We start from the raw sequence: 57671 nt of genomic DNA on the forward strand, positions 1-57671 counted from the left end.
GACCACCTTTTTTGTATGTGTCGGTTTGAACTTAATCTCTATCGATTGCGAACGCAGACCATGCTTGACGTGTCGGCATCACTTCGACTCGGTTAATGTTGATGTGATCTGGCAAGGTTGCGATATAAAACATCTGCTCGGCAATATCCTCTGCTGACAACGGTGTAGTGCCTTGGTAAAGGTTGTCTGAAGCCGTCTGGTTACCTTTAGTTCTTACAAGAGTAAATTCCGTTTCTGCAATACCAGGGGAGAGGTCAGTCACTCGTACCCCTGTGCCTTGTAAGTCACAACGTAGGTTGTAACTGAACTGCTTTACGAACGCTTTGCTGGCACCATACACATGGCTTCCTGGGTAAGGCCACTGTCCGGCGATTGACCCAACATTGATGATTGAGCTTCCTGCGCCTTTTTTAATTAACGTAGGCAACAGCGCATGAGTAACATTAACCAAGCCTGTGACATTGGTATCGATCATAGTGTGCCAGTCTTTCAAGTCCACATCAGGCGCGCCTTCTGGTGCCAAAGCTAACCCAGCATTATTGACCAATGCGGTAATCGATGAAAATTCAGCGGGTAATGAATCAATGGCTTGTTTTACGGCGTCTGCGTCTCGAACGTCGAGTTGAATTACATGCACAGGCACCGTTAATTCTTCCTTTAGGTCGAGTAGCCTTTCGATTCGACGACCAGACAGCACTAACGACCAGTTATCTTCTGCGAAACGTTTTGCTGCCGCTTTGCCGAAACCAGAGGTTGCCCCTGTAATGAACGCTATCTTATCCATAAATACATCCTTCTAATTTGAAATTAACATAAGTAGTGCCATGCCGATCAAAATCGGCGCGGTCGTTGTTTTTGCAGACAAGTTCGGTACTGATAGATACAGTTTTTGCCCCAGTACATTGCCAATCAAAGCTGCCGGTAATAGCCATAAACCTGTGATGAACGATTCTTGGTTAAATGCGCCAATCCATATGAAGCCGATCAGTGAAATCGCTGAACTCAGCAGAAAAAACACAATCGCGGTGGCTCTCTGTTCACTGGTTTTAATGGTCAGGTTCATCAAATACGTCACTAATGGCGGACCTCCTGAAGAAGCGGTGGTCATGCTAAACCCCGAAATGGCTCCCGCCCAAAACGCGTGTCGTTGGTGCAACCAAGTGAGGCGTAAGTCCAAAATAATCAGCGTGCTAGCGACCAAAGACATCATCGCGATAAAGGCCTTCAAGCCTGATTCCGATATCGTGCTAATGAAATACAGCGAGAAAGGCACCGCAACCAACATGCCAATACACAGCGGCGCAATAAGCCGGATATTGATGGTGGTTTTACTTCGCTTGAGCAGAGGAAAGGCACTTAAAAAGTCCAACAAGATAGCGATGGTTACCGCTTGCAATGGTGGAACAATAAAGCTGAGGGAAAGCGCTACGATAATCGCAAACCCAAATCCTGAATAGCCTCGAACTACTCCTGCAAACAGAATCAATGTCATCGCTAATCCTAATTCCACTCTTGCTCACCTCTTTGCTTTTGATATTGCTGCTGCGTTAATTAGCGTTCGATGAGACCTGTCTCGTCTGCCTTTCAATCTATTCACACCTAAGAGTTTTGAATAGAGCCAGATCGACGATTGGATTGGGTCAGGCAGTTTGTTGGATCGGGGATGAGACTTGGGCTGATGTACTGGCCCAATGTTTTGTTGAAACTGACACTATGACCTCCGCCCTGTTTGGGATGAAGATTATTCCATCCGATAGCGCAGCCTTTTCAATCTCGTATTTCGCACTTTGATAGACGAGAAAGACTGAAGGAGAGGGTTGTGAATCTAGTTTTGTTTATGGAGACGATGAAATGGAAGTATCAACAGAACAGCTTGTAAACCAAGATATTATCGACCTCGACAAGAGCGTATTTCATTCTTGGTCGATTCAAGAAGCGGCAGAACCTATCGCTATCGCTGGTGGGCAAGGATGCAAAATGTGGGACTACGAAGGTAAGGAGTACCTTGATTTTAGTAGCCAACTGGTTAACACCAACATTGGTCATCAGCATCCACAAGTGATCAAAGCGATTAAAGATCAGGCTGATTCATTAGTGACCGTTGCCCCTGCGACCGCCAACCTCACTCGTGGTTTGGCGGCTAAGCGTATCTTGTCGAAAGCGCCAAGCTCGTTTAAGAAGGTGTTCTTTACCAATGCAGGGGCAGATGCCAACGAAAATGCGATTCGCATGGCGCGACAATTCACAGGGCGCGACAAGGTGCTATCTGCTTACCGTTCTTACCATGGCAATACAGGTACTGCTATTGCTGCGACGGGGGATTTTCGTCGAATTCCAAACGAGTATAGCCGTGGGCACGTTCACTTCTTCAATCCATTTCTCTATCGAAGCGAATTCAACGCGGCGACTGAGGCAGAAGAGAGTGAGCGTGCCCTGCAGCATTTAGAGCGAGTGATTGAATGCGAAGGACCAACGGCGATTGCGGCGATTATCCTAGAGACGATTCCGGGAACGGCTGGTTTTCTCATTCCGCCCAAAGATTACCTTATCGGCGTGCGTGAGCTGGCAACCAAACATGGCATTCAGTTGATATTCGATGAAGTCATGGTCGGCTTTGGCCGCACGGGTAAGTGGTTTGCGTTTGAGCACTTTAATGTCGTGCCGGATCTGATTACTTTCGCGAAAGGGGTGAACTCGGGTTATGTGCCGGCTGGTGGCGTGGTGGTCAGCGAACCGATCGTTGAGCACTTTAAGTCAAACTTCTTTATGGGCGGCTTAACGTACTCTGGTCACCCTTTGGCGATGGCTTCTATCGTTGCAACGCTCGATGTGATGGAGCAAGAGGGCATTGTCACACATGCTGATAACGTCGGTAACAGCGTTCTAGGGCCGCTCCTACTGAGCCTTCAAGAGTTGCACCCTATGATTGGTGATGTGCGCGGTAAAGGGATGTTCTGGGCGGTTGAGCTGGTGGAAGATCGTGAAAGTAAAACACCTTTAAGCAATGAAAAAATGGGGCAATTGAAAGCGCAATTGACCAAGCGAGGCCTGTTGACCTTCATTGTGAATAACCGCATTCACGTTGCGCCACCTTTGGTTATTCAGCCAAGCGATATAAAGAAAGGCGTTAAGATCATTGATGAAGTGTTGTTTGAACTTGCTTCTTAATTCTTCAATAAGATAGCTAGCACAGCAACCAAGGCACTTTGGCAAAGGATTCCCCGTTCTTTTCAAAGTGCTTATTTTTCCTGAGTGCTTGGCTTTTGAGTGTCTAGCTTCCAATTGGTTAGGTATAGTCGAAAAAGAGCATCGATTGATGCTCTTTTTTACGTCATTGTCTTGAATAACAACGTCTACATAACCCTTTGTGATGCTAGCTCTTCATTACCTCTGACAGCTCTTTGATGCCGGGGGCGATCAAGTCTTTGTCGATGGCGTGAAAGCCCAACCTGAAATAAGAATTAGGATCAAATTCGGATGAAGTTTCATTGCTCAACTTCGTTTCAGGATCGGTCATGAAGTGAGAATACCCTGTCTCAATCAAAATCCCTTTTTGTGCGGCTCGTGACGCTAAGCGTTGGCTATTGATGTGACTGGGCGTTTGTAGCCACAGAGAGTTGGCCTGCTCGCTTTGAGCCAGTCGCTTGCAGTCAGGTAGGTACTTCAAGACCGCATCGTTGATCAGCTTCCAGCGCTGGCGTGTGTTTTCCCTAAAGCGCCTCACAAAGCTGTCGTAGTAGCCTTGTTCAATAAAGTGCGCCACTTCCATCTGAACGCGGCTTGGTGCGTGTCGATACATCAAGCGACGCAGTATTCTAAGATCGTAGATCAACTCTTCAGGTGCCACGATGTAGCCTAATCTCAAGCCGGGTGCTAATAGCTTAGAGAAGCTGCTGACGTAGATGACACGTCCTTCTTTGTCACTGGCTTTTAGCGCGGGTTTAGGGTTCCACTCCACGTTACACTCGGCGTCATAGTCATCTTCGATAATTACCGCATCATTGGTTTTGGCCATTTCCAGTAACTGAGTTCGACGCTCGTCACTCATGGTGACGCCGGTTGGAGCTTGATGGCTAGGCGTGACATAGAAGTGATCACACAGTGAAGAGTGCTCATTGAATCTCAATCCTTGTTCATCCACTTGATGCGGGTGTAACTGCGCGCCAGAGAGATTGAAGATGTGATTCGCTTCTTTGTAGCCGGGGTTCTCGACTCCGACTCGACTCTGATGGTTCATGAGCAAAGTCGAAATCAAATACAGCGCATTCTGCGAACCTAAGGTTATGAGGATCTCATCACTTTGGGCATGAATACCGCGCTGTGGGAGCACCCTTGTGCGTATCTGTTCGACCAGCATGTCGACGTCTTTATCGACCTTGTCGCAAAGCCAGCGGTGATCATGTGGGTCTGAGGTGACCTTTCTTGTCGCTTCTCGCCATTGAGCTAATGGGAAGTCATTGATAGAGGGTTGGCCAAAAATAAATGGGTATTGGTAACAACTCCAATGCGAGGGTTTGACGATGCGTGGGTATTGGCCCAATTGCAGCTTAACGCGTTTGCTCCAATCCGGTGCATTGTCGCTGTCGGCTGATTCAAAATGATCCAAACTCGCGTCGATAGTATCACTCGGTTTTTGATACTTTTCTGAAAGGTAATAACCACTGCGAGGCTTACTGATGAGGTAGCCATCGTCGAGCAAACTGTCGTACACCAAGGAGACAGTATTGCGTGAAACACCCAATTGGCTAGACAGCTTACGACAAGACGGAAGCGCTTGTTCAGCCGGGAAAATACCATTCAATATCGCCGTCACCAAATAGCTACGTACTTGTTCTTGCAGGCTTCTTTTGGAATCAAACTCGATGAAACAATTGTGATTTATCGCCATGAGATACAGTCCTTATTCTCAGTGAACCTCAGTCCAATTTGTATAAAAGAGCAAGAAATGCGCCAGAGTTCATATTGATGGTTTAAGAGTGTGTTTTGCTCTCTCTCAACCCCGAAAATTACGTTGTCCCAAACTAGAAAATCGTTCTGTCCCAACCTGAAAATTAAATTGGCTCTACGTCTCCGATGCATTCCGTTCATAAAGTAAAGGCAGGCAAATAATCTCGATAAGGAAAGCGTATGAAACAGGGAATGACGATGAAGGCATGGGTTTCAACAGCGGCAGCGACAGTTGTACTGGGTTGTTTTGGAGTCGCACAAGCATCGGAGCTTGCAGCCATCGAAAAGCAAGGCTTCATGAAAGTGGCGACAGAAGACAACTACTCTCCATTCAACTATATCGACCGCGGTAAGCCTGCGGGGATTAACAAAGATTTGCTTGATGAGTTACGTGAATATTCGAAGTTCGATATCGAACAAGAGATCTTACCTTGGACAGGACTACTCGCTTCGGTATCTGCGGGTCAATATGATGTGGCGTTAACTGGCGCGATCATTACCGATGCTCGCTTGAAGGCCTTTGATTTCACTCCACCTATCGCTTCAGCGCAGCATTACTTCTTAACCAGAGCTGACGCGGAAGATATTAATACGGTAGCCGATTTAGATGGAAAAACAGTGGGCTTACAAGCGGGCAGTGCTTTGCTAGAAAGGCTTCCAGAGCTGGAAGAGATGCTCGAAGCACAAGGCAAATCTTTGGGTAAAGTGGTGCAGTATCAATCCTACCCAGAAGCGTATTCCGACTTGGCAATCGGCCGAATAGACTATGTGATCAACAGTGTGGTTTCAGTTAACGAGGTAGTGAAATCCAAGTCAAAGGTATTCAAAAAAGGCGAGGCGGTGTCTGGTCCTGGTTTCGTGAGCTGGCCTGTTCCTAAAGAGAACCCTGAGCTTTTGGCTTACCTAACGGAATTCTTCCTACACCTTGAGCAAACAGGAAAAATGGCAGAGTTGCAGAAGAAGTGGTTCGGTGAATCGTTCGACCAACTCCCTTCAGAAGCCATCACTTCCGTTGAGCAGTATCACAAGCTAACAGCCGTTCAATAGATGAATAAGCATGCGCCGACACAAACAGTTAGCGGCTGTTTGTGTCCATGCCAATGGGTTCAAAGCGGTTTAACCCATGAGTCTTTGGCGCACAATCTATCGAAAGAAGTCGCTGATCAAAGAGGTCGTTTATGGATTATTACGCTTGGGAACAGTTACTACAGGGCGCGTGGGCAACGGCATGGATATCGGCAGTATCGATTGTATTAGGTGTCGTCATCGGCTTAATGATTGCCTTGGTTAGAATGATGAAAATCCCGTTTGTGGATCAAATGTTGGGCATTTATGTTAGTTGGGCACGAGCAACGCCTTTGGTTACGTTGGCTCTGTTTATTTTCCTTTCTTTTCCGTCATTTGGCATCAATTTAGATAAACACGTTTCTGCCATTTTAGCTCTCACACTCAATACATCGGCATTCAATGCAGAGATTTGGCGCAACGCCTTTCTTAACTTTTCAAAAGGGCAAATGGAAGCGGCTGAAGCCATTGGTATGAGACGCATCACTTACTTTCGCCGCATCATGTTCCCGCAAATGGTGATCATGAGCCTACCAGCGCTAGTCAATGAGATGTCGTTCTTAATCAAAGGCAGCCCAGCGATTGCGGTGATCGGCATCGTCGACCTAACTCGTGTCACCAATCGAATCTCTGCGGTTACCTATGAACCACTTGGGCCGATTCTATGTGCCGGTGCCATTTACATGTTGATTATTGGCGTGTTGGTGAAGTTGCAAGCTGTGGCTGAAAACCGAGCCACTTATCTGCAGTAGTAAGTGTGGCTATCAGTAATCTACCTCAGTCACAGCTATCAACAACAACCACAGTTTAGCCGTCATGGCTACTTGGTCAGAAACACCATTTACCTGCTTGTGATGCGTTATTGAGCGGGTAAGTTTAAGGAGTAAATATGGAAGAATGGAATATTATCTGGCAACAAAAAGAGCTGTTTGCTTCAGGGTTTGTGACCACATTTTATCTTTTTGTTTCGTCTTCAATCTTGAGTTTCATCATTGGCATCGGTTTGTTGTATTGCCTCGAAAACTCAAAACTTGGTGTGAAGTACACCATCAATAGTTTGATAGGCATGATGCGCACCTTGCCGTTTCTTATCTTAGCGTACCTGCTCTATTACGGGTTGCCGCAGGTTGGTATTCGACTAGATGCAGTGACTGCGGGAATCATCGCACTCAGCCTCTATCATGGTACGTATTTCTGTGAGATTTTCCGAGGTGTTCGTAAAGGATTAGAGCCAGGTTACATCGAAGCGGCGCACGCTTATGGCTTTTCTAAACTCAAAACATTTACCCGAGTTATTACCCCAAATGTGTTGTTTAAGTCGGTTCCACTGATCACGAACCAACTCATCATCTGCTTAAAAGACACTGCGTTTCTTAGCATCATCACCGTCGCAGAAATTACCGCGGCCGCCAACAGCATTCAATCAACGTACTTCATCCCATTGAATGCGTTCATCATTGCTATCGCGCTCTACTGGGCCGTGAGTATTGCACTTGAAACCATCACCAAACGAATCCAAACCAAAGTTGAACTTAGAGGACTTAGCCATGCTTAAACAATCAGAGATTATTGAAACGGAAGCACCGATTAACCCTTCTTTGGGCGTGAATTTGGAAGTGATTGAGTGCGAGCCACTATTGGAAGAACGAGAGACGATCATTAAGGTTGAAAACCTGTCGAAACAGTTTGATGGCATCGAAGTACTGCGAGACATCAACCTCAACATCAACAAAGGCGATGTGGTGAGTATTCTCGGTTCGTCTGGGTCGGGGAAATCGACGCTATTACGTTGCATGAATTGGCTAGAACAGCCAGAGCGCGGCACGATTTTTATGGGTGATGAGCGTATTGGTATCAACTCTGAAACGGGTAAACCACTCAAATATAAAGAGCTGGCGAAACTCAGAGAGCGCCTTGGTATGGTTTTCCAAAGCTTCAACTTGTGGCCGCATTTAACCGTGTTGCAAAACGTTATGGAAGCGCTCGTTCACGTTAAGAAGATAGCGAAATCAGACGCCGAAGAGATGGCACGTAAGCAACTCGATAAGGTTGGTATGTCGCACAAACTAGAGAACTACCCAAGCATGTTATCGGGTGGGCAAAAGCAACGTGTCGCTATTGCCAGAGCTCTCGCGATGGAGCCGGATGTGTTGCTGTTTGATGAACCAACGTCAGCACTCGATCCTGAATTGGTCGAAGAGGTGTTGTTGGTGATGAAGAAACTGTCGCAAGAGGGTTACACCATGGTGGTGGTGACTCATGAGATGGAATTCGCGCGTCAGGTGTCGGATCAGGTGGTATTCCTTGAGAAGGGCATCTTGATTGAGAAATCCAACCCTGAGAAGTTCTTCACTAACCCAGATTCAACAAGGGTAAGGAAGTTCCTCAAGCTTGATTCATGAGCTAGATGATTCGCGCACCTTAATGTTTGATTGTTAAAAAACTCCGACTGAATCAGTCGGAGTTTTTGTATTTGTGTTGCTACCGCATTAAGAGGATGTGGTACTAGCCAATGCTATCAATGTGGATCACTACTGAGTCTGGTCGCCAGTATTCCAGTTCGCAGTCCATCAACTCGCCATCTTGCTTGTAGTTCACACGGCAGATCTTCAGCACCGGTTGACCCTCAGCCAAATTTAATGCCTTGGCGACATGCGCAGGGGCAGAGGTGGGTATCACATCAAAGCGCGATCGTTTGGTCTCGTAGCCGTATTTTTCTCGGTAGATGCCTGTCAGCGACATGGTGAGGTTTTCTGACAACACCTTCTCAAACAACGGCGCTTTTAAGACGTTTTCAACAAACAGCACCGCTCTGCCATCAATAAAGCGTAATCGCTCAATCACGTGTATCGGGGTTATCTGTTCTATTTCTAATGCTTTGGCGTAATCGCCTGCGGCCATTTCTGTGCGGGTGCTGAGCAACTTGGTTGCTGCAATACGATGTTGTTCGCGAATCATTTGATGAAAGTGAGAACGTGACAATGGGTTATAGCGAACACGTTCGGGTGACACATACCAGCCTCGGCGCTCTTCTCGGTATATCAAACCTTCGGTTTCTAATGAGACCAACGCATCTTTGAGCGTAATTCGTGTGGTTGAAAACAGCTCGCTGAGCTCTCTTTCGGATGGCAGTTTTTGCCCTTCGGTGAAGATGCCTGATTGAAGCTGCTCTCTAATGCTCGCCTTAATTCTGCCTAGCTGTGTCCCTGATTGCGCTGTAGCCAATGTTCTCATTACTGATCTAGTCCATAAGTTCGTGTGCTCAATAAGGTAAACCATGGAGTTAACAGGAATGTGACAGTAAACAAAGGCTTACTGTCATATGAGTGAAATATAACTGCCACGTAAATGCACTCGAACTGTCAAATAACTTACGGCAAACCGTCACATTCCGGCTATAGCATACAAAACGAACTTACTGACCTAGTCCAGAAGGATAGAGACAATGAAAACTTTGCTTAGCCGTTCAACTGTATCGCCAGCTAAATTAATCGGTTCACCTGCAAAATTGATAGGCACAACCGCTAAATTGATTGGTGTAACAGGACTTACGGCAACACTTTCAATGCCAGCGATGGCGAAGGATGCTGATCTTGAGTCACTGATTGAAGCCGCTCAAAAAGAGGGTGCGGTTTACAGTGTAGGTATGCCAGACAGTTGGGCAAACTGGAAAGGCACATGGACTGATCTGAAAGCAAACTACGGTTTGAAGCATCAGGATACAGACATGAGCTCGGCTCAAGAGATCTCGAAATTTGAAGCAGAGAAAAGAAACGCAACTGCAGATATCGGTGATGTTGGTTTCGCCTTTGCACGTGTCGCTGTGCAGAAAGACGTAACGCAGCCATACAAGCCAACGACTTGGGATGACATTCCAGATTGGGCGAAAGACAAAGATGGTCACTGGGCTCTGGCTTACACAGGTACTATCTCGTTCATTTCAAACAATAATCTTGTTGAAGATGCCCCAAAATCTTGGAGTGACCTACTAGAAGGCGACTACAAAGTCACTGTGGGCGATGTCGGCGTAGCAGCACAAGCAAACAACGCGATTCTAGCGGCTGCATTTGCTAACGGTGGTGATGAGTCGAACCTAAAACCAGCGATTAAATTCTTTGGTGAACTAGCGAAGCAAGGCCGTCTATCTTACACAGATCCAAGCATTGCGAACCTTGAAAAAGGCGAAGTGGAAGTCGCGATCATGTGGGACTTCAACGCATTGAACTACCGCGACAAGATCGACCGTGAGCGCTTTACGGTAAGCATTCCACAAGATGGCTCAGTGATCTCTGGTTACACCACCATCATCAACAAATACGCACAAAACCCGAATGCGGCGAAGTTGGCTCGTGAATACATCTTTAGCGACCAAGGCCAAATCAACCTGGCAGAAGGTTACGCACGTCCAATCCGTAGCAACGTTACGTTGCCTAAATCAGTACAAGACAAGCTGATCTCGAACGATGAATACAGCAACGTGCACCCAGTATCTGACTTCTCAGCATGGGAAAAATCAGCACGCCGCCTGCCACGTCAATGGCAAGAAAGCGTATTGATTCACCAGCAATAACCCCGCTTAACACACCACCTGTAACGGGTGGCTTATAGAAACAAGCAATAGAGATTAGACCATGAGCAATAAGGTTATCCTTGTTGTTCTAGATGGACTGAACTATCAGGTAGCCCGTGATTGCATGGGCTACCTGAACGGTCTTCTAGAACTAAGTGATATGCAGATAAAACAGGGCGATTCGCACAATGAACAGAGCACTTCGCAGAGCACGCAAAAAAACAAGCTGCGCGCCACGCTTTACCCTGTGCAATGTGAGCTGCCATCTATGTCACGCCCGCTGTATGAGTGCATTTTAACTGGGGTTCGCCCTGTCGAGAGTGGCATCGTTAACAACCAAATCGTGCGTTTATCGAATCACGAGTCGATCTTTAGCTTGGCTAAATCGCAGGGCAAAGTGACGGCTGCTGCGGCATATCATTGGGTGAGTGAGCTGTATAACCGAGCGCCGTTTGACGCTGTGCGTGACCGTTTTACCAACGATGAAAGCATGAACATCCAACACGGTTGTTTCTACCACTGGGACCACTACCCAGATGAAGCCTTGTTCTTGGATGCTGAGCACCTGCGCGTCACTCATCAGCCTGATTTCTTATTGATTCACCCAATGAACATTGACGACATGGGACATAAGCACGGGCTGGATTCTCGCCAGTACCGTAATAGTGCTCGTGGCGCGGATATCTACCTATCGAACTACCTTGAGAAATGGGTAGATGATGGTTATCAAGTGATCATCACCAGTGACCATGGCATGAACAATGACTTGTCTCACGGTGGCATTCTGCCTGAAGAGCGTGAAGTGCCTTTCTTTGTGATTGGCGATAAGTTTACACACCAAGCTTGTGCAGTGAAACAGACCGACATCTGCGGCAGCGTGTGTCAGCTACTCAACTTAGATCACGATAAATCTTACACTCAGGAATTGTTGGCCCTATGAGCAGTTCTGTAATCACGCAGAGCGATGGCTCTGCGCTTAAACCCAAAACCAAATCTTTGTTTCAACGCTTCAAGCCCGCTTTGTGGCTTGCGCCTTTCGCATTGTTTTTCTATCTGTTCCAACTGGCACCTATGGTTTGGGTGCTGATCAACAGCTTCTTCTATGACGACGAACTCTCTCTCGAAAACTACGCTGAAGTGTTCGATTCTGCCTTTATGATGCAGGCTTTTGGCAACAGTTTATGGTTGTCGATTTGGTCGAGCATTGTTGGCTTAGCGATTGCGACTCTGTTGGTCTCTTCACTGCGCCGCGTTGATTCTAAAATCCGCGATGCGGTGATTGCTTTCACCAACATGAGCAGTAATTTTTCTGGCGTTCCGTTGTCTTTCGCTTTCATCATCATCCTTGGGACCAACGGTGCGATTACCTTGTTGCTCAAGCAGTATGGATTGCTGGGTGATTTCGACCTTTACGGCAAGTGGGGCTTGCTGGCGATTTACATCTACTTCCAGATCCCATTGGCGGTGTTGTTGCTCTATCCAGCGTTTGATGCTCTGAGTGACGACTGGCAAGCCGCTTCGGCACTGCTTGGCGCGAAAACTTGGCAATACTGGACCAAAATCGCGCTGCCTGTGTTATCTCCGGCTTTGTTCGGCACCTTTATCATCTTGATTGCTAACGCGATTGGCGCCTACGCAAGTGTGTATGCGTTGACCTCGGGCAACTACAACGTGATTACGATTCGAATTGCGAGCTTGGTATCGGGCGACTTGTTCCTAGAACCAAACCTAGCCGCGGCAATTTCTGTGATTCTGATGGCGATGCTGGCCTTCATCACCGTGATTAACCAATGGCTGATCAGCAAAAGCTACGCAGGGAAGAGAAAGTAATGAACACCGTAAATACTCGCTTTCATAAAACGGTTGTCTATTCGATTGTCGGCATCATGATGATTCCGATCTTAGCGACCTTTATCTACTCGATCTCCTCGCGTTGGGGCGCCACTATCCTGCCGGATGGCTTCACGTTAGATTGGTACATCAACCTGCTGACCGATCCTCGCTTCTTGCAAGCCTTTGGTCGTTCACTGTTTATCTGCGTGGCGGCACTGTCATTGAGTGTGGTGTTGGTTCTGCCTGCGATTTTCGTGGTGTTTTACTATTTCCCGAAACTCGACAAGGTAATGAATATCCTGATCTTATTACCATTCGCTGTACCACCAGTAGTGTCATCGGTTGGTTTACTTCAATTGTATGCAGACAGTGAAATCTCACTGATAGGCACGCCGTGGATTTTGATTGGCACCTACTTCACCATCGCGTTGCCATTCATGTATCGCGCGATTGCCAACAGCTTTGAAGCGATTAACCTGCACGATTTGATGGACGCGGCACACCTGCTCGGTGCAAGCACCACCAAGGCGTTCTTGTTGATTATTCTGCCAAACCTTAAGAAAGGCTTAATGGCGTCGCTGTTCTTGTCGTTCTCGTTCCTATTGGGCGAGTTCGTGTTCGCCAACATCTTGGTGGGTACACGTTACGAGACACTGCAAATCTACCTATACAACATGCGTCAAACCAGCGGCCACTTCACGTCAGCCCTAGTGATGACGTACTTCCTGTTTATTTTCTTACTGACTTGGTTGGCAAGTCGTTTCAGCCAGGGAACAAAATAATGAGCTATGTAAATGCGAAAAACCTTACCAAAAGCTTTGGTGACAACACGGTGTTTGAAGATATTGAATTTTCCATCGAGAAGGGCGAATTCATTACTCTGCTTGGCCCAAGTGGCTGTGGTAAATCGACTCTACTGCGCAGCTTGGCTGGCCTGAATCCTGTTGATGGTGGCGAGATCTGGGTCAACGGTGAAGAGATTACTCACCAAGTGCCACAACAGCGTGGCATCGGCATGGTGTTTCAATCTTATGCGCTGTTCCCGAACATGACGGTTGAAGGCAACATTGCGTTTGGCCTCAAGATGAAAAAGCTTGCTGCTGACGAGATTAAGCACGAAGTCGCGAAAGTGATTGGGCTGGTGGATTTAACGGGCAAAGAGAAATTCTACCCGCATCAGCTTTCGGGAGGTCAGCGTCAGCGTGTTGCCTTGGCAAGAGCCTTGGTGGTCAAGCCGCGTATTCTATTGCTCGATGAGCCACTTTCGGCGTTGGATGCGAAGATCCGTAAACACCTTCGCCAACAGATTCGAGATATTCAAAAAGAGATGAACCTGACCACGATCTTCGTGACTCACGATCAAGAAGAAGCGATGATCATGTCTGACCGCATCTTCTTGATGAATAAAGGTGAGATCGTACAAGCCGGCACACCCGAAGAGATCTACACTCAACCTGCCAATGAGTTTGTTGCTGGGTTCATGGGGCACTACAATCTGGTGCAAGCGAACAAAGCCAAGCAACTTTTCAATATTGAAACCGAGTGGAAAGTGGCGATTCGTCCTGAATCTATCTACGTTAAAGAGCAAGGCCGACAGTATGGCGAGCATATCTCCGCGCCGAAAACGGGCACCATTCGTAACCACCAGCTCTTGGGTAACGTGATTCGCTACCAAGTGGACGTTGATGAGTGCGAATTAACCGTCGATTTACTTAACCGTTCCTCTGAACGACTGTTGGCAAATGGCAGCCAACTTGAACTCCTGTTTAACCTTAACGAAATTCAACCTGTGAGAGCCTAAGATGTTCAAACCTTTGTATGTATTTGATATGGATGAAACGCTGATCAATGCCGATGCAGCGATGCTCTGGAATGAGTTCTTGGTTGAAAAGGGCATTGCCACAGCGCCCAACTTTATTGAAGAAGATAAGCGCTTAATGGGCTTGTATTCGGAAGGCAAACTGAACATGGAAGATTACCTCACGTTTTTCATGCAGCCTTTGGCCGATATGCCAACAGAGCAAGTCACCGCATTGGTGGAAGAGTGTGTTGAACAGCATATTTTGCCTAGACAGTTCAAGCAGTCGAAACCTTTGATTGAGCAGCTTGAGAATGATGATATCGACATGTTGATCATCTCTGCCAGCGTGACTTTCTTGGTGGAAGCTGTGGGTCGCAAGATTGGTATCGAGAATGCACTCGGTATTGATTTGATTGAAAACCAAGGCCGTTTTACTTCTCAAATATCAGGTGTGCCAAGCTACCGTGAAGGTAAAGTCACCCGTTTAAAAGAGTGGTTAGACAATCAAGAAACTAACTACTCAGACATTCACTTTTATACCGATTCAATCAACGACTTACCTTTGTGTGAACACGCTGATTTTGCTTACCTAGTAAACCCATGCCCGCGTTTGAAAGCACTGGCTGATCAACCGAATTGGTCGATTCTCAACTGGGATTAACGCGAACCTTATATTCGATTTAGGTTCGTTCTAGAACTCATCAAGCCGCTGACTACAGCGGCTTTTTGATTCGTATTATTCTATTTCTAGTTTGTAACCTATCCCGTAAATGGATTTAATGTAGTCACATTTTTCATTTATCGAGACCATTTTTTTGCGTAAGTTTTTAATATGGCTATCGATAGTGCGATCACTGACCACTCTTCTATCGTCGTAGATTTTATCAATCAATTGATCGCGACTATAAATGCGGCCAACATTTTGATAGAGAAGGTGCAAAAGCCGAAACTCAGCTGGCGTTAAACTTAGCTTAATACCACATAGGACGGCGGTCATACTCAATTCATCAATATCAATGGCGTTCGTTGTTGACGTGGCTTGGGGCTTGTTGGAACGGCGCAAAATATTTTTCACCCTCACGACTACTTCTCTCGGGCTGTACGGCTTACATATATAATCATCTGCACCCAGTTCAAGCCCAACGAGTCGATCGATCTCTTCGACCTTGGCTGTCGCCATAACCACTGGGATGTCACTGAACGTTCTCAGCTCTCGATAAATATCCAACCCGTCTCTATTGGGTAGCATGAGGTCGAGAATAATGAGTTTAGGCGATGCTTGCTTTACCCAGTCAATGACAAGGTTACCATCGATAATATGATGACTTTCAAGGCCAGAGTGCTCTAAGTACTCACACAGTACACTTGCTAATGCAGGCTCATCTTCGACGACTAAAATCACGATTTTATTTCCTTTGGTAACGCTATGATGATTCGTAGTCCACCCAATTCTGAGTGGTCGGCAGTAATGTGTCCTTGGTGCGCTTCAACGATATTTTTACAGATAGATAATCCAAGTCCAGAACCGCCACTTGAGCGACTACGCGATTTATCAACGCGGTAAAGCCTCTCAAATAAACGTGGAAGTGATGCATCAGGTACACCTGGATCACTGTCTTCAACGTTGATAATAATACTATCACTAATGTCGGTAACATCTATCGATACATACCCATTATCGCCAGTGTATCGCGCGCTATTTTCTAACAGATTCACAAACAGTTGTGTCAGTAATCTCTCATCACACGAGGTAAACAGTGGCGCCGAATGGTCATAGTGCTTTGTTAATGTGATGTTTTTTTGTTCTAAACGGATCGAGTTTTGAACGATCACAGAATCAATCAGTTTATGTATATCAACGTTGTTTTTAACATTGAGGTTAAATCCGATGTCATACAGGGAGAGTTGGTGAAGATCCTCAACGAGTTGACCTAGTGTGATGATTTGTTGATGTAACGAGTCGATGTATTTTGGTTCAGGAGATCGGATACCGTCTTGTAGCGCTTCTAGTTCACTTCTAAGCACGGTGATAGGCGTTCTAAGTTCATGTGAAATATCTGATAACCACTGTTCTCTAAGTGTTTTCTGTTTTCTTAGTGTCTCGACAACACCGTTGAATATTCCGATGAGATCGGACAATTCATCATTGCCGCTTTTTTTAATGTAGAAATCGAGATCGCCATTTTCGATAGATTTGGCACCTTTCGACAAAGCACGCAATGGTTTCAAAAATCGCCTAACAAGAAACAAAGAGATAAGGAATGAAAGCAACACGGTAATCGATGCGATAGTGCTTACATGCGTCGTTTGTTGTTTGAAAAAGCTTTCTGCTAAAGGCCCTGATATTTCATCCATCTGGACGATGGAGATATACCCAATAACTTGATCATCCAGTGTTATTTCGACTAGTGCTTGATGCTGACCATCTTCAAGGTGATGTAGGTTTTCAGGCGGTCCAATTATGGCTCGCCCGTCTTGATCTAAAATGTTGAGTCGTTGCCAAATAGGTTGAAGGCCTGGCGCTTCCGGCTCTCTTAATGGTGGTGGCGATGGGTGTCTGTCACGAGGATGTGGTCGTGAGGGGCCGCTAATGCTACTGGCGATTAAATGTGGTTCACGCTCTAGCCGCCTCCACTTTTCGGAAGGTGAGTAATATTGCTTTAAGTTATTGGCGAGTTCTTGAGCTAGGGCAATCTCATTATTATTTGTGAAATCTTGGAGCCCTCTTTGAAAACTGGAGTTAATAAAATAGGTCAGTACAAAGAGCATGGTCACGCACACCATTAGTATTGAAACAAACAGTTTGGTGAAAATTGATATGCGCACGTTCTCTCCAGAAATTAAAGTGAATTAAGACGATAGAGTGAGTTAAGACAATAAAATGAGATAAACCAATATTAGCCCTCGATCGTGTGGGAAATATGGACATTGATTTCTTTATTCATCTTAGGCCATGTATAAGCACTCTTTTGTTAGAAATGAATAGCGAGCTGACAGGGTGCTATACCCCATCAGCTCGCATTGAATTATCACTATTTTAGGATAACCCTCTAACCATTATTGACGTCTTGGTGGTGGTGGCGGAACTTCCTCTTCCGATAGACCACCGCTTCCATCTGCGTCTAGTTTATCAAAGTCATCGGCGAGTGGACCTCTGAGCTCTTCTAATTGTAACTCGCCATCACCGTTTGCATCCATTTCTTCAAAACTTGGCATTTCTCTTGGACCTTCACGGCTTTCAGCACACACTTGAAGCGCGAATGTCGATGTCAGTAAAAGTAATGCTGTCGTGATTTTTTTCATAATTTAATTCCTATTCGTAACCAAATATAAGTGTATTTCTTTGACGCAAATAGGTTAGCGATCAAATTAGCAGAGAAAATGGATAAATCTAGGAGATGAAAGTTAGCGTTTAACTTTAATAGGGCATCAGTTCATCAGCCCATCAAGTCAGGTTGTTTAAACCTCCATTGTTTCTACATAGTTTCCACATTTTCTATTTTTATCCTAGTCCATTATTGAACTCATGAATTTAATGCCTTTAGCAATAAAGGCAGAAAGCTATCGTTGGTATTGAAATGGATTATTTTTTAGGAGCCGTAGAATGAAGGCAATGGTAAAAAAATCAGTCGTTGTCTCTTCTACGTTGTTGGTTGCTTCTTATAGTAACGCTGCTCTTTATAGGGTGGTTTTGGAGGAATCACCAGTAGAAACGGAATCGGTGTATGGGGTTGCAGTTGAACCAGAGCTTGGTACAACGGATTGCTTTAGTACCAGTTGTGGTGACACCGATTACGCATTCGCAGGGGAAGCTCAAAATGCAGAACCAGGTTTTTCCTTTAAAGAGGAGGTCCCTTTTGGTATCGATAACACGTTCTACTATTTGGATTATGACGATATCTATAGCTACTGCACAAGTGAACTTGGCTACGCGACTTGTGAAGCTTGGAGTTCTTTGTTGTGGTATGGCGATGAGGATGCAGGCATTGGAGGCTTGAGAAATGAGCGTGATGCATATTACGAGCTGAGCTATCAGACGAATTCCACGGCTTTCTATGACTCTTATTCGTTAAGTGATATCCCTGATGTTGGCAGTAATCCACCTGATGTGAGCAGTTATAGTTATTCCTTTGTTGATGGAACAGAGGAGAAGGTCATTACTAAAGTTGACGAGAATGGTTTTGTTCTTGGTAACACCAGCAGTGGTTACTACAGTTATAACAACCAATATATTCAGTTGTATAGGCAGCGTGGTTACTACGATACAGGCACTGAATTTACGGTTCTCCAACCTGAAGCCGATACCAGCATTACGATCAGCGATGCTGACGGCGAAGCGAATATAATCTCCCAAATGGGAAGAACGATGGCTTTTGATTCTTTCAGTTATGGAGGGGAAAGCTATGTGGTCGGAAGCGCGTCCGTTGCGACTTTTTATTACAGTGATGAGTATAAAGATTATGACTCTCCGTACACATCCGACAGTGATGCTGAGGATCTAGATAATTGTATCGATGAAGATATTGAGCCTGCTTTATATCCAGAGTGTCAGAACTTTGCTTTTGCTAATCGAGCTTTTGTCTGGAATATAACCGATGCGAATGGTCCCAATGATGATGGAAACCGTTTTGCAGTATCCGATTGGGAAACCAGTTCGACCTATTACTCTTACAACGATGATGAAGCTTCAGCACAAGCGAGTGTGAGGGCTGCAACGATTTCGTCTAGAGGGACATATAGCTCTTATCCTGTTTTAGTTGGTTACAATACGGAACTAGATGATTCAGATAACTTTCTTATGCAGGCTGCTGTGTTTAGGCCAAGCAGTACGTCAAATTTCAGCGTTTCGGAAAATGCTTGGACGACTACATTTATCGCTAATGCGACGGTAGAAGTGAGTGACTCATACATTCACAGTAATTCTGTCGCAACAGACATTAATGAAAACATGATGGTTATTGGTTATGCAAAACGAGATGGTGATTATCCGTCGGATCGTGTGTCTGATAATCGTATGTTCGTCGCTGATGCGAATGACACAACGCCAACAGCCACATTCTTCGCAAGTTTAAGTGAAGACATTTTCTTTGACAGTGCAGAGGGAAAAGCAAATGAGATCAATAGCTACAATGAAATCGTTGGCTATGTTGACGCCGAAACTCACGCTGAAGTAGACGGCCATGAAAGAAGGCATCGCGGCTTCATTTTTCCTTATAACGACACTGGTACCGATGCTGATAGACGTGCAAGATATAATGATCAAGCTTGGTGGTTAGACGACCTAACTAACGGTGGTGACGACAGTGATGCCAACAACCACTTTAGAATATTGGACGCAACCGACATTAATGACGCGGGTGTTATCTCAGGGACGGCAATACAATGTTTTGCGAGTGAAAGTAGCTCCTCTTCTATGGCTTATGATTCAACCGCACACTTTGCTTATTGTAATGATGGAGTAGGTGACGAGAGGGTGGTGGCTGTAAAACTTATCCCGATATCTGGAGCAACAAGTGAAGACATTGCTGAAAGAAGTGATGATAGCGCTGAAGATGTTGAACGTAGTGGTGCCGGTACCGGGTTATTGGTGCTTATCAGTTTGATGTCCGTGCTTTCAGTTCGCTTGAAAAAATCTCGTTCTGTGATTGCCTAAATTGATGACGTGCTCACGAGAGAAACAACCTCTATTTGACCGTCAACCATTAAAGTAATGGGTTAGGTTTGATACTTCGTCCCATAAGAATACCGCTGGGATATGAAGCTTTTTAAAAGAGCATCACCTGTTTTGTGATGCTCTTTTTACGTTCAACATACACTTATCTCTTTCTGCTTTAGCCAAAAAAATCACATGTAACAATTCAATAACATCTCTTGCTCTGCTGTAAATCAAACCACCCTCTTTCAATCCCTTGATAGCACTCACTTTGTTGTTGTGAGGTTTTGTGTGTAACAAATATTTTACAATTTGACGGGTTTTTAGCGTTATTGCCCATTTCCTTCGATGCATTCCAATCTTTCCGCTTGTGGGCCAAATTTAATTAAGGACAAAAAACACGTAATACAAAACCAATAGGTACAAGGAGAAAGTTCATGGTGGATACATACAACCCGCTTGGTACGGATGGATTCGAGTTTGTTGAATACACGGCCGTTGACCACAAGGGAATCGAGCAACTTAAAGCGCTGTTTGTGTCACTTGGTTTTGCCGAGATCGCTAAGCACCGTTCAAAAGAGGCTTGGCTGTATCGACAAGGTGACATCAACTTTATCGTCAATGAGCAGCCACACAGCCAAGCGGAAGCGTTCGCTAAAGTGCATGGGCCATCGGTCTGTGGCATGGCTTTTCGTGTCAACGAAGCGCCAGCTGCAATGGAACAAGCGTTTAAGGGCGGCGGTGAAGAGTACAAAACAGAAATAGGGCCGATGGAGCTGAGCATTCCTGCCATTTACGGCATCGGTGAAAGCCTGCTCTATTTTGTGGATCGCTACGGCAAGCAGAGCATCTACGACGTTGACTTCCGATTCTATGATGACGCGGAAGAGCGCATGGCGAAAGCCGATGTTGGTCTTTATGAGATCGATCACCTCACGCACAACGTGAAACAAGGCAATATGGACCTGTGGTCTGGTTTTTATGAGCGTATCGGTAACTTCCGTGAAATTCGCTATTTCGACATTGAAGGTAAGCTGACAGGCCTTGTGAGCAGAGCCATGACCTCGCCATGTGGCAAAATCCGCATCCCTATCAATGAGTCTTCAGACGACAAATCACAAATCGAAGAGTTCATCCGCGAATACAACGGCGAAGGCATCCAACACATCGCGCTCGCAACGGATGACATCTACAAAACCGTGAAAACCCTGCGTGATCGCGGCATGGACTTTATGCCAACCCCAGATACCTATTACGAGAAAGTCGACGAGCGTGTGAAGGGCCACGGTGAAGACACCGATCTGCTGCGCGATTTACGGGTTCTGATTGATGGCGCGCCGACCAAAGACGGCATCTTGCTGCAAATTTTCACACAGACGGTAATTGGGCCTGTGTTCTTTGAAATCATTCAGCGTAAAGGCAACGAAGGCTTTGGTGAAGGTAACTTCAAGGCGCTGTTTGAATCGATTGAAGAGGACCAGATTCGTCGAGGAGTATTAGACGATGCATAAATGGATCTCGTTTCCTCATCGGGAGGGGGTGTGCTCTAAACAAGCGCACGCCGACTTCCCCGAAGAGGCAATTTATGAGCGAGAAGCGGGCCGAAGTGGATTCTTTGGCCCTGCCGCTCACTTTCATCACCAGCATGCCCCAACAGGTTGGTCGGAGTGGGAGGGTGATTTACGTCCTCGCGCTTTTGATTTTACGCTGGTGGAGAAAGCTAGCCAGATAACCCCTTGGGCGGTGCCTCATCTTTTGCACAATGCGGACTGCAAAATCCGTGTGTGGCGCATGGATGAGAAGATGGATTTCTTGGTGCGTAATTCTGACGGTGATGAGCTGCTGTTCATTCACCAAGGTAGGGCAGATCTCTATTGCGACTATGGTCATTTAGAGGTGAGTGAAGGGGATTACGTGATGATCCCGCGCTCAACCAATTGGCGCTTGGAGCCAAGTGAGCCGATGTTCATCTTGATGATTGAGAACACCGACGCGGCTTATTCCTTGCCTGAGAAGGGCATGGTCGGCAATCACGCGGTGTTTGATCCAGCGGTTCTTGAAATCCCGTCGATCAACGATCAATTCCGCGCTCAGTACTCCGAAGATCAAACCCAAGTTCAGGTGAAACGCCACGACAAAGTCAGTGTGATCACTTATCCGTTCAATCCTTTAGACGCGATTGGTTGGCATGGGGATTTGGCTGTGGTGAAAGTGAATTGGCGCGATATCAGACCGCTGATGTCACATCGTTACCACTTACCACCGTCTGCACACACCACCTTTGTTGGCGCAGGCTTTGTGGTGTGCACCTTTGTACCACGCCCGATTGAGAGCGACCCAGGTGCATTGAAAGTGCCGTTTTACCATAACAATGACGACTACGACGAAGTACTCTTCTATCACGCTGGTGACTTTTTTAGCCGTGACAATATTGAAGCGGGCATGGTGACTTTCCATCCAGCAGGCTTCACTCATGGACCTCACCCAAAAGCTTTCAAAGCGGGGCAAGCGCACAAGAAGAAGTTCACCGATGAAGTCGCGGTGATGATCGATACTCGCCATGCACTGCAGTTCTCTGATGAACTCGATAGCGTTGAGAACAAAGAATATGTCTACAGTTGGCAAGAGAAGTAAGGGGCAACAAGGATGAAATTAGCAACCAAGAAAAATGGTACTCGCGACGGTCTATTGATGGTCGTGAGTAGAGACCTCAAACAGTGTGTGCCAGCGACGGAGATTTTCCATGCGATGCATCTGGCGCCAACCATGCAGGTAGCCTTGGATAACTGGAATAGCGTGGCGCCTCAGTTAGAAGAGTTATACGCCTCGCTCAATAACGGGCATGTGACGGGCAGTGAAGTGTTTGCGCCTCAATATTGTGAATCGCCTCTGCCACGCGCATATCAATGGGCGGATGGCAGTGCTTATGTAAACCATGTTGAACTGGTGCGTAAGGCGCGTGGTGCTGAAATGCCAGAAAGCTTCTGGGTTGATCCATTAATGTATCAAGGCGGCTCAGATGCGTTTATCGGCCCTTGTGACAATATCGAATTTGCCAGCGACGAGTGGGGCATCGATTTCGAAGGTGAGGTTGCGATTGTCACCGGTGATGTACCGATGGGCGCTAGCGCTAAACAAGCGCACTACTCGATTCGCTTGCTGATGTTGGTGAACGATGTGTCGCTGCGCGGTTTGATTCCGGCGGAGCTTGCTAAGGGTTTTGGCTTCTTCCAGTCTAAACCGTCTTCTGCGTTCTCTCCGGTTGCGGTAACACCTGATGAGCTTGGCGAGCAATGGAAAGGCAGTAAGGTACATTTACCGTTGATATCGACCTACAACGACCAGCCTTTTGGTTGTCCGAATGCCGGTGTAGATATGACCTTCAATTTTGCAGAGTTGGTTGTGCATGCAGCTAAAACTCGACCATTATCGGCAGGCGCGATCATAGGTTCAGGCACGGTATCGAATAAGCAAGGCACTGACCACGGCACCTCAATTGCCGAGGGCGGCGTGGGCTATTCATGCATTGCCGAGGTGCGCATGATTGAGACGATTCGCGATGGCAAACCTTCGACTCAATTCATGTCGTTTGGCGACTCGATTCGCCTAGAGATGTTTGATACGGCGGGTGATTCCATTTTTGGTGCGATTGACCAAAAAGTTAGCCAATATCGAGCGTTATAACCCATATTATAAAGATTCAGCTCGAGCGAGATCATTGTATGAATCAGAACATGACACTTTACGGTTATTGGCGCTCTTCGGCCGCCTATCGGGTGCGTATTGGATTGAACCTAAAGCAACTCGACTATGAGTCTAAATCGGTGCATTTGGTGCGTAATGGCGGCGAGCAGCATGATCCACATTATCGTGAGCTCAACGCCAGTGAGTTAGTGCCTGTGCTGGTGGATGGTGAAGTTAAACTCAATCAGTCGCTGACTATTTTGCAATATTTGGATGAAAGCTATTTATGTGAGAGCAGCCCAGACTCATTGTTGATTCCCGAGCAAACACCATTGCGCTATCAAGCGTTGGCGATGGCTCAGGACATTGCGATGGAAATTCACCCTCTGAATAACCTGCGTGTGTTGCAGTATTTGGAGCGAGAGTTGTCGTGTGAGCAAGAGGCGAAAATAGACTGGCTTCACTATTGGATGAGCCAAGGTTTTTCGGCATTAGAAGAGAAGCTTTCTAAGCATCGTCAAACATACGCTGATTCAGTTTATAGCCTCACCGATTCACCATGCATTGTCGATATTTGCTTGGTGCCACAGGTGTATAATGCGCTGCGCTTTGGCGTTGATATGTCGCCTTATCCGCTGATTAACTCAATTGTCGAAGCGTGCAATCAGTTACCTGCTTTTATTGAGGCGATGCCAGAGAATCAAGCGGATGCGAATGATTCCATGTAGATTCACTGATGTAAACGCAAATACTTTTCCCTTACGCTACCAAAACCGTTTTTGGACTATTCTGTTCTAGCCTGATTGCTCATTTAGCAATATACGAATATCTTCACGTATTGGAAAGTCGCTTGATTGAGTGTGCAGTTTTATTGGTGCAGATTAGTATCAATGAAACGGGAGAAGTCATGATCATTAGTATACCAACCGGAGAACGAGCCTCCGGTTGGTATGTTGTTACATCGAAAATATAATCAAGCTGTTACCACTTATACTTCCAACCCGCTTGAGCTAGATAGAATTTCTGGCTGTTGTCTGAACCACTGGTTAGGCCCGCAGACTTAGACTCATCCCACTTGGTTTCTTCGTAAGCCATACCTACCCACAACGTTGATTTAGGGCTCAGTTTATAGTCGATATTCAAACCTAAACGCAGCCCGTCGTCTGTCTCATTGACGACGTTGTAGTTGTTTGACGCATCATAGATTTTCTCGTTGATGAAGTAGCGGAAATAAGGCATCACGCTCCATTTGTCATTAATTTTAGTTGGGAAGTACCCACGAATCTGGTTTTGTTCCCAGTTCTTGTTTTGGTCGTTATCCCAAGTCCAATCGGTGTATAGGTAGACTTTTGCTGTGAAACTATCACTGTGTTTATACGCAAAACCATGCTCCGCTTCCCACTCGTAATCGTTCTCTCCTACGAAGCGATCATAGTAGTAAAACGCATCCCAGTAAGAGAATGAGAGTTTATCGGTGATCTTAAACTCACCACTAGGCATTATCCAGTACAGGTTGTGGCTGCCACGAGCATCTGTTCCCGGTGCAGAGTCGTTAGATTCTTTTCGGTATGTAGCGTTCAGATTAAAGACCACATCATCGTTGCGAACTAAGTTACGAGTCGCACCAATCTGAGTACGGTTTCGTTGAAACGAGTTATCTGTGTTATTTAGATCCTCAGTGATCGAACGGCGCGCCACTTTATGTTCAAGAAAATAGCTCCATTTGGAGTTAGGGCTATTAATGAATAGCTGTGCGACTGGGGTGAGTTTGTCTATCACTGCATTGCCATCAGGGTCTCTGTGCCCTTCAAACTTTTCCATTTCCATGTAAATGTTCGACGCAACGTTCCACTCAGAGGTAAAGTTTTGGGTTAGCTCTTCCGTTTCAACTTTTACGGCGTTGTCTTCAGTCGCAAGCGCGAGACTAGGTAGAAGCAGTGCTAGTAGGGTAGCTCCAGACTTTTTATTTATCATTTTTATTATTCCTAGGACGAATTATTGGTAGTTCACTGAATGGCCGAATGGGTAAATAACGTCACCGTTGTCATTTTTTACATCTACTGGAAGAGTTCCTGTTGGTGCGTTCAGAGGCAGTCCCGTTTGAGGGTTTAAAAACAAGGTGCGAATACCAGAGCTAATGTTTGCTTCAAGTGAATTGCGGTCATTGTTGGTCACGTCGAACCCTGTGATACCGTAAATAGCGATGTTCGCTTGTACACCGTCTACATGGGCAATGTCGTAAGGATTACGCGTTGAAATCATCACCAGTTTTTTGCCTTCAGCATTCGCGATATCTACGATTTTCTGAGCACCTTCTGCGTGAACCATCAGGTTGTACGTCGACATGATAATCAGATCAGATTTTGCAATGGTTCTACGAAGCTCATCTGCATTCAGGTTATCTTCCACCAATGCCGTTTTCAGTTCGCTGATGAACATTGGGTGATTACCTGTCTCTTGTTTCACAACGTTCAGGTACTTGGTTACAAGTGCATTGCGGCTATCTTCATCAGAAATAACTAGGATATTGCTGTCTTCACTTGGATCGACAGGCAATACATTATTTTGGTTTTCAATAAGCGTGATTGATGCATCAGCGACCTTTTTCTCTTCAAGTTTGTTCGCTTCAGAGCCTACTGAGTCGATGGCAAACTGTTTGTCTGTGGTTTGGTAAACCAGACCCATTTGAAGCTTTTTCTTTATAACGCGAGTTGCGGCTTCTTTCATACGCTCAAGGAACTCTGGATTGGTTTCCATTTTGTCTTCTAGGTAGACAAATAGGCTTTCCAACTGTTTGATTTCATCTCGGTTGGTAATTTGAAGCGGCATCAAAGCAATATCAGCACCGGCGTAAAGTGAAGCGTGAACTGCGTAGTTGCGATCAAAGTTGTCAGCGATGGCCCCCATATCGAGCGCATCGGTCACAATTAGCCCATCAAAGCCAATTTTGTCACGTAAAACCCCAGTCAAAATAGGTTTGGAGAACGTTGCAGGGATTAGCATTTCTTTGTCACTTAAGGTCGCTTGGATCATAGTGTCATCCACGCTTGGTAGCGTCACGTGCGCTGACATTATGGAATCGGTACCGTGCTCAATCGCGTACTTAAATGGAGCGAGGTCGATCGCTTCCCACTCTTCTCGTGAGTAGCTGACTTCTGGTAAATCGTAGTGTGAATCGACGCTCACGTTGCCATGCCCAGGAAAGTGCTTCAGTGCACTGATCACGCCAGCTTCATGAATACCATCCATGTAGGCGGTAGACATTTCATTGATCACATCAACATTGCTGCTGTACGAGCGCACACCAATGATCGGGTTGTTCTGGTTCACATTGACATCAACCACAGGACCGAAGTTGTAGTTAATGCCTAAAGCGGACAGCTCTGAGCCGTGAATCTTGCCAGCAACGTAAGCATTGTTCGCGTCACCAGAGGCAGCTAGCGCCATGTTTCCTGGCATCTCTGTGCCATTCTGCAATCGAGTGACGTAACCGCCTTCTTGGTCAGTCGCGATGAGAAGAGGTAGGTTACTGCTCGCCTCTTGCAAGGCATCAGTGAACTCGACGATTTGATTCGAATTCACTAGATTTTGGCGAAATAGAATTACACCGCCGATATGGTAGTCGGTGATCATCGAGCTTATGTCATGGTTAATTCGAGTTACAGGGATCTCTTCATCGGTGTATGGGTCTTTGCCCCACGAGCGAAAATCCATCATCAATGTTTGACCGATTAACTCTCTGTTATTCATCGTACTTACGACGCTTTCAGCGTATTTTTCTGGTTGTTGCTGGTACTGCTCTAGGTCTTGATTACTGAATTTATTCATGCCACTCGAACAACCCACAACAGACAATACTACTGTACTCAAAATGATCTTATTCAATTTCATCACTGCTTTTACCTAAGTTAAATCAACGTTTTTGGAACCAAACATGTACGTAGCAAAGAAACCCACGACATACGAAATAAGAAGACCAATAACAAACACCGCCATCCCTGCAAAAATACCGCTGTTGGAAGTCATTAATGGCACAGCGACGATACCCGATGGGCCAAACACTGTATTTAAACCGACTGGCATCCCTAAGTAAGAGACCAATCCAATAAAGAACCCGCCTGCTGCACCGCCAATACAAGCGGTAACAAACGGTTTTACTCGTGGAAGTGTGACGCCGTAAATCAGCGGCTCACCTATACCCAACAAACCAGGCACAATAGCCCCTTTGACTTGAGTGCGAAGAAGAGAGTCTTTTTGGGCTTTGAAGTACAACGCCATTGACGCGCCGACCTGACCGCCACCCGCCATCGCCAAGATTGGGAACAGAGAGTTAAAGCCTTGCGCTTCCATAAGTGCAAAATAGACAGGAACAAACCCTTGGTGAATACCAAACACGACAGAGATAAGAAATAGGCCAGCCAGTAAAGCGGCACCAAATGGGTTGTCGTTTAAGTTAAGGAATAACCAAGACATGCCTTTGAACAACTCGCCACCAATCGGCATGATCAACAAGTAGGTGACCGCGCCCATAATGAGAAGCGTGACGACAGACGTTAGGATCATATCGAGGTCATCGGGCATGTATTTTCGAACCAGTTTCTCTACGTAAGCACCGGTGATTGCCGCGAGTAATACCCCAATGATGTTGCCACGCGGGTCGATAGAGAATCCGAAAAACTCATTCATCCCTGAGTAGACGCCGGACGTGGCGGTTGGGTCATATCCCAAGACGAACAGTGAAGCCAGAATCGCCCCGTTAACGCCAGAGCCGCCAAAGGCTTGCTGGGCGTTATAGCCAATCAGAATGCTCAAAAAGGCAAAAAGGCCGGTACCAAATACTTTCATGTAGGCAACAAGGTCTAACAGCGACTTGCTTGGTTCTTGATCGATAATGTAGGTCTGCTCAAGTAAGGTTGCAAAACCAAGCAACAGACCCGCCGCGATAAAGCCAGGGATTAAGGGGGTAAAGATGGTAGCGAACTTACTAAGAAATCGCTGTACTCCACTGGTTTGCTTGCTCTTCATTTGCTTTTTTTGTTCAGCCGCAACCGTAGACAAATCTTCCTCTGCATTAGTTTGTTTTACGGTCGCTTCAGGCTGCTCAAGCATCAAGCTGTTCATCAGCTCAGAAGCTTGTTGCGCTTTACCTGGCCCAAGAATGATCTGAAGTTGTTCGTCACTCTCTACCACACCCAGAACGCCTGGGGTTTTCTTGATGGTATCCAGAGACGCTTGATTGATGTCTACGAGGGCTAAACGTAAGCGGGTCATGCAGTTCCCACATTTACGAATGTTGCCACTGCCGCCAACGGCCAACAGTAAAGCTTCAATCATGGTAGGCGTTATTTTTGCCATTTGAATTACCTTTTATAACTGAATTTAATTATTCGTCGGCGAGTGCAGTTCGGATGAAACCACCGCTTTTATTGAGTCGTGCACAGGCTTCTTCGGCGCTGATGCCAGCCAAAATCATGAGAATTGCGGTTTTGCAGTTGTTATTACAAGCGTTAAGCGCATATTCAGCGTGTTTGCTGTCAACTCCGGTTGCTTCAATAACAATGTTGATTTGACGTTGGACGAGTTTGGCGTTGGTCGCCTCTACATCAACCATCAAATTTCCAAACACTTTCCCACTGCGGATCATGGCGCCGCTGGTCAACTTATTGAGAACCAATTTCTGAGCGGTACCGGCCTTCATTCTTGATGACCCAGTCACCACTTCAGGGCCGACAACTGGAGTAATCGCAATGTCTTCGGAATTTGCCATTGGAGATCCGGGGTTACATGAAATTGACACAGTGGTCGCTCCGATGAATCGAGCATAGGTGAGGCCACCCAACACATATGGAGTTCGACCGCTCGCGGCTATTCCGACGACTACGTCTGACTCTGTTAGCGCCAACGATTTTAAATCTGCTTGTGCGAGCGCAGGATCATCTTCCGCGTTCTCTACAGCTTTTAAGATGGCTTGGTGCCCGCCAGCAATAACGCCAATGACTTGTTCAGGGCTCGTGCCATAAGTCGGTGGGCATTCGCTTGCATCTAAAATGCCTAAGCGCCCAGAAGTGCCAGCGCCGATGTAGATTAATCGGCCACCTTTTGCAAAAGCACTTGTGATCGCGTCAACGGCTTTTGCAATGTGAGGAAGGACTTCTTCTACGGCTAACGCAACACGTTGGTCTTCTTTGTTGATGACGGCTAGCATGTCAATTGTTGATAGCTTATCAATGTCTGCGCTTGCAGGATTGCGGCTCTCTGTAACCAAACGGTTCAAATCGATCTTCATTACTTGTTCTCTTACCCAATACAAACTGAGGGCGATACTAAAGAATAAAATATTCCGTTTGAGTGATAAAAATCACAGTTAGAGTTATTCTGAAGTGGTGATTTAGGTGGAATAATTGTGATAAATTTATACTAAATCCCAGGCATTCCGACTTAATTGGCGGTTTGAACTGAATATTAATTATTCCTCATTGGGAATATTTTATTCTAAAATAATCGAGGTGAAATGTGTCAGTCGTGAATAAAATTGTCAGCCGTCGTACTCAGCTCTCTGCCAATGCGAGAAAAATTGCGGATTGGATAACATCAAATGTGGAACAGGCAGCCTCATTGACAAGCCAAGAACTGGCGCAAGCGACCAACGTGAGTCAATCAAGTATCGTGAAATTTACGCAGCGAATTGGTTTTAAAGGCTACAGTGAATTCAAGTTAGCGCTGACGGAGGATATAGGTCGAAAGCACGCCATTCAAACCACCCCACTGCACAGTAATATTCTGGCCGATGACCCATTCAGCGTTATTTCTCAAAAGCTTGTGCAAGAAAAAACCGATGCGATGATCCAGACAACCAATGCGCTGTCACTTGATACCTGCACGGAAGCTATTCGACTGTTAGATGGTGCCAATAGAGTGCAAGTCGTGGGTATTGGAGGCTCAGCACTCACGGCAAAAGAGTTTAGCTTTAAATTGCTGAAATTAGGCATTACCGCTTTAGCAGAACAAGACAGTCACGTTCAGATAGCGATAGCCCGTACGCTTACCCCGCAAGATGTCCAAGTTGTTATTTCGTTTTCAGGGGAAAGAAAAGATGTGTTAATCGCCGCAGAAACAGCAAAGGAGCAAGGTGTTAAGGTCATCGCTCTTACCTCCGCTCGTAAAAGTAAACTTCGAAGCATCGCGGATTTATCCTTTGATACGATTGCTGATGAAAGCCAATACCGAAGTTCATCGATAGCATCCCGAACAGCTCAAAACATTATTACTGATTTGCTGTTCATTGCATTAGTGAAGCAAAGAGATGAATCAGCAAGACAGCTTATTGATGACATCAACTCAGATATTCGTCAGGTTTCGCATAGATAACTGGTTACTTTACTTTCTTCTAGTTTGGATTTTTTGAGATAGGAACACTAAAGCGAAACAACACTCTTTATCTCTTCCAAAACCTCGGCGTTAGCGATAGCCCCGAGGTTTTCTACATTTTTGCCATTGATCACCTGTTTCACAGCCAACTCCACCAGTTTGCCAGAGCGTGTTTTTGGCACGTCGCTGATCGCAAATATCTGGCTTGGCACGTGTCTTGGCGAACAAGAGGATTTGAGTTTGCTTTTGATGGCTGTCAGTAACTTTTCATCTAAACTCACACCTTGCTGCAGCTGAACAAACAGCCATACCTGTTCATTGCGGTCGATGTTTTTACCGACTGCTATCGAATCGATGATGCCGTCAATGGTGTTCACTTGCTGATAGATTTCGGCCGTACCAATTCGCACGCCACCGGGGTTGAGTGTGGTGTCGCCTCGCCCGTAGAACAGGTAGCCGCCATGTTCGCTCTGTGCGACTTCATCACCGTGATGCCACACATTGTCGAATCTATCCCAATAGGTGCTGTGATAGCGCTCTCCGGTGTCATTCCAAAAGCCAGCGGGGAAGTTGGGTAGGGAGTTGGTGCATACTAATTCGCCACGTTCGTGATCGACCTTTTGACCAGACGAATTGAACACCTTGATGTCGACGCCGAGCCCGGCCTGTTGGCACTCACCGCGATACACAGGCGAGATTGGGTTACCCAAAACAAAGCAGCCACAAATATCCGTGCCGCCAGAAATCGACGCTAAATGCAGGTCTTGCTTGATGTGCTTGTAAACGTAATCGAACTGCTCTGGGTAAAGCACAGAACCCGTCGAGCACAGTGTTCTTAATTGAGGCAGAGAGTGGCTGTCGATTGGTGAGAGTTCGGCTTTCTCAATCGCTTCTATGTACTTGGCTGAGGTGCCAAATGTCGATACGTCAGCACGCTGCGCTAAATCCCATAGAACGTTAGGTTGCGGGTAAACCGGGCTACCATCAAAGATAACCAAACAAGCACCGCTGGCGAGCGCAGATACGTGCCAGTTCCACATCATCCAACCACAAGTGGTGTAGTAGAACACGCGATCTCTTGGTTTAATATCGCAATGAAGCTGATGCTCTTTTAGGTGGTTGATGGTAGTGCCACCGACAGAATGCACTATACATTTGGGTTTGCCTGTGGTGCCGGAAGAGTAGAGTACAAACAACGGTTCATTGAAGCCGACACGAGTAAATCGAAGAGGTTTTGTCTGATAGTGATTAATGATGCTGTGCCAGCTTAGAATCGACACATCATGTTCAACTTTTTTCTTCTCTAAATCGCTCTTCTCTAAGTCATTACTCGGTTTCAAATAACCGATCTCACACACCTGTTTTAATTCGTTTAAGTGTTCGATGATTTCACGGTTCTTGCCCGCCATATCGAACGTTTTGCCATTGAAGGTGTAACCGTCACAGGTGAACAGCACCTTAGGTTTCACCTGTCCGAATCGCTCAATCACACTCTCTACTCCAAAATCAGGCGAGGTCGATGTCCAAATCGCGCCTAAGCTGGTGGCGGCTAGCATGGCTATCACGGTTTGTGGCAGATAGGGAGTATACGCAGCAACTATATCACCTTGTTTCACTCCGCTATCGACAAGCCATTGCTGAACACTAGAGACAGCTTCACACAGGGTTTCCCATGTATAACTCTGTTGTTCGCCACGTTCATTCTCAAACCAAATCGCAAGCTCATCAGGCATGGTGTGTGCCAAACGCAGCAAGTTCTCGGCGTAGTTTACTTGTGCATTGGGAAACCAAACCGCATCACGGTTCGATTTAGGCTGCTGCCAGCGGCTCCCACCTTGAGCTTTGATGGTCTCGCTTTCTGCCTTGTTAATAGAGTCTTGTGAGCCGACTACTCCACAAAACTGCCATACGTTTTGCCAAAATGATTCCGGATGTTCCACAGACCATTGATGGAGTTCGGTGTAGCTTTTTACGTCCCTATCTAGGTTTAACCCAGACTGTTCAAGGCTATCGATAAATCGGGTTAAGTTGGCATCGGCGATACGCTGCTCGCTTGGCTGCCAAATGGGCTTATTGCTTTCGTGCATTCCTTTACCTTTAACAAAAAGTTAACGTTTTCAGTCTGGTATTTAGGTTTTACAAAGTCAAAAGTTCAGCAAAATAAGTGTCTGGCGGAATTGTGTAAATAAAATGTTACACGATCGCTTGTTTCGAAAAATCGCGCAAATTGGCGCTTATAAGGAGTGGAGATAGGCTTAAAGTGAGACATTCGAAAGGAGGTGTGTAATGACTCAATATCATTCTAAGTCCGTGAGCCAAGAGGGATGGGTTGAGTGGAGCCTCGAAGAAGATGCCATTTGGCACGACTTGGTGAAAAGGCAACTGGACGTCATTAGTGACCGCGCATGCGATGCTTATTTGCACGGTTTGACCTTGCTGGATCTACCATTAGACAGAGTTCCCCAGCTGCCAGAGATAAATAAAGTGCTAATGGAAACAACCGGTTGGCAAGTTCAGCCTGTGCCTGCATTGATCGATTTCGACCGATTCTTTGATTTGCTCGCCAATAAGAAATTCCCAGTTGCGACATTTCTGAGAACGCGAGACGAGTTCGATTACTTACAAGAACCTGATTTCTTTCATGAAATTTTCGGCCATTGTGCCATGCTCACTAATGCCGATTTCGCGGCTTTCACTGAGCATTATGGAAAACTAGGCCAAGCCGCCACATCTAAACAGCGCGCTTATCTTGCCCGTTTGTATTGGTTTACGGTTGAGTTCGGTTTAGTAAAAGAAGGCCAACAACTGAAAATCTATGGCGGTGGCATTCTTTCGTCTCCAGCGGAAACTATGTATGCGTTGGGAGGGGATTTGGCGGTTCGCGAGCGGTTCGATCTGCAAACGGTGTTAAGAACTCCTTATCGAATCGACATCATGCAGCCGAAATATTACGTGATCGACGAGCTATCTGAGCTCTTTAAAATCAGTCAGGAAAACCTATTACAGCAAGCTGATCTCGCCATAGACGCGGGGTTACTACCACCACTTTTTGAACCCAAGGAACCAACACATGTTGAATGAACAAAAATGCGAAGCCTGCAGTATCGACGCGATTGCCCTAAGTAAAGATGAACAACAATCTTTACTGTTGGAGTTGTCCGACTGGCAGATCATCGAAAGAGACGGCATCCCGCAGCTTGAGAAGGTGTTCAAGTTTAAGAACTACAAGCAAGCATGGGCATTCAGCAACATAGTGTCAGAACTGGCAGAAGAAGAGTTCCACCATCCTTCGATCTTATTGGAGTGGGGCAAAGTCACCGTCACTTGGTGGAGCCACTCAATCAAAGGCCTGCACAAAAATGACTTCATCTGCGCCTCACGCTGCGATGTGTTCGCGGTGAGTGAATAGTTTTGTAGGTTAGGAGTTACTCTTGCAACCTCTGTGATGCGATTAACTCATTATTCGACTCATTAGGTGAGTCGAATAATGGCTTGAACGGCTCATAGTATGAGTGTGACGACCTCGATATTTTCCATTTTAAATATTAAAAACCCGCTTATAGCGGGTTTGTTTTATACATTGCTTGGGATTGCAACTGAATTTCGACATTCGGCTATTCTATCGAGTGGCGTTTTCATCGCTAGTCTCATTTTGAAATTAAGGTCACTCATCGATGTTTTGACCGTAGATCTTGATTTAACTTTTAACAAAGGGAAAATATAGTCTTTTCCTGACACAACATCTAACTTAGAGCAGCCAGATTCAGCAAAACGAGTCAGTATAATATCTCGAGTAGAGTTAAATACTTCCGTTCCAAATTCAGTCTTCAAATCGTGGTTTATACTCTCTATTCTAGCTTCAACTTTTTCTTTCGAAAGGTTTCCAAACCCATCTTGAACCAAATTCTTGACTTCATAAGCAACTGTTTGAACGGTTGGTTTTAGTTTCATTGAGACAGCATAAACAATGAATAAGTCAAAGAGTAGATTTAAGTTGTTGCGTTCCCAGTTGTCAAAATCAAATTTTTCTATTAACTCATCTTTAAATAGAATAATTTCCTCTTCATCAAGAATGTCAATAATTGCATTTTTCTCACAGAGCAAGTTCTCAAAGCAATAAAAAGGGAACTTATAGAAACCATTTTTATTTTCTATGGTGTCACCCGTTAAGATAAATAAATCACCATCAACTACATAAAGTGTAGGTCTCGTTATCGATTCAATATTTTCTTGAAAATTTTTAATAACTTCCTTTCGAGATCCCAAAGGAAAAACTTTATCGACTCTGAATTGCCCCGTAAATTTACGTGAGAATATAGTGGATAGGAGTTTCTCGTAACCCAAAGCTGTGTCTTCAACAAATATATCAATATCATTCACTTCTTCGAAAAACTTACTCCGAGCAGAACGTGCTGCAATACTTCTTTCTAATGCCATAAATTTATCTACACGTTACCACTTTATTTTTATGAGACGCTACAATCTCTGGGGAGTGAGTAGCAAGTATAAACTGAGATTTTTGATTTATATTAAATATTGTCTCTGTAAACTTGTCTTGCCAGCCAAGATGTAATGATAGTTCTGGCTCATCAACTATGAATACAGACTTCCCGCTTCTTCTATTAAAATACGCGTGAGCAAATATAATTAATAATTGTCGTTCGCCAGAGGATAGGCTTTCGATAGTACATTCTTGACCATCTGGCCTTATCACATTTAGTTGACCAACTGCATTGACTACCAGTCGTTTATTTGAGTCTGTATAAAACGAGTTAATAGTATCTATAAAGTTATTAATTGGGTTGAAAAGCTTTTCAATTTTGGTGTTATGCTCGTCAATAATCTCTACTATTCTCGACATTCTTTCTATTTGAGCTTTGTTTAACAGCCAATCAACTGAGAGCCCTTTATCCATTGTGGACAGTTGTTCAAACAAGTCAGTTACCTTGTTAAAAAATTTGTCAACTTCCTGACTTAGGCTTGAGTTTTCAAGACCGATATTGGAAAGAGCATCTCTTATTTCATTTTGCCTCTTTATTAGACCTTGCTTTTCTCTCCAGTTATTTATTTGAGTTGTTCCATCATTAGTGAAAGATTCGAAATCATGAAATTGGAATACAGACAATAGAATACTGTCTCTCAAACGATTTGACTGGTTTTGTTCTAACTCACGAACTCTTCGATATGTACTTTGAACAAGAAGTTCAGTTTCCATTAAACTAGTACCTAAAGAGCCGGTGATTAGCCTTTTTGGATTTGAAACTGCGTGCTTTTTTTTCATCCAAAGTTGTCGTTCGTAATAGTAATCAGAGTGATTGTTTACTTCATTACTTCTGCGATCAAGACCTAAGAATATAGGTGACTTGATTTTGGATATCGTGTTGATGACAGGGTGATTCATGAATTGGCGGTTCAAATCATCAACTAATTCATCAATCTTTCCTTCTTGGTGTGAATAGTAATTTGATTCAATCCCTGACAGTGAGGAGAAAATAGCTAGATCTTTCTCACAGCTGATTCCTAAACACTTTTCATTTCCCATGTCATTACAATAGATTTTAACTTCTCTGCCTTTGTCTTCTAGAATTAAGCTAATACTTTCAAATTGTACTTTTAGCAATTCTTTAAAGTTTGGTGTAACAAGTGCGTTCATTAACTTTAGCGCTGTCGTTTTACCAGAGCCATTCATCCCGACTAGAAAACTGACATCTTTATAAAAATCGATTTCAAAATCCAAGTAGCCAAAAATCTTACTACCTCTAAAGCCCTTTACTAACATTAAATCAAACTCCTAATTTAAGGTATGGTTGCCCGTATTGCGATTATGTTATGCCACTAATTTATATACATCAATGTAAATAGTCACTCATTCCGTCTTTAAAAAGAGAACTGAAGCGATGAGTTAGATTTTTACGTACCTCGGAATTGAGGAATCTGTTTTACTTTTAAACAAATTTACTAGCTGTAATGTTGGTTGTGTTTCAAAGTGGCAAGCGTACGGCCCATCAAAGTAGTATTAAGCCTTAACTTCCATATTGAAATATCAGCCATATCTTTTGTTGTTTAACTACTTCAGCCAAACACACTTTCCCAAACTAGCTTGACCTGCATCAGCGACTTGCTGCTTTCTCGTCCGACAACCCCCACTATTGCTCATAGTATTGGTTTTATGAGGCTGCTCTATGATATATTTCTCGGCCAAGTGTATTACAGACGAAGGCTAGCAATGTCTATCAACCTTTCACTCCTTCCACCCAGCGAGAAAAATAAAATCGAACTGGATAAGCAAGCATCGTTTCTTGTATGGAAACTGAAGCAAGCGAAATGTGGCCCTGAAGCCATTGTTGAAGAAGCAATGAAGCTAGGTGACCCAGATGAAAAGGTGTGGTTTGAACAGTCTGTAGAAAAATACAAACGGGTAATGGGTGTCGCATAAACGCAGACAAACCTTGCCCAGCAGTGCTGTAGAATTGAAATGACACAGTAATTTGCTAGAATTTGCACCGTTAATTGAATCAGAGAGAAGATCCCGATGGGAAGAAGTTTTGAAGTGCGCAAGGCCTCAATGGCGAAAACTGCAGGCGCAAAAATTAAAGTTTATTCTAAATACGGTAAAGAGATTTACGTACTGGCTAAGAACGGCAGCTCTGACCCAGACATGAACCTACCTCTTAAGCACCTGATTGCTAAAGCGAAGAAAGACCAAGTACCAGCACACGTTATCGAAAAAGCGATCGATAAAGCGAACGGCGGCGGCGGTGAAGACTTCCAACCAGCTCGCTACGAAGGTTTTGGCCCAGGTGGCACAAGCGTAATCGTTGACTGTCTAACTGACAACGGCAACCGTACTTTCCAAGACGTTCGCCAATGTTTCGTTAAGACTGGCGCGAAAATCGGTGTTGAAGGTACTGTTTCTCACATGTTCGCTCACCAAGCTGTATTCCAGTTCAAAGGCGAAGATGACGAGATCATCCTAGAAACGCTTATGATGGAAGACGTAGACGTGACTGACGTTGAGCTAGAAGACGGTGTAATCACTGTATTCGCTCCAACGACTGAGTTCTTCAAAACGAAGACTGCACTAAACACTGCGTTCCCAGAGCTAACGCTAGACGTTGAGGAAATCACTTTCGTTCCTCAAACAACTACGCCAGTAGCTGAAGAAGATTCTGAGAAATTCCAGAAGTTCTTAGACATGCTTGACGACTGTGATGACGTTCAGCAGGTTTACCACAACGCTGAGCTGTAATCTTTACAGTAACAACAGTTATTAAAAAACCGAGCCTAGTGCTCGGTTTTTTTATGAACGTTATACCTGATTTTCCTTGATCATCGTTCCATAATGTACGGCTGACAAAGCGTTCTCTGGTCGCGATTTATCGCTGAACTTCATTATATTGTTCGTCTTATCCCGACATGAATCTGATTTAAGTACTCCCTGAGTATCATCGGGGTGATCGCCAAGCGTATTTAGTGTACAAAGAAAGAAAATATCAGCCAAAGGCTTTGACCCTGCTTATTGATGCACTGATTGAGAGTGTTCGATCTTTTCATAGCGATGGTTTGGTCAAATAAAAGGAGAAAGAAATGAAAGTAAGTTTTATCGGGCTAGGCGTTATGGGTTTCCCAATGGCAGGCCATCTAGTCAAAGCCGGTTTTGAAGTAACGGTATTTAACCGCACTCACAGCAAAGCGCTAGGCTGGGCTGATAAACACCAAGGTAAAGCGGCTGAATCTGTGGCTGAGTGTGTAGCGGAAGCTGACGTGGTATTGGTTTGTGTGGGTAACGATGACGACGTACGCAGCATGACAACCAGCGAAACAGGCGCATTGGCAGCGATGAAGCCAAACGCGATTCTTGTCGATCACACTACAACATCTGCAGTCCTGTCTGAAGAGCTTGAAGTGGCTGCGAAGCAAGCAGGTATTCGCTTTATGGATGCACCTGTGTCTGGTGGTCAAGCGGGCGCAGAAAATGGCGTGCTAACCATCATGTGTGGTGGTGAACAAGCGTTATTTAATGACCTTCAACCTGTGTTCGAAGCTTACGGTAAGTCGTCAGTTCTTATGGGTAACGTCGGCCAAGGCCAACGTGCGAAAATGGTTAACCAGATCTGCATTGCAGGTGTATTGAACGGCTTATCTGAAGGCTTAGTGCTTGCTGAAAAATCAGGTTTGGATATCCAAACGCTAGTTGATTGCCTTAAAAACGGCGCTGCTGGCTCATGGCAGATGGAAAACCGTGCTACCACAATGGCACAAGACAAGTTCGATTTTGGCTTTGCAATTGATTGGATGATCAAAGACTTAGGTTTCTGTCTAGATGAAGCTGAGCGCCAAGGCATCCAGCTTCCACTGACTGAAAAGACCAACAACGCCTACAAGGCACTGTCTGCCGAAGGACAAGGCCGCATGGATACATCAGTATTGATGAAAGCCGTGGTTGAAGAGACAAAGAAGTAGAAAGATCGAAGTAATAGGAACTTCGTTTAGATAACTAAAAATAGCCGCGGATTAGCGGCTATTTTTTTGGTTTGAGCTCTGCCGAATGCGTTAATCCAAAATAAATCCCCTCCTAGCCTCCCCTTGATTCATATGTAGATCCCTTGCTGATCGTGGAGAGGGGAGGAATAGAACATCGATCGTTAAAAGTGTCGATGTATGTTCAGTGCTAAAGAAAGTTCTCCCCCTCTGCTAAAGATCTAGAGATATTGATGAACCCAGATTGAGGGGGAGTTAGAGGGGGAGGTAACTATGGCTAATTATGCGAATAGTGTTCGTCTAGTTCCTATAAGGTTGAGACCCCACTCACACCGCCTCTCAACCATTCACTCCTTATAATTACCATTCGTCGCATTGGTAAAACTGCACGACAAATTCTAGTTAACCTTTCAACGTCAACATTTGAAAGGGATTAGAAATCATGACTACTTCACACTCATTTAATTCAGGCTCTACAACTTCTGTGCTTAAGCGTTCATTGCTGATTGCTCTTGTTTCGTTTGCACCGTCGTTAGCTTTAGCGAACCCGAGTTCAGACGTGCTCGATATCTACAACCAAGCGGCGCAAGGCAATGAAGACTTGGTTGAGGTGGCTTATGAACGCCTTAATGACACGCTGCAACAAGACGGCGCTACGCCACTGACTTTAGTTTATTTAGGAAGCACAGAAACCCTGATGGGGCGTGATGCGTTCTTACCTTGGAACAAGATGAAGTATGTGGAGAGAGGCTTATCAACCATTGATAAATCACTGGTGCTGCTGAAAGACGAAGACCAACCAATTCATGAACAACCCCGTGTTCAAGGGCTGCCAGATTCTTACCTAACTCGCGCAATGGCCGCCGTTACTTACACCTCTCTGCCAGACATGTTTAATCATTTCGATCGTGGTTATGACCTGTTCCTCTCGCTATTGGCTGAAGATGCTTTCCAGCAACAGCATTTCGCTGTGACATCGTGGATTTACCGTTATGCGATTGAGGCATCGATTCGTGCTGAAGACCTAACGCAAGCACAAGCGTGGCTAGAGCAAATGGAAACGGCCGATGCCGACAACATCGAAACGATGACTGCGAAGGCCCTAATAGCGAAAGCGAAATAAAGGGCATGGAAGCTAAACAGTTGGTTAGTAATCAGAGGAAAACGGGATGATTGAATTTAAAGATATCGGCAAAGCATATGTCACAGGCGGTCAACGTGTTGATGCATTAAACGGGGTCGATGGCCATATCCAGCGCGGTGAAATGGTGGCGTTGTGTGGCCCGTCGGGTTCTGGAAAAAGCACACTTTTGAATATTCTTGGTTTGTTGGATATGAGCTATCGAGGACAGATCAATATTGATGGCCAACCGTATCCGACAGAGCAAATCGCCGCTGCACGCTTTCGCCGTCAGTCGTTGGGTTTTGTATTTCAGCGCTTCAATCTGGTTCCAGTGATGACGGCACTTGAGAACGTGGCCTACCCATTGATGTTGAACCAATGTTCGAAACAAGAACAGCAGACCAGAGCACAAGAGATGTTGGAGCGTGTTGGGCTAGGCGAATATGTACATCATCGCCCAGACAATCTTTCAGGCGGCCAGCAGCAACGTGTCGCGATAGCCAGAGCGCTAATCCACAACCCAAGCTTAGTCATTGCCGATGAGCCGACCGCTAGCTTAGACAGTCACACCGCCAACCTTGTGATCGACATTATGAAAGAGCTCGGCCATGAAATGGGCACCACCTTTATTGTCGCAACGCATGACCCAAGAATGGCGCAGCGTTGTGACCGAGTCATTGAACTTATCGATGGTCAACTGGCACTACAAGCCACAGCAATGGAGGCAATCTCATGGGCAAGTTAACACAAAGAATGAGCACTTTTTTGCTTCCTACCTCGGTGCGTTTGGCGTGGCTTAATTTATTGAGAAACGGTCGCCGTAGTCTGCTTTCGGTATTGATCATCGCAATTGCCGTATTTGCGCTGACCTCGGCTGGAGGTTATGGGCTTTATACCTATGAATCTCTGCGTGAATCGACCGCGCGCGATACTGGTCATCTTACTTTGAGTACGCCGGGATATTTTGAGCAAGATGAAGACATGCCGCTGAGCAATGGTCTAGACAATGTTCAAGCCCTAACCAAGAGCATTATTGGCGACAGCGACGTGCGTGGTGTGCAGCCTAGGGTCTATTTTAGCGGCTTGGTTTCTAACGGCAGCAAGTCGACCATCTTTATGGGAACGGGTGTTAATGAGCGTGAGTTCGACATGAAAGGTCCATTCCTTGATGTGCGCAGTGGTCAAACTCTCTCAGATGTGAAATCTCCCAGATACGACAGCCAAGAGCCACAAGTGATGCTGGGAACCGACCTTGCTCGCAACCTCAAAGTTGCGGTTGATGATTGGGTGACACTGCTCGCCACCACCAGTGATGGCGCATTGAACGCTTTTGATTTTAAGGTGCAGGGTATTTACTCGACAGGAGTGCCTGAGCTGGATAAGCGTCAGTTATACGTACACATCACCACTGCCCAAGAGCTTTTAGCGTCAGATAAAGTCAGCACCTTGTCGGTCTTTCTTTTTGAAACCAACAAGACTTCGACGGTTCAACAGCGCATCCAATTGGCTTTGGACAAGCAAGTTGGTCAACAGGGCTCAGATATTGAGCTCACCCCATGGCAAGGTCGCGCGTTCTTCTACACCAAGGTTAAAGACCTTTACGACCGTATCTTCGGCATCATGGGCGCAGTGATGGCATTGGTAGTGTTCGTATCTTTGTTTAACACCATGACCATGTCGGTGACGGAGCGAACTCGTGAGATTGGCACTTTGTCGGCACTTGGCAGTTACCCTTCTGAAATCGTGGCGGGTTTCTTAAAAGAGGCGGGATTGTTGGCTGTGATTGGCAGCGCGATCGGCGCGTTAGTGAGTGGCTTCGTGTCGGTGTTATTGCTGGTGGTGGATATCCAAATGCCACCACCTCCCGGCAGAACCGAGGGTTACCCACTCAACATTTACTTCTCATTGGAATTAGTTGGTTACGCCACTTTAGGTGTGTTGACGATATGTTTGCTAGCTGCTTATTTTTCTGCTCGCAAAGGCGTGAATAAGCCAATCACGGAGGCGCTGGTTTATGTATAAATTTACTCGTTCACTCACTGTTTTAGGTTCTGTATTGGTTTTGGTTCTAGCATCGACACCAAGCTGGGCAGTCGATTCACAACAAGTCACAGAGATGATCGCCAAGGCGGATAGCTATCGCTTGAACAGCGAACAGGCGTCTAAAGTGGTTTCTCTGGTGGCGCTATATCAAGACGAGCAACTGGACAAAACCCGTGAATACAACGTCTACACAAGACCAAATCGAGAGTCATTAGTGGTCTTTAAATCAGCCGTTGAGGCAGGTCAAAAGATGCTGATGATTGAAGATAACTATTGGCTGTTGATGCCGAAATCTCGTCGACCAATTCGTATTACACCGATGCAAAAGCTATTGGGTGAAGCCTCGGTAGGCGATATTTCAACGCTGACGTGGAGTGAAGATTACCAAGGTGAGTGGGTTGCCGAGCAACAAGTTGAGATGCCGACTGGCGAGACACTCGATACCCATCATTTAAAGCTCGCGGCGAAAACCAAGGGGGCGAGTTACCAGTCGATTGATCTGTGGTTAACAGCAGACCGTGCATTCCCAGTTAAAGCGGATCTGTATCTGCGTTCTGGAAAACTGGCGAAACAAGCTTGGTTTACTGAAGGCGTGCGTGATGGATTACCAACAGTGGTGTCGATGACCTTGCTCGATAAGATTCAGCCGAGTAAGAAAACCGTGATTGAGTACCGCGAGGTGAGTGAACAAGCCTTGGCTGACAAATACTACAACCCTGCTTACTTATCGCGTAACAGCGTGTCTGGGCTGTAGGTGAGCGTCATGAAAGCTTCCAATTGCCGATTCCACATAAAGCCTTCAATCGCTACTTTGCTTGCTTTGTCTTGTGTGAGTAACACGATTCAAGCGGACGACCTGAGCTTGGCGTGGGATTGGCAACTCAGTGCAGAAGTGATTGAATCGAGAGAGTCACCATTTAGCCCTTTAGCGTCTGATAATCGTCAGTCTTTAAATGGCTTGCTGGATCTAGAGGTTGGATATAACAATTGGCTTGGTCTGTTCGCAGTTAAAGCCAACGATATTTTGAGCAACGATCCACAGGGGAATGAGGCGAGCTTTGAATCGGAATTCATTGTGCGCGAGCTGTTTTGGCAAGGTGGTGTTGAACTGTCTAATTCAGCGTTCGGTGACCACTATCTTGATGTCACGCTTGGCAAGGTTCGTTTGGATTGGGGCGTGGGCTATGGCTATCGACCGTTAGACATCATCAAACCTTATCGACAAAACCCAGTGGGCATTGTCGCAGAAGAGGGCGCAGGTGTTGCCTCGGCGTCACTGTTCGATATGACGGGCGAATGGACACTGCTTTACAGCGATTCGTCATGGACTTCCCAAGACGTAAATGAATTCGAAAAGCAGAATCAGCAACAAGGCTTTGGGATACGTCGTTACAATCTGGTTGGCGACCACGAATATCAGTGGGTCGCTTATTACGACGATGTACGCCATGGCTTACTTGGGGCGAGTTTAGTGTCGGTGTTGAATCTCGCTTGGGAGTTTCATGGCTCGGTGGTTTATCAGCGACAAAGCCTTGGCTACAGTCAGCCGGATTCAATGCTTAAACCGGTTTATCTTGAAGAGCAGGGCGAGGCTTATCAAGCGTTAGCAGGATTAACATGGGCCAATGACACGGGCCATAATGTGGTGCTGGAATACTGGTTTGATAGCCGTGCTTGGAGTCATTCTGAGTGGCAAAGCGCGATAGAAAGTGCAGAGTCTTTGTCGGTTAATCCGATGACATCTTCGTTGGTAGGTTCTTATGCGCAAGGCTATCAGCACGCCAATTTGGTTCAACACAACATCATGTTTCATTGGTCTCTGGATTCGACACATGGCTGGCTTGAAGATATCACGCCAACATTCGATGTCACGTTGTCTCCTCAAGATGGCGGTTTTATTGCGACTCAGTGGCTCAATTATCAGGCTTTAGATAATGGCAATTCATCGTTGGATTTGGAACTTGCTGCACGCTTTCTAGGTGGTAAAAGTGATTCTGCTTACGCCAGTTTACCCGATAGTCATATGATTCTCTTAAATATCAAAGGACGATTTTAATGGACACTTCTTCAAACAGTCGATTTTCATGGATTAAGAGTTTCGCGTTCACCACGCTATTTTGTGTTCTTATTGCGATTACAACCCATACGATTTGGGGCGGCGGATTAACGGTTAACCTGGCAATCAGTTTTGGCTTTGGCTACAGCGCCGTGGGTTCTTCTTTCATCTTGGTGAAGTTGTTTAAGAGGACATCTCGAACGCTTGAGGTGGGTATCTCAATGGTGATCGCGATGACCTTTGGTACCTTGAACGCACACTATTGGTTGAACGGGTATTTCGGGGCTAATATCTCGGACCTTAAATCTGTAGTCTTGCTCGGTGTGATCTTCTGTTCGGTTTGCTATTACTATTTCTATACTCGGGAGCAGCAGTTACGTGCCGATAACGAATTGGAAGTGGCCAAGCGTCGTCAGGCCGACCAAGAAAAGGTGGTGGTGCTAAGCCAGCTTAAACAACTGCAAAGCCAAATTGAACCGCACTTCTTGTTCAACACGCTTGCGACCATCAATGTATTGATTGAGAGTGACAGCGCGAAAGCCAAGTTGATGCTCGAAAAACTGACTGACTTATTACGTGTAACTCTGAAAAACAGCCGCACCGAGCAATCGACCATCGCACAAGAGGTCGACTTGTTAGACGCTTATCTTAATATCCAAAAGATACGCTTGGGTGAGCGCTTAACGTTCTCGATTGAAACACACGAGATTAGCGATTTGCAGGTGATTCCACCGTTCTTGATTCAACCTTTGGTCGAGAATGCACTCACGCACGGCATCGAGCCCAAAGCCGCTGGTGGCCAAGTGAATATTCGTATTACTCAACAAGCACAGCAGCTAAAAATTGAAGTGGCTGATAATGGCGCTGGGTTGAAAACGCCTTCTGCGAATACGGGGCACGGTGTTGGGTTAAGCAATATTCGTCAAAGAATCGAAACCCTGTATGGTGATAAGGCGAGCCTAACGATTACTGAGCACGCTGAAGGCGGGGTAGTCTCGACGATCTTGTTACCGTTGACTGAGGCAGCCGCCTAGAATTACAGATCAGAAAACACCGAACAGTGACGCAAAATAGACGATTTACAGTGTGAATTTAAAGGACTAACCATGAACAACCCAACAGTACAGCCGAGCGTAACGGCGATAATCGCAGACGATGAAGCACTGTTAAGGCACCACTTAGACAAGAGCCTTGCTGAGGTTTGGCCGGAGTTAGAAATCGTCAGTAAAGCACAAAACGGTTTGGAGGCGATGGAGAGTATTCAGCAGCTTAAGCCCGACGTGGCTTTTCTCGATATTCGTATGCCGGAACTGGATGGTATCTCTCTGGCGAAACAACTCAACAAGTTAGATTCACCGCCATTGATTGTGTTTATCACGGCTTATGACGAATACGCGGTCAAAGCTTTTGATCACAATGCGATGGACTACCTGCTTAAGCCAATCAATGAAGAGCGTTTACTGGCCACATGTCAGAAAGTGCAAGCGCGTCTGTCGAGCAATCAAACACAAACAGGTACCACGCCAGAACAGCCCGATATCACGGCGTTAATGGCTCAGCTTCAACAACTATCCCAGTCGACGTCACAGCAAACGCAGCCTCCTTATCTATCGCAGCCCCTTTATCAACAGCAGAAGAAACATCTAACGTGGCTCAAGGCTAGCGTTGGAGAAGACATTCACCTAATCGCAGTCGATGATGTGGCTTACTTCAAAGCGGAAGACAAGTACGTGTCTATATTTAAGAAGGGTCAAGGGGGATCGCTAGAGGAGTATATTCTTCGCGTGTCGCTAAAAGAGTTGATAGCGCAACTCAATCCTGATGAGTTTTGGCAAATCCACCGTTCAGTGGTAGTGAAAGTTTCCGCCATTGATAAGGTGAAGAAAGGACTCTCTGGCAAGATGTCGGCGTATGTGTCAGGGGAAAAGCTACCGATCAGCCGTGCCTCGCAAGCGTTGTTTAAGGGTATGTAGAGAACTGGCTGAAATTTATGTAGCTTATTGATTTTAAATAGATGTAGTTAGCGAGTCTAAAATCGATGTATTAGGCTCTTATCAAAACACCACTTTAAATGAGCACAGCGATCTTACATAACGATTTATGATTTATAAAATAAAGATCTAGATCACAAAGATACTCATCAGGTTCAATATTAAATAATAATCGTTAGCTCAATCTGTATATTGTCGATGAATGACATTAAGAGGTTGTTATGAAAACATATTATTTAGCGACGGCTCTATGCCTCACCTTAGTTGGCTGTAGCTCAACATCAAAAACTACCGAAACGCCAATCCAGCCGGATCCGGCATGGACTTCAGGCCAACTAGAAAATGGCCTTACTTATCATGTTTATCAAGATCATGAAGAATCCGTATCTGTTCGTTTAGTCGTGCACGCCGGTTCGATTCAAGAGACTTCTCAACAAGAAGGCTACGCGCACTTCTTGGAACACATGGCATTCAATGGCAGTAAAAACTTCTCTCAGAACGATGTGATTCGTCTATTCGAAGACGCAGGCGCTAGCTTTGGTGCTGATATTAATGCCTACACTTCTTATGAAGAGACGGTCTACCAGTTAGATTTGCCAGATAACATCCAATTGCAGTCTGCTTTGACGTGGATGCGTGACATTGGTGATGGCCTGGATCTATCAAGTTCAGAAGTCGAAAAAGAAAAAGGCGTGGTTCTTGGTGAGTTCCGTATGGCTCGCCTCGATGATAAGTCATTCGGAGATATATATTATGATTACTTCGTTGAAGGCGGCCCGTATGAATCGCAAGATGCATTAGGGACTAAATCGTCGATCGTGAATGCTACTCCTCAAGGCATCAGCAACTTTTATCAGACTTGGTATCAACCTCAAATAGTTGAGCTGGTCGTTTCTGGTGATGTGGACATCAAAACCGTGATTCCACTCATTGAAGAAAAGTTTTCTAGCTGGGAACGTGGCGACACGCCGAGACCAGATAAACAGAAAGTGACCTCATTCAATGAAGATGATTATGTTGAGTACGCAGGAAGAGAAGCGCCAAGCATCACTCTGACGTTTAACCGAGGTTTAAATAGAGTTGAAAATCATGCTCAGCAGAACCAACGCAGGTTAGATGAAACCTCTCAACAATTGATTCGACAGCGATTAGAAGCGGTGTTCAATGATGCCGCGCTGCCGACTCAATGGATAGCGTCTGATAGCTATCGAATGGGTTCTCTGTACTATTCGTCAATAAGTGTTGGGTTTCCGACTGGAGGCCGCGAAGTTATCCAAAAAGATCTGCTTTCTACATTGGCATCACTGCGTGATTTTGGTGTTTCGGAAACGGATATTGTTGGTGAACTGCACTACTACCAAGACTTGCTGGATAACATTGAGCATGACTGGGATAAAATGGACAGCGTTGAACACGCGAATTACAAAGTGAGCAGGTTAGTCACTGATCGAATTGTCCAATCACAGAAAGACTATCAAGTCAGCTTGGAAGCTTTCATTGATAACTTGAGCCTTGAAGTGATTAACGACAACATCAAGAATCTACTTTCTGATGATTACTTTATTGTTATTGGGATGGACGACAATGAAGACAGAACTGCGGTCATCAACTCTCTAGATAGCTTAAAAACCACGTATAGCGAGGCGGGAATTCCGCCGCTTGCGATTGGAACAGCCAGTGCCTTTGCTGTACCTAGCTCGCAAGGCGAGGTTGTGCTTGCTGAACAAATGTCTATTGACCCATACATCCAAAAGTGGACGTTAAGTAATGGTATCGATATGTGGTACTTGCGTGATTATGTGGCAGGTGATGATGTCGGTGTAATGTATATGAGCCTTGGCGGAAAAGCCGCTTTGGATCCGAGCTTGTACCCAGCGGTTGAGGTCGCATTACCTACTTTCGCTCGAAGCGGTGCCGGTGAGTTTACGGGCTCTGAGCTTTTAGCGTACTTTGATCGTGAAGATATTAGAGCTGATTCCTTTATTGGCAACACTCGCCATGGTGTTGAATTTAGTATTAACAAAGATGGGCTCAAAGATACGTTTGCTGCGCTTTATACCTTCATAACTGCGCCTAAAATTGTTCCCGAGCAGTTAGAGGCAGTGAAACAGGAGTTTGTACAAGGTCAAGAATCTTTCTTGAGCAGCCCTGTCGGTCAGTTTGAGCGCGCAAGAAACCAGAATATCTATCGTCAAGACAGTGGCCACCTCTTTGTTGATAAAGAACGTGTTGAAGCGGTTTCTGTGGAAGACGTCGCTAATCTTCATCAGCAATTGTTTGGTCAAATGAGGCATAACCAATTGGTGATCGTGGGTGACATCGACCCAAGTGAATTAAAGCCTTTGGTTGAGCAATACTTGGCTTCGATTCCATTAGAAAAAGCTGAGGTTCCTGAATTTAAGGTGGCTTACAAGCAGCCATCTGAATCACGCATTGATTTAGCGATCAACAATGTGAATAGTGCAGAGTACATCCTACGAGTTATCTCTGAACCTGAAGCCGAAACCGACCAAGGCGTAACGGCAAAAGATATCTTCACGGAAAACTTGCTAGAACGACTGCTGGCGGCTCGTTTAGATGCTTATATTCGTGAAGAGTTGAGCTTAGATTACTCGCCATATACGTATTCATCATCCGCAGATAGTGAGCTGAGTGGTGAGTGGGTTATCGGGGCGATGGTAGCGCCGGAGAACGTTGACCAAGTCGAAGTGGCGATCGATAAAGTGATTGCAGACCTTTTACAAGGCGTCTCTGAAAAGGAAATGCACGCAGTCGTGAAACAGTTTGAAGCGGACTTCACGCCTCTCGAGATGAGCTCTATTGACCAAGCATGGTACCTGTCTCGTTATTTACTTCATGGTTACGATATCGAAGCTTTGTCTCAAGTTGAGCGAGTGGCGAGGTCGATTACTGCGGAAGACATGAATCAACTTGTCCAACGCATCTTTGGTGAAGATAGCCGTAAGGTTAAGAACATCATGCGTCCTAAAGCCTAAAGCCTAAAGCCTAAAGCCTAAAGCCTAAAGCTTGAAACCAACAGAAAGAGACAACTCAAAGCCAAGCGAGCACCGCTTGGCTTTCTTGTTTTCCCACCATTCATAACGTCTATGCCTCACCTGTTGTTAAGCCGTTTTAGATCTATGTAAATCTAAATTTTGAGATCGCTTAATCGGTTGCATCGTATCATTTTCTAAAAAAATGTTTTAAATCAAGACAGCGTTTCATTTGTATTGTAGATTGACGATCTACGAGAATGTTGTTTGGATATTAGATTGCTTAAACTGGGTACCCGATTAGTCTTAATGTTGTTTTTACTGAGCTTTGGCTTAGTGAATTCTAACGGCTATTCGTTTCCTTCTAAGCCATTTCAAATATACTCGGCTCAAGAGCAATCTTCACAGAATGATCTTTGTAAACAATCTGATACGGATAATCCGTCGAGCTACTTAGAGTGCGATAAGGCTCAGTTTGGCACCGTGCCTTCTGGTGACAGTTCTAACTATCACGACACCGAATCAAGCCTTCAAGCAGCAAACTTCAGACGTATGCTCAGTAACGAGCAAGAAAGCGTGGCCGATCTTGAGCCTGCTTATCATCTACTGATTGACTTCTCTCCCCCCTCAATACTGGCTTCCCTGCTCTTCAACACGCCGTTGTTGGATTCCAAGCTGCACTGGACCAGTATTGTGAGTTCTCCGTCTTCCCGGCTTTCGGGGTGGAAAGAGGGCAACATCCAATACTCGCATTTCCGAGAACTCCTTAGCTAATCGTTTGACCCTAAATTGGTCGTATCGATGGTCGCCTAGTGCCCATTGAACTCGCCAGTTAACCAAGACAAACATAGCGACATCAGCTTTAGCATCACTATCTTTCAATCAGCTTGTTCTGGTCGTGATTAGCCATCGCTCGTGTTCGCAAAATATTAGACATACCAATCGTAGTAAATAACTGGTCACCCTAGCTGGTTAAAATGCTCGATCACTGCTTTTTTCTGGTGCTATTTTTGAGCACGTATTTACGGTGATTGGTAGAAAGAAGAGATCTTGACTGTGAAAAAACGCATTCAAAGAAAACAAATTAACCACTACTCAAAGTGGAAATACGCGGTGCTTATCGCCACCATTATCATCATGGTTCTGAGTGCTTTACCTTCTTGGTATGGCGAGAATGCGTCGGTTCAAATTAACAACCGTTCTGAACAGACCATCGATGCTAGCCAAATTACCCAATACCTTGCGAGCGAAGGCATTCAAGCCAAATCGGCATTTCAAAAAGACCAACGTTTAGTCGTAATCTTGGAAGACGCAGAACAACAAGCGAAGGCTAAAGAGGTGCTGAATGAGCGCCTATTGGACAACGCGACGGTTGCGCTAGCGATGGAGCCAGCAGCTCCGAAATGGCTGACTGACATGGGCTTCGCACCGATTCAGCTAGGCCTTGACTTACGTGGTGGTGTGCAGTTCCTGTTAGAAGTGGACATGGAACCGGTTTACCACGCCCAAGCGCAATCTGTGGTCGACGAGGTGACCAGTCAGGTGCGTTATGCCCGCGGTAAAGTGGTGAACAACCAAGTTCAGTTTGATTTCCGTACCGACGCCGATTTCGAAAAAGCCCAGAAGCTGATTCGTCAAGAGTTCCCACAATGGCTACGTAACCGCTCAGACAAGTCGCTAACGTTAACTCAGTCTGAAGAAGAGCAAAGAACGCTACGCAACCTTACGGTTCAACAAAACCTGCAAATCATGCGCAGCCGTATTGAAGAGCTAGGCATCACGGAGGCATCGATTCAACGCCAAGGTGAAAGCCGTATCCGTATCGAGTTGCCGGGTGTACAAGACCCTGCTGCAGCGAAAGACGTGATTGGTGCAACGGCATCATTGGCGTTCTATTCGGTGTACGACAATGCCACTCGCAGTACTCAAACCCTGAAAGATTCAGACGGCAACCGTGTGGTAGTCGACCGCAAGGCTGTGTTGAGTGGCGAACACATTATTGATGCTCGCAGTGGCATTGGTGAGATGGGCAGTGCAGAAGTCAACATTACGCTGGATTCTTCTGGTGGTAAGAAAATGTCCGAGTTCTCACGTCATAACATCGGTAAGCCAATGGCAACGGTGTACAGCGAATACAGCCGTGATAGAGCGGGCAACAGCAAGCAAGACAGTGAAGTGATTAGTGTGGCAAACATCCAATCTCAACTGGGTAGCCGCTTCAGAATCACTGGCGCAGGCAGTTTGGCAGACGCACAAGAGCTTGCTCTATTGCTACGTGCCGGTTCATTAACAGCGCCTGTTACCATCATTGAAGAGCGTACTATTGGCCCATCTCTGGGTGCTGAAAACGTAACGAATGGCTTTGCTGCTTTGGCTCTTGGCCTTGGTCTGACTCTCACGTTTATGGCGCTATGGTACCGCCGCCTTGGTTGGGTCGCGAACTGTGCATTGGTAGTTAACATGACCACGTTGTTTGGTTTGATTGCCTTGCTACCGGGTGCGGTGTTAACTCTGCCGGGTATTGCGGGCTTGGTACTGACCGTCGGTATGGCGGTAGACACTAACGTGCTTATCTTCGAGCGTATTCGAGACAAGATGAAAGAAGGGCGCAGCTTTGCTAGCTCTATCGATCGTGGTTTCGATAGCGCATTCTCGTCAATTTTCGATGCTAACGTCACCACCATGATCGTTGCTGTGGCTCTATACACCATTGGTAATGGACCGATTCAGGGCTTCGCTCTAACTCTAGGCTTAGGTCTTCTAACCAGTATGTTCACGGGCATTTTTGCTTCACGAGCGATCATCAATTTGGTTTGGGGGCGTGACCAACGCCACGATGTAAGGATTTAAGCATGAGTACTTCAAAAATGACTATTTCAGACCGCTATTTTTCAAATAGCTATATTTCGGATAAGAATATGACTCGCCTTCGTAAGGTGATGTCTGCGATATCTATTGTGCTGTTCATGAGCTCTGTGATGCTGGTGGCGGTGAAAGGTTTTAACTGGGGCTTGGACTTCACAGGTGGTGTGGTTGCCGAGGTTCAGCTCTCTGATCAAGTCACCAAAGATGCGTTAAAAACAAAACTTGATACAGCTTTCCAACAAGACGTGCAAGTGGTTGGTATGGCAGAACAGGATCGCTGGACAATCCGTTATAGCCAACTGACAGACGCTCCACAGCCAAACTTAGTGGATGCTTTGTCTTCTGTCAGCGACCAAGTAAAAGTGCTTAACAGCAGCGTGGTTGGCCCTCAAGTCGGTCAAGACATGGTTGACCAAGGTGGCTTAGCGGTATTGGTGTGTTTCCTAATGATCATGCTGTACCTGAGTGTACGTTTTGAATGGCGTTTAGCACTCGGCGCCCTAGCCGCAATCATCTATGACGTGACGCTTATCTTGGGTCTGTTCGCTTTTACTCAGTTCGAGTTCAACCTGACTGTGTTAGCGGCTGTGTTGGCGATTTTAGGTTATTCATTGAATGACTCGATCATCATTGCCGACCGTGTTCGTGAAATGCTGCGTGGTAATCCAAATGGTGACACTGATAACCTGCTTAACGAATCGGTTAAAGCGACCTTCTCACGCACCATGGTGACCTCAGGTACAACCCTAATCACCGTATCTGCGCTTTGGCTACTTGGCGGTGCGGCACTTCAAGGGTTCGCGATTGCACTGGTTGTAGGTATTGTCAGTGGTACGTGGTCTTCAGTTTCAGTAGGTATCACACTGCCTAAGTTACTTGGCCTACAGCCTTGTCACTACCAAGTGAAAGCGCCGGTAGAAGTTGAGGGTGAGTACCCTTAGGCTCTCTATTGGTTAACAGTACGACTTAGTCAGTAACGTCAACAAAGCCCTTCGTTTATAACAAAACGAGGGGCTTTATTTTTTATAAGAGTCAGACAGTTACAGAAAAGAGAGCCTATTTCAAAAAACGATGGATTGAGCAGGCAAGCCCTCATGATATGAAGTATGTTTAGATGACGTTCGTAGAAATGAGGCAAGGGAATGGAATATCGACATCAATGTCATGTAGGCGACCATGGTGATGCGCTAAAGCATCCAGTATTGAGTGCACTTGTTCAGTCATTAATGCAGCAACATTCACGCCTCAATGTTATCGACACCCACTCTGGTACAGGGTGTTATGACCTCAACACTGCACCAAGTAATCATGCTGGTGAGTTTGCTGAAGGGGTTGGGTACTTGTGGCGAAACAAGGCTTATCTTCCTCCGGCATTCGCTTCTTTTATGTCGGTGCTGGAATACTACAATCCGAACCAACTTATCTCTCTCTATCCGGGTTCTGCAGCCATCACCTACCAACAAGGCCGCAGCCAAGATAGCTTCTATTTTTCAGACATTCAGCAAGATGAAGCCGACTTATTACAAACCAACATTGAGAAGCTGCAACGCGATCTTGATGTTTCAAGTAAGCTCACCATTACCGCTGGCGATGGCTTGAAAGCACTGCCTGACGACATAGCAAAACACGACAACCATCACCTGATTGTTATCGACCCGCCCTATGAAACCGATTCTGAATATCTCGCGGTGATCGATGCCTTGGTTAAGGCGTATCAGCAGTCTGAGAAGGTATCAGCATTAATTTGGTACCCGCTTTACACGGATGATAAGAGCTCACTGATTTTGAACCACTGCGTGACAGCGGTAAAAGATGGCTTGCTACCAAGTCCGATCAAGTCCGAACTTCGCCTTAGAGAGCCCAAGGGTGATGATCGCCTGATCGGCAGTGGTTTGCTGTTGTTCAATCCACCACAAGGCATTACGGGAACGGTCGCAGATACGCTCGATTATTTACACAGCCAACTCGCCACTAATGGTGAAGGCTACTGGCAAATGAGAAGCTTATAGATCTGATTTTTATGGGTTTTATGATGGTTTTCTAGACATCACTAACCAAACCACTGTTATCTATGTGGTTTAAATTGACCAAACGCTAACTTTTATCGATTGATTAATTGCAGTGAATCATTTAAAAATAGAATATCAATGCGCACAAGTGCATAATGGCTCATAAGTTAAATAATTAGTCCCAGATTAATATCAGATTGTGGTTTACCCCCTAAACTGCATTAGGCTCGCACTAGTCATGCGAGCCTTTCTTTTGCCTGAAGGAAAATCTAAGGCAGTTCTATCAATTTAAGATTCACTACAACACTGGATAATCGATGTAGCCTTTTTCGTTGCCGCCGAACAGAGTGGCGCCATCAAGTTCTGATAGTTCGCTGCCGTTTTGTAGGCGTGAAACTAGATCTGGGTTAGCAACGAATGGGCGACCAAATGCGACGAGATCGGCGTAGCCTTTGCTTAGTACTTCTTCGGCGCGTTGTGGTGTGTAGCTGCCGGCAACGATGATGGTGTTAGAGAACAAGGCTCTTAGTTCGACACGGAAGCTTTCAGGGATAACTGGAGCATCATCCCAGTCGGCTTCTGATAGGTGCAGGTAAGCGATGTCTCGATCTTGAAGTGCCTTCGATGCCTCTAAAATCGTTGGTACGATATCTGGGCAGTTCATGTCTTTGAAGGTGATGAACGGCGCCAAGCGCACACCTACTTTATCGGCACCTATCTCTTCAATCACAGCATCAACCACTTCGATTAGGAAGCGAAGTCGGTTCTCGCGGCTACCGCCGTAGTTGTCGGTGCGTTTGTTTGAGTTGGTTCTTAGGAACTGATCAATCAGGTAGCCATTGCCACCGTGTATTTCCACTCCGTTGAACCCTGCCTCGACTGCTTTTTTCGCTGAGTTAGCAAAATCTTGAACAACACGATCGATGTCTGCTTGGGTCATCTCTCTTGGTTGGATGCAATCCACCATGTTGCCGTTACCATTCTCATCAGAGATCCAAACTTGCGTTTCTATTGGAGCTAATGCAGAAGGTGCAATCGGTAACTCGCCTTTTTGAAAGGTAGGGTGTGATACTCGGCCTACATGCCATAGCTGGCAGAATATCGCGGCACCTTGTGCTTTTGCTGCTGTTGTTACTGACTTCCAACCTTCGATTTGTGCATCGGTATAAACGCCGGGTGTGAATGAGTAACCTTGAGAGTCATCAGAGATCTGCGTTGCTTCCGTGATGATCAGCCCTGCACTTGCGCGTTGTTGGTAATAGGTTGCCATCATGTCGTTTGGCACGTTTCCAGGTTGGCTAGTACGAGCGCGTGTCATGGGTGCCATAACCACGCGGTTTTGTAGTGCTAGGCCTTTCAGTTCTGATGCTTCGAATAATTTGTTCATGGTTTCTACCTTGTTTTAATGCTGTGATCTTTCGTTTTTTATTGGGGCTTATTTGCTTTCTGCTGGGCTGAAAATAGAGTTGCTTTGTGGCCTCCCCGCTCGGTTGGCTTTCGCAATAAGCAGCAAACCAATAACAGGGACAACAACGGCTGCGAATGGAATCATGCCTGCGCCTAGTTGGCTGTCGAGTACCATGCCGCCAAGGAATCCACCAAAGGCATTGGCTAAATTAAACGCTGAGATATTCGCGGTTGCTGCTAGCTCTTGGCCTTCGCCACCGTTGTTCATCACTCGAAGTTGCATTGCTGGAACGTTCGCAAATGATGCAATACCAAAGACAAATACCGCTGCAACGAATAGGATTTTGTTGTCTACCACAAGGCCAACTACAACCAATGACACGATCATTGCAACGGCCCAAAACATTGAAGCTTTGCCTAGGTTTTTATCTGAAGAGCGTCCGCCCAAGGTGTTACCGATGATTAAGCCGACACCCACAATCACTAAGATCCAAGTAACAGACTCTTGACCGTAGCCGGTGATGTGCATAGCGATTGGCGCAAGGTAGCCGTATAGCGTCATGAAGCCAGACCAAGCAAAAGCAGTGATTGCCAAGCTGATCAGCAGCATTGGGTTTTTGAACGCTAACAGCTGAGTTTTGATGTCTTTTGCTTCACTGTGACCAGTCGATTTGATTGACGTTAGAATAGAAATCATCGCAATCGTGCCAAGTGCAGCCACGGTAAAGAAAGTGGTGTGCCAGCCGAATTGCAAGCTAACCCAAGTACCCGCTGGAACGCCAAGAACGTTAGCGAGTGTTAGGCCTGCGAACATCTGACCAACGGCACGACCTGCCATTTTTTCCGACACTAAGTTGGTTGCGACAACCGCACCGATGCCATAGAAAGGGCCTTGCACTAAGCCTGCGATCACACGGCTTGCCAGTAGTAATGGGTAGCTTGGCGCTAAGGCCGACAACACGTTACCGATGATGAACAGTGCCATTAAGCCAATCAGCACTATCTTCTTATTAAAGCGCGCAAGGTAGATGGTTAAGATCGGGCCGCCGATAACGATAGCCAACGCGTAAGCACTGATAAGGTAGCCAGCTTGGCCTTCTGTGATTGAAAGTGATGTAGCGATTTGTGGAAGAATGCCTGCGATAACAAACTCAGCCGTGCCAATTGCAAATGCTGCGAGTGTCAGTATCCAAACTTGGAATGGCATCTTTTCTTGTGTCATGGCTTTTGATTTCATAATGAGTTACCTATGTAAATTCTTGTTTGTTAGGACGTTGAGATAAACACCCTAACGATTGTTCTTTATGTCTTTGCGGGGTGTTAGCCGAGTAGAGCGCCGCCGTCGATGTCGATGATTGACCCTGTTACGTATGGGTTGTTAATCGCGAATAGGTAACCCATAGCCACCTCTGAAGGCTCGCCAACCTTACCTGCGGGTAGGTTGTTTTTGGCGTTGTCGTACATGCTTGCACGAGCAGAGTCGTCCATGTTTTTGTAGGCTTCCGTCATGGTCAGGCCGGGGCTAACGGCATTGACGCGAATGGGTGATAGCTCTTTCGCCAGTATTTTGGTTACGCTTTCTAGCGCGGCGTTGATGGCGGTTTTTACGTAAGTGCCAGCCACTACTTTGCGAGACAACATGCCTGTCGTGAGCGTGATAGAGCCGTTTGGCGTCATGTAGCGTGAGGCATGTTTTGCTACGTTTAAGCTGCCCCAAAACTTAGTGTCAAAAGCTGTCTTAGCGTCTGCGGTTGCTACGTCTGTTACTTTTCCTGCGGGAGC

Annotated in this window: 52 protein-coding genes and 1 pseudogene (1 of these 53 running past the window's edge); 35 read left to right on the forward strand and 18 right to left on the reverse strand. The window is 45.8% G+C overall.

Going from position 1 to position 57671, the window contains the following annotated elements:
- Positions 1-31: 31 nt before the first annotated feature.
- Together AB4307_RS05030 and AB4307_RS05035 are read right to left on the reverse strand one after the other, a co-directional pair.
- Positions 32-784, reverse strand: coding sequence for an SDR family NAD(P)-dependent oxidoreductase (locus AB4307_RS05030; RefSeq protein WP_017061222.1), 753 nt, complete (start codon positions 782-784; stop codon positions 32-34).
- A gap of 12 nt (positions 785-796) precedes the next feature.
- The gene (locus tag AB4307_RS05035) at positions 797-1492 is read right to left on the reverse strand and encodes a sulfite exporter TauE/SafE family protein (protein WP_017066352.1); all 696 of its coding nucleotides are present in this window, start codon (positions 1490-1492) and stop codon (positions 797-799) included.
- Positions 1493-1851: 359 nt separating this feature from the next.
- Here AB4307_RS05035 and AB4307_RS05040 point away from each other — a divergent pair, with 359 nt between their 5' ends.
- Positions 1852-3168: an aspartate aminotransferase family protein gene (locus AB4307_RS05040; RefSeq protein WP_017066353.1), complete on the forward strand. Its 1317-nt coding sequence runs from the start codon at positions 1852-1854 to the stop codon at positions 3166-3168.
- Between the two features lie 205 nt (positions 3169-3373).
- On the opposite strand, the gene pdxR is transcribed toward AB4307_RS05040, so the two are convergent.
- Complete coding sequence (gene pdxR, locus AB4307_RS05045) at positions 3374-4888, reverse strand: MocR-like pyridoxine biosynthesis transcription factor PdxR (RefSeq protein ID WP_372131305.1); 1515 nt, start codon at positions 4886-4888, stop codon at positions 3374-3376.
- A 239-nt stretch (positions 4889-5127) separates the two neighbouring features.
- Between pdxR and AB4307_RS05050 the strand changes: the two genes are divergently transcribed.
- The 4 genes from AB4307_RS05050 to AB4307_RS05065 all read left to right on the forward strand — a co-directional run bounded on the left by AB4307_RS05050 (position 5128) and on the right by AB4307_RS05065 (position 8414).
- Positions 5128-5994, forward strand: a complete 867-nt coding sequence (locus tag AB4307_RS05050; protein WP_372131307.1) for a transporter substrate-binding domain-containing protein — start codon at positions 5128-5130, stop codon at positions 5992-5994.
- Positions 5995-6125: 131 nt separating this feature from the next.
- Positions 6126-6764: an amino acid ABC transporter permease gene (locus AB4307_RS05055; RefSeq protein WP_017061227.1), complete on the forward strand. Its 639-nt coding sequence runs from the start codon at positions 6126-6128 to the stop codon at positions 6762-6764.
- Positions 6765-6901: 137 nt separating this feature from the next.
- Positions 6902-7567: an amino acid ABC transporter permease gene (locus tag AB4307_RS05060; protein WP_372131309.1), complete on the forward strand. Its 666-nt coding sequence runs from the start codon at positions 6902-6904 to the stop codon at positions 7565-7567.
- On the forward strand, positions 7560-8414 hold the full coding sequence (locus tag AB4307_RS05065) for an amino acid ABC transporter ATP-binding protein (RefSeq protein ID WP_372057682.1): 855 nt from the start codon (positions 7560-7562) through the stop codon (positions 8412-8414). Before AB4307_RS05060 ends, AB4307_RS05065 begins: the two co-directional genes overlap by 8 nt.
- Positions 8415-8517: 103 nt before the next feature.
- Here AB4307_RS05065 and AB4307_RS05070 read toward each other — a convergent pair whose 3' ends face one another.
- On the reverse strand, positions 8518-9246 hold the full coding sequence (locus tag AB4307_RS05070) for a UTRA domain-containing protein (RefSeq protein ID WP_372131311.1): 729 nt from the start codon (positions 9244-9246) through the stop codon (positions 8518-8520).
- 211 nt (positions 9247-9457) lie between these two features.
- Here AB4307_RS05070 and AB4307_RS05075 point away from each other — a divergent pair, with 211 nt between their 5' ends.
- The 6 genes from AB4307_RS05075 (at position 9458) to AB4307_RS05100 (ending at position 14877) form a co-directional block, all read left to right on the forward strand.
- The gene (locus AB4307_RS05075; protein WP_372131313.1) at positions 9458-10582 is read left to right on the forward strand and encodes an ABC transporter substrate-binding protein; all 1125 of its coding nucleotides are present in this window, start codon (positions 9458-9460) and stop codon (positions 10580-10582) included.
- Between the two features lie 61 nt (positions 10583-10643).
- Complete coding sequence (locus tag AB4307_RS05080) at positions 10644-11522, forward strand: alkaline phosphatase family protein (protein ID WP_372131315.1); 879 nt, start codon at positions 10644-10646, stop codon at positions 11520-11522.
- On the forward strand, positions 11519-12412 hold the full coding sequence (locus tag AB4307_RS05085) for an ABC transporter permease (RefSeq protein ID WP_017067196.1): 894 nt from the start codon (positions 11519-11521) through the stop codon (positions 12410-12412). Before AB4307_RS05080 ends, AB4307_RS05085 begins: the two co-directional genes overlap by 4 nt.
- On the forward strand, positions 12412-13197 hold the full coding sequence (locus AB4307_RS05090) for an ABC transporter permease (protein ID WP_004732591.1): 786 nt from the start codon (positions 12412-12414) through the stop codon (positions 13195-13197). The genes AB4307_RS05085 and AB4307_RS05090 overlap by 1 nt, the downstream gene beginning before the upstream one ends.
- A complete protein-coding gene (locus AB4307_RS05095; RefSeq protein WP_017065126.1) occupies positions 13197-14216 on the forward strand; it encodes an ABC transporter ATP-binding protein in 1020 nt (339 codons plus the stop codon). Before AB4307_RS05090 ends, AB4307_RS05095 begins: the two co-directional genes overlap by 1 nt.
- 1 nt (position 14217) lies before the next feature.
- The gene (locus AB4307_RS05100; protein ID WP_372131317.1) at positions 14218-14877 is read left to right on the forward strand and encodes an HAD family hydrolase; all 660 of its coding nucleotides are present in this window, start codon (positions 14218-14220) and stop codon (positions 14875-14877) included.
- Between the two features lie 75 nt (positions 14878-14952).
- On the opposite strand, the gene AB4307_RS05105 is transcribed toward AB4307_RS05100, so the two are convergent.
- The 3 genes from AB4307_RS05105 to AB4307_RS05115 all read right to left on the reverse strand — a co-directional run bounded on the left by AB4307_RS05105 (position 14953) and on the right by AB4307_RS05115 (position 17519).
- On the reverse strand, positions 14953-15618 hold the full coding sequence (locus AB4307_RS05105; RefSeq protein WP_017094156.1) for a response regulator: 666 nt from the start codon (positions 15616-15618) through the stop codon (positions 14953-14955).
- On the reverse strand, positions 15615-17030 hold the full coding sequence (locus AB4307_RS05110) for an ATP-binding protein (protein WP_524540944.1): 1416 nt from the start codon (positions 17028-17030) through the stop codon (positions 15615-15617). Before AB4307_RS05110 ends, AB4307_RS05105 begins: the two co-directional genes overlap by 4 nt.
- A gap of 243 nt (positions 17031-17273) precedes the next feature.
- Entirely contained in the window at positions 17274-17519 is a 246-nt protein-coding gene (locus tag AB4307_RS05115) for a hypothetical protein (RefSeq protein ID WP_372131319.1), read from the reverse strand.
- Positions 17520-17820: 301 nt separating this feature from the next.
- On the opposite strand from AB4307_RS05115, the gene AB4307_RS05120 reads away from it, so the two are divergent.
- Positions 17821-19869 (forward strand): DUF3466 family protein, encoded by a 2049-nt coding sequence (locus AB4307_RS05120; RefSeq protein WP_372131321.1) that lies wholly within the window; start codon positions 17821-17823, stop codon positions 19867-19869.
- Between the two features lie 123 nt (positions 19870-19992).
- Here the strand turns inward: AB4307_RS05120 and AB4307_RS05125 are convergent, their stop codons facing one another.
- Entirely contained in the window at positions 19993-20223 is a 231-nt protein-coding gene (locus AB4307_RS05125) for a hypothetical protein (protein WP_229647578.1), read from the reverse strand.
- A gap of 83 nt (positions 20224-20306) precedes the next feature.
- Between AB4307_RS05125 and hppD the strand changes: the two genes are divergently transcribed.
- The 4 genes from hppD to maiA are packed head-to-tail and all read left to right on the forward strand — an operon-like array spanning position 20307 to position 24281.
- The gene (hppD, locus tag AB4307_RS05130) at positions 20307-21380 is read left to right on the forward strand and encodes a 4-hydroxyphenylpyruvate dioxygenase (RefSeq protein WP_372131323.1); all 1074 of its coding nucleotides are present in this window, start codon (positions 20307-20309) and stop codon (positions 21378-21380) included.
- Positions 21373-22503: a homogentisate 1,2-dioxygenase gene (locus AB4307_RS05135; RefSeq protein ID WP_108202338.1), complete on the forward strand. Its 1131-nt coding sequence runs from the start codon at positions 21373-21375 to the stop codon at positions 22501-22503. Before hppD ends, AB4307_RS05135 begins: the two co-directional genes overlap by 8 nt.
- 12 nt (positions 22504-22515) lie before the next feature.
- Positions 22516-23553: a fumarylacetoacetate hydrolase family protein gene (locus AB4307_RS05140; protein WP_372131325.1), complete on the forward strand. Its 1038-nt coding sequence runs from the start codon at positions 22516-22518 to the stop codon at positions 23551-23553.
- Between the two features lie 38 nt (positions 23554-23591).
- Positions 23592-24281 (forward strand): maleylacetoacetate isomerase, encoded by a 690-nt coding sequence (gene maiA / locus AB4307_RS05145; protein ID WP_372131327.1) that lies wholly within the window; start codon positions 23592-23594, stop codon positions 24279-24281.
- 253 nt (positions 24282-24534) lie between these two features.
- On the opposite strand, the gene AB4307_RS05150 is transcribed toward maiA, so the two are convergent.
- The 4 genes from AB4307_RS05150 to murQ are packed head-to-tail and all read right to left on the reverse strand — an operon-like array spanning position 24535 to position 29839.
- The gene (locus AB4307_RS05150) at positions 24535-25527 is read right to left on the reverse strand and encodes an OmpG family monomeric porin (protein ID WP_136982537.1); all 993 of its coding nucleotides are present in this window, start codon (positions 25525-25527) and stop codon (positions 24535-24537) included.
- Positions 25528-25548: 21 nt separating this feature from the next.
- On the reverse strand, positions 25549-27444 hold the full coding sequence (locus AB4307_RS05155) for a glycoside hydrolase family 3 protein (protein WP_372131386.1): 1896 nt from the start codon (positions 27442-27444) through the stop codon (positions 25549-25551).
- Between the two features lie 12 nt (positions 27445-27456).
- Positions 27457-28908, reverse strand: coding sequence for a PTS N-acetylmuramic acid transporter subunit IIBC (gene murP / locus AB4307_RS05160; protein WP_017065117.1), 1452 nt, complete (start codon positions 28906-28908; stop codon positions 27457-27459).
- A 28-nt stretch (positions 28909-28936) separates the two neighbouring features.
- Positions 28937-29839, reverse strand: coding sequence for an N-acetylmuramic acid 6-phosphate etherase (gene murQ, locus AB4307_RS05165; RefSeq protein ID WP_136982536.1), 903 nt, complete (start codon positions 29837-29839; stop codon positions 28937-28939).
- Between the two features lie 227 nt (positions 29840-30066).
- Here murQ and AB4307_RS05170 point away from each other — a divergent pair, with 227 nt between their 5' ends.
- The gene (locus AB4307_RS05170) at positions 30067-30921 is read left to right on the forward strand and encodes an SIS domain-containing protein (protein WP_017065115.1); all 855 of its coding nucleotides are present in this window, start codon (positions 30067-30069) and stop codon (positions 30919-30921) included.
- Between the two features lie 47 nt (positions 30922-30968).
- On the opposite strand, the gene AB4307_RS05175 is transcribed toward AB4307_RS05170, so the two are convergent.
- Positions 30969-33008, reverse strand: a complete 2040-nt coding sequence (locus tag AB4307_RS05175; RefSeq protein ID WP_102332319.1) for an acetoacetate--CoA ligase — start codon at positions 33006-33008, stop codon at positions 30969-30971.
- 199 nt (positions 33009-33207) lie between these two features.
- On the opposite strand from AB4307_RS05175, the gene phhA reads away from it, so the two are divergent.
- Both phhA and AB4307_RS05185 read left to right on the forward strand, forming a co-directional pair.
- A complete protein-coding gene (gene phhA / locus AB4307_RS05180; RefSeq protein WP_372131329.1) occupies positions 33208-34002 on the forward strand; it encodes a phenylalanine 4-monooxygenase in 795 nt (264 codons plus the stop codon).
- Complete coding sequence (locus AB4307_RS05185; protein WP_371725521.1) at positions 33992-34330, forward strand: 4a-hydroxytetrahydrobiopterin dehydratase; 339 nt, start codon at positions 33992-33994, stop codon at positions 34328-34330. Before phhA ends, AB4307_RS05185 begins: the two co-directional genes overlap by 11 nt.
- A 164-nt stretch (positions 34331-34494) precedes the next feature.
- Here AB4307_RS05185 and AB4307_RS05190 read toward each other — a convergent pair whose 3' ends face one another.
- Both AB4307_RS05190 and AB4307_RS05195 read right to left on the reverse strand, forming a co-directional pair.
- Positions 34495-35358: a DUF4435 domain-containing protein gene (locus AB4307_RS05190; RefSeq protein WP_371720758.1), complete on the reverse strand. Its 864-nt coding sequence runs from the start codon at positions 35356-35358 to the stop codon at positions 34495-34497.
- Positions 35359-35362: 4 nt separating this feature from the next.
- Positions 35363-36700, reverse strand: coding sequence for an AAA family ATPase (locus AB4307_RS05195; RefSeq protein ID WP_372131331.1), 1338 nt, complete (start codon positions 36698-36700; stop codon positions 35363-35365).
- A 447-nt stretch (positions 36701-37147) separates the two neighbouring features.
- On the opposite strand from AB4307_RS05195, the gene AB4307_RS05200 reads away from it, so the two are divergent.
- From AB4307_RS05200 to rlmJ, 16 genes and pseudogenes are all read left to right on the forward strand, one after another.
- Entirely contained in the window at positions 37148-37357 is a 210-nt protein-coding gene (locus AB4307_RS05200; RefSeq protein WP_008216860.1) for a DUF3283 family protein, read from the forward strand.
- A 96-nt stretch (positions 37358-37453) separates the two neighbouring features.
- Positions 37454-38170, forward strand: a complete 717-nt coding sequence (locus tag AB4307_RS05205; protein ID WP_010432326.1) for a YebC/PmpR family DNA-binding transcriptional regulator — start codon at positions 37454-37456, stop codon at positions 38168-38170.
- 161 nt (positions 38171-38331) lie between these two features.
- Positions 38332-38496, forward strand: a pseudogene (locus AB4307_RS05210) (LysR family transcriptional regulator); the annotation flags it as partial.
- A gap of 12 nt (positions 38497-38508) precedes the next feature.
- Positions 38509-39384: an NAD(P)-dependent oxidoreductase gene (locus AB4307_RS05215; protein WP_372131333.1), complete on the forward strand. Its 876-nt coding sequence runs from the start codon at positions 38509-38511 to the stop codon at positions 39382-39384.
- A gap of 460 nt (positions 39385-39844) precedes the next feature.
- Positions 39845-40525: a hypothetical protein gene (locus AB4307_RS05220; protein ID WP_017065104.1), complete on the forward strand. Its 681-nt coding sequence runs from the start codon at positions 39845-39847 to the stop codon at positions 40523-40525.
- Between the two features lie 46 nt (positions 40526-40571).
- The gene (locus tag AB4307_RS05225; RefSeq protein WP_017067011.1) at positions 40572-41270 is read left to right on the forward strand and encodes an ABC transporter ATP-binding protein; all 699 of its coding nucleotides are present in this window, start codon (positions 40572-40574) and stop codon (positions 41268-41270) included.
- Entirely contained in the window at positions 41258-42547 is a 1290-nt protein-coding gene (locus tag AB4307_RS05230) for an ABC transporter permease (RefSeq protein WP_372131335.1), read from the forward strand. The genes AB4307_RS05225 and AB4307_RS05230 overlap by 13 nt, the downstream gene beginning before the upstream one ends.
- Positions 42540-43322 (forward strand): outer membrane lipoprotein-sorting protein, encoded by a 783-nt coding sequence (locus AB4307_RS05235; protein WP_372131337.1) that lies wholly within the window; start codon positions 42540-42542, stop codon positions 43320-43322. Before AB4307_RS05230 ends, AB4307_RS05235 begins: the two co-directional genes overlap by 8 nt.
- Positions 43323-43331: 9 nt before the next feature.
- On the forward strand, positions 43332-44624 hold the full coding sequence (locus AB4307_RS05240; RefSeq protein ID WP_372131339.1) for a hypothetical protein: 1293 nt from the start codon (positions 43332-43334) through the stop codon (positions 44622-44624).
- Positions 44624-45658 carry a sensor histidine kinase gene (locus tag AB4307_RS05245; RefSeq protein WP_102397968.1) on the forward strand — a complete coding sequence of 345 codons (1035 nt, stop codon included), beginning with the start codon at positions 44624-44626 and terminating at the stop codon, positions 45656-45658. The genes AB4307_RS05240 and AB4307_RS05245 overlap by 1 nt, the downstream gene beginning before the upstream one ends.
- A 72-nt stretch (positions 45659-45730) precedes the next feature.
- Complete coding sequence (locus AB4307_RS05250) at positions 45731-46597, forward strand: LytR/AlgR family response regulator transcription factor (protein WP_372131341.1); 867 nt, start codon at positions 45731-45733, stop codon at positions 46595-46597.
- A 239-nt stretch (positions 46598-46836) separates the two neighbouring features.
- Complete coding sequence (locus AB4307_RS05255) at positions 46837-49611, forward strand: M16 family metallopeptidase (RefSeq protein ID WP_372131343.1); 2775 nt, start codon at positions 46837-46839, stop codon at positions 49609-49611.
- Between the two features lie 306 nt (positions 49612-49917).
- Positions 49918-50382 carry a hypothetical protein gene (locus tag AB4307_RS05260; RefSeq protein ID WP_372131388.1) on the forward strand — a complete coding sequence of 155 codons (465 nt, stop codon included), beginning with the start codon at positions 49918-49920 and terminating at the stop codon, positions 50380-50382.
- Between the two features lie 276 nt (positions 50383-50658).
- Positions 50659-52458, forward strand: a complete 1800-nt coding sequence (gene secD, locus AB4307_RS05265) for a protein translocase subunit SecD (RefSeq protein ID WP_372131345.1) — start codon at positions 50659-50661, stop codon at positions 52456-52458.
- 2 nt (positions 52459-52460) lie between these two features.
- A complete protein-coding gene (gene secF, locus AB4307_RS05270; RefSeq protein ID WP_017061264.1) occupies positions 52461-53414 on the forward strand; it encodes a protein translocase subunit SecF in 954 nt (317 codons plus the stop codon).
- 201 nt (positions 53415-53615) lie between these two features.
- Positions 53616-54482, forward strand: a complete 867-nt coding sequence (gene rlmJ, locus AB4307_RS05275; protein ID WP_372131347.1) for a 23S rRNA (adenine(2030)-N(6))-methyltransferase RlmJ — start codon at positions 53616-53618, stop codon at positions 54480-54482.
- A 298-nt stretch (positions 54483-54780) separates the two neighbouring features.
- Here rlmJ and AB4307_RS05280 read toward each other — a convergent pair whose 3' ends face one another.
- The 3 genes from AB4307_RS05280 to AB4307_RS05290 all read right to left on the reverse strand — a co-directional run.
- The gene (locus AB4307_RS05280; RefSeq protein WP_136974008.1) at positions 54781-55869 is read right to left on the reverse strand and encodes an alkene reductase; all 1089 of its coding nucleotides are present in this window, start codon (positions 55867-55869) and stop codon (positions 54781-54783) included.
- Positions 55870-55917: 48 nt separating this feature from the next.
- Positions 55918-57126 carry an MFS transporter gene (locus AB4307_RS05285; RefSeq protein WP_372131349.1) on the reverse strand — a complete coding sequence of 403 codons (1209 nt, stop codon included), beginning with the start codon at positions 57124-57126 and terminating at the stop codon, positions 55918-55920.
- An 83-nt stretch (positions 57127-57209) separates the two neighbouring features.
- Positions 57210-57671, reverse strand: the 3' portion of a protein-coding gene (locus AB4307_RS05290) for an SDR family oxidoreductase (protein WP_372131351.1). Its footprint extends 222 nt past the window's final position; only the last 462 of its 684 coding nucleotides appear in the window; its start codon lies beyond the right edge, outside the window; its stop codon occupies positions 57210-57212.

The sequence above is a fragment of the Vibrio sp. 10N.261.52.C2 genome (assembly GCF_041471425.1).
Taxonomy (GTDB): Bacteria; Pseudomonadota; Gammaproteobacteria; order Enterobacterales; family Vibrionaceae; genus Vibrio; species Vibrio crassostreae_C.

Bases quoted from the DNA above. Each gene is read 5' to 3' on its own strand.
- AB4307_RS05030 (WP_017061222.1), bottom strand. From the start codon at position 784: ATGGATAAGATAGCGTTCATTACAGGGGCAACCTCTGGTTTCGGCAAA.
- AB4307_RS05035 (WP_017066352.1), bottom strand. From the start codon at position 1,492: ATGACATTGATTCTGTTTGCAGGAGTAGTTCGAGGCTATTCAGGATTT.
- AB4307_RS05040 (WP_017066353.1), top strand. From the start codon at position 1,852: ATGGAAGTATCAACAGAACAGCTTGTAAACCAAGATATTATCGACCTC.
- pdxR (WP_372131305.1), bottom strand. From the start codon at position 4,888: ATGGCGATAAATCACAATTGTTTCATCGAGTTTGATTCCAAAAGAAGC.
- AB4307_RS05050 (WP_372131307.1), top strand. From the start codon at position 5,128: ATGAAACAGGGAATGACGATGAAGGCATGGGTTTCAACAGCGGCAGCG.
- AB4307_RS05055 (WP_017061227.1), top strand. From the start codon at position 6,126: ATGGATTATTACGCTTGGGAACAGTTACTACAGGGCGCGTGGGCAACG.
- AB4307_RS05060 (WP_372131309.1), top strand. From the start codon at position 6,902: ATGGAAGAATGGAATATTATCTGGCAACAAAAAGAGCTGTTTGCTTCA.
- AB4307_RS05065 (WP_372057682.1), top strand. From the start codon at position 7,560: ATGCTTAAACAATCAGAGATTATTGAAACGGAAGCACCGATTAACCCT.
- AB4307_RS05070 (WP_372131311.1), bottom strand. From the start codon at position 9,246: ATGAGAACATTGGCTACAGCGCAATCAGGGACACAGCTAGGCAGAATT.
- AB4307_RS05075 (WP_372131313.1), top strand. From the start codon at position 9,458: ATGAAAACTTTGCTTAGCCGTTCAACTGTATCGCCAGCTAAATTAATC.
- AB4307_RS05080 (WP_372131315.1), top strand. From the start codon at position 10,644: ATGAGCAATAAGGTTATCCTTGTTGTTCTAGATGGACTGAACTATCAG.
- AB4307_RS05085 (WP_017067196.1), top strand. From the start codon at position 11,519: ATGAGCAGTTCTGTAATCACGCAGAGCGATGGCTCTGCGCTTAAACCC.
- AB4307_RS05090 (WP_004732591.1), top strand. From the start codon at position 12,412: ATGAACACCGTAAATACTCGCTTTCATAAAACGGTTGTCTATTCGATT.
- AB4307_RS05095 (WP_017065126.1), top strand. From the start codon at position 13,197: ATGAGCTATGTAAATGCGAAAAACCTTACCAAAAGCTTTGGTGACAAC.
- AB4307_RS05100 (WP_372131317.1), top strand. From the start codon at position 14,218: ATGTTCAAACCTTTGTATGTATTTGATATGGATGAAACGCTGATCAAT.
- AB4307_RS05115 (WP_372131319.1), bottom strand. From the start codon at position 17,519: ATGAAAAAAATCACGACAGCATTACTTTTACTGACATCGACATTCGCG.
- AB4307_RS05120 (WP_372131321.1), top strand. From the start codon at position 17,821: ATGAAGGCAATGGTAAAAAAATCAGTCGTTGTCTCTTCTACGTTGTTG.
- AB4307_RS05125 (WP_229647578.1), bottom strand. From the start codon at position 20,223: ATGCATCGAAGGAAATGGGCAATAACGCTAAAAACCCGTCAAATTGTA.
- hppD (WP_372131323.1), top strand. From the start codon at position 20,307: ATGGTGGATACATACAACCCGCTTGGTACGGATGGATTCGAGTTTGTT.
- AB4307_RS05135 (WP_108202338.1), top strand. From the start codon at position 21,373: ATGCATAAATGGATCTCGTTTCCTCATCGGGAGGGGGTGTGCTCTAAA.
- AB4307_RS05140 (WP_372131325.1), top strand. From the start codon at position 22,516: ATGAAATTAGCAACCAAGAAAAATGGTACTCGCGACGGTCTATTGATG.
- maiA (WP_372131327.1), top strand. From the start codon at position 23,592: ATGAATCAGAACATGACACTTTACGGTTATTGGCGCTCTTCGGCCGCC.
- AB4307_RS05150 (WP_136982537.1), bottom strand. From the start codon at position 25,527: ATGATAAATAAAAAGTCTGGAGCTACCCTACTAGCACTGCTTCTACCT.
- AB4307_RS05155 (WP_372131386.1), bottom strand. From the start codon at position 27,444: ATGAAATTGAATAAGATCATTTTGAGTACAGTAGTATTGTCTGTTGTG.
- murP (WP_017065117.1), bottom strand. From the start codon at position 28,908: ATGGCAAAAATAACGCCTACCATGATTGAAGCTTTACTGTTGGCCGTT.
- murQ (WP_136982536.1), bottom strand. From the start codon at position 29,839: ATGAAGATCGATTTGAACCGTTTGGTTACAGAGAGCCGCAATCCTGCA.
- AB4307_RS05175 (WP_102332319.1), bottom strand. From the start codon at position 33,008: ATGCACGAAAGCAATAAGCCCATTTGGCAGCCAAGCGAGCAGCGTATC.
- phhA (WP_372131329.1), top strand. From the start codon at position 33,208: ATGACTCAATATCATTCTAAGTCCGTGAGCCAAGAGGGATGGGTTGAG.
- AB4307_RS05185 (WP_371725521.1), top strand. From the start codon at position 33,992: ATGTTGAATGAACAAAAATGCGAAGCCTGCAGTATCGACGCGATTGCC.
- AB4307_RS05190 (WP_371720758.1), bottom strand. From the start codon at position 35,358: ATGGCATTAGAAAGAAGTATTGCAGCACGTTCTGCTCGGAGTAAGTTT.
- AB4307_RS05195 (WP_372131331.1), bottom strand. From the start codon at position 36,700: ATGTTAGTAAAGGGCTTTAGAGGTAGTAAGATTTTTGGCTACTTGGAT.
- AB4307_RS05200 (WP_008216860.1), top strand. From the start codon at position 37,148: ATGTCTATCAACCTTTCACTCCTTCCACCCAGCGAGAAAAATAAAATC.
- AB4307_RS05205 (WP_010432326.1), top strand. From the start codon at position 37,454: ATGGGAAGAAGTTTTGAAGTGCGCAAGGCCTCAATGGCGAAAACTGCA.
- AB4307_RS05215 (WP_372131333.1), top strand. From the start codon at position 38,509: ATGAAAGTAAGTTTTATCGGGCTAGGCGTTATGGGTTTCCCAATGGCA.
- AB4307_RS05220 (WP_017065104.1), top strand. From the start codon at position 39,845: ATGACTACTTCACACTCATTTAATTCAGGCTCTACAACTTCTGTGCTT.
- AB4307_RS05225 (WP_017067011.1), top strand. From the start codon at position 40,572: ATGATTGAATTTAAAGATATCGGCAAAGCATATGTCACAGGCGGTCAA.
- AB4307_RS05230 (WP_372131335.1), top strand. From the start codon at position 41,258: ATGGGCAAGTTAACACAAAGAATGAGCACTTTTTTGCTTCCTACCTCG.
- AB4307_RS05235 (WP_372131337.1), top strand. From the start codon at position 42,540: ATGTATAAATTTACTCGTTCACTCACTGTTTTAGGTTCTGTATTGGTT.
- AB4307_RS05240 (WP_372131339.1), top strand. From the start codon at position 43,332: ATGAAAGCTTCCAATTGCCGATTCCACATAAAGCCTTCAATCGCTACT.
- AB4307_RS05245 (WP_102397968.1), top strand. From the start codon at position 44,624: ATGGACACTTCTTCAAACAGTCGATTTTCATGGATTAAGAGTTTCGCG.
- AB4307_RS05250 (WP_372131341.1), top strand. From the start codon at position 45,731: ATGAACAACCCAACAGTACAGCCGAGCGTAACGGCGATAATCGCAGAC.
- AB4307_RS05255 (WP_372131343.1), top strand. From the start codon at position 46,837: ATGAAAACATATTATTTAGCGACGGCTCTATGCCTCACCTTAGTTGGC.
- AB4307_RS05260 (WP_372131388.1), top strand. From the start codon at position 49,918: ATGTTGTTTTTACTGAGCTTTGGCTTAGTGAATTCTAACGGCTATTCG.
- secF (WP_017061264.1), top strand. From the start codon at position 52,461: ATGAGTACTTCAAAAATGACTATTTCAGACCGCTATTTTTCAAATAGC.
- rlmJ (WP_372131347.1), top strand. From the start codon at position 53,616: ATGGAATATCGACATCAATGTCATGTAGGCGACCATGGTGATGCGCTA.
- AB4307_RS05280 (WP_136974008.1), bottom strand. From the start codon at position 55,869: ATGAACAAATTATTCGAAGCATCAGAACTGAAAGGCCTAGCACTACAA.
- AB4307_RS05285 (WP_372131349.1), bottom strand. From the start codon at position 57,126: ATGAAATCAAAAGCCATGACACAAGAAAAGATGCCATTCCAAGTTTGG.